The organism is Pseudomonas sp. KK4 (genome assembly GCF_001984065.1).
Classification (GTDB): Bacteria; Pseudomonadota; Gammaproteobacteria; order Pseudomonadales; family Pseudomonadaceae; genus Aquipseudomonas.
Window position 1 is genome coordinate 113,019 of record NZ_LYVP01000004.1, and the last position, 42,822, is coordinate 155,840.

Sequence of the window (42,822 nt, forward strand, 5' to 3'; positions counted from 1 at the left end):
GCCGGTGGCCAGGATGACCACGTTCGCCAGTTTCTGTTGGTTTTCGACTTCTTTCGCCTGGGAGGCAGTTGGCAGGAGCAGCAGGAGGGCCAATGCGCCCGGAAGAATGGTTTTCAAAGCGGATGTCATTATTTTTCTCTCTTGTAGTGACGGTGCAGAAGCAGGTTCATCAAGAAGCGCCCCAAGCGAATGTGAACGAATGGGGTGCTGTACGAGAGCAGGATCCATACCAGGCGGGAGAAAAATACTTAACCTACTGATTTGTTTAACTATTTAAACAGTAATCACGTAGCTGAATGGGGCGGTTTCATCCGGTTTTCCGACCGTATGGCGATTTTGCGTTCGGCCCTCCGACAGCACCGCACTCTCGAGCGCATTTCAACAGGATTCAAGAAATCGGATCACCGGTCGATAATTCTCTAAAGGACCTTTTCCCATGGAGTTCACATGTCGTTGACCGTCGGTTTTCCACAAGCAGCTGTCATCAACGTCGGCGGTAAACCTCCGGTGACAGCTGACGCCTTGGGTGATGCAAGCTCTGAAACGGCCGCGCAACGACTGGGCCTTGAGGAGGATAAAAAGTCGGTCAGCCTGGGCGACGAAGCGCGGGGCGGCGAGAAAGTCGAAGGCACGGGCAGTACGCAAAGTATTGCGGTGCAGACACTGCTCAAACGCATGCGGGAACTGCAGGAGCAATTGCGCGAACAACAGCAGCAATTGGCGGCAACCCAGGCCGCTTCCTTCCCGACGCCCGAAGCGAAAACCACCGCGGTCATGGCCATTCAGGCACAGATTGCAAGTACCACCGCGGCACTCATGCAGGTTGTGGCCAGTCTGGCCAAGGAGCTGGCGGGTTCGGGCAGCGTGGTCAATACGACGGCGTAAAGGGATTGAGCAGCTTCGAATTCGAGATCGCTTCTCGTCGTTGACAAATTTCGACAAGGTTCGCATAGTTCGATCTTCGCAAACGTTTGCGAGATGTTTCCGGTGAGCAAAATCCACCGGCCAACACCCTGCAGCTTACGCCAGTGCAAACGTTGCTCACAATAATCATAAGATCGGAGTGAACCCATGAAGCTGCCATTCGCTGGACGTCTTCTCGCTGTCGCTATGCTGGCTGCCGTTTCCGCCGCACTGCCTGTCTCTTCGGCTTTCGCCGAGTCCCCGGAAAAACCAAAAGTCGCCCTGGTCATGAAATCCCTGGCCAACGAATTCTTCCTGACCATGGAAGATGGCGCCAAGGCTTATCAGAAAGATCACGCCGGCGATTTCGAGCTGATTTCCAACGGTATCAAGGACGAAACGGACACTGCAGGTCAAACCCGCATCGTCGAGCAGATGATCCTTGCCAAGGTCAATGCGCTGGTCATCGCGCCGGCTGACTCCAAGGCCATGGTGCCGGTGATCAAGAAAGCCATCGACGCGGGCATCACCGTGATCAACATCGACAACCAACTCGATCCTGCGGTAATCAAAAGCAAAAACATCAACGTCCCGTTCGTAGGCCCGGATAATCGCAAGGGCGCGCGCATGGTCGGCGAATACCTGGCCAAGCAACTCAAGGCCGGTGACGAAGTCGGCATCATCGAAGGCGTGTCCACCACCACCAACGCCCAGGCTCGCACCGCGGGCTTCAAGGACGCAATGGAGGCCGCGCAAATCAAGGTGGTTTCCGTACAATCGGGTGATTGGGAAATCGACAAGGGCAACAAGGTTGCCGCCTCGATCCTCAGCGAATATCCAGACGTGAAAGCCTTGCTGGCCGGCAACGACAGCATGGCGGTCGGTGTGGTATCCGCCGTGCGGGCAGCAGGCAAGGCCGGCAAGGTGCAAGTGGTCGGTTACGACAACATCAACGCCATCAAGCCGATGCTCAAGGACGGTCGTGTACTGGCCACTGCCGACCAGTTCGCTGCCAAGCAAGCGGTGTTCGGTATCGAGACCGCGCTGAAAATCATCAAGGGCGAGAAGGTCGACAGCAGCGCCAGTGGCGTGATCGAGACGCCGGTAGAGCTGGTTACCAAGTAATCTTCTGGCGACACAACGGTGCTCGCCCGTCCGGGCGAGCGCATGGAGAGTTTTTATGTCCGTTCGCGCACCGAACGCTGTCCTGTCGGTCAGCGGTATCGGCAAGACCTACGCCCAACCGGTCCTGACCGGCATCGACCTGACGCTCATGCGCGGCGAAGTGCTGGCGCTGACCGGCGAGAACGGCGCAGGCAAAAGCACGTTGTCGAAGATCATTGGCGGGCTGGTCACACCGACTACCGGCCAGATGCAATTTCAGGGGCAGGATTATCGCCCCGGCAGCCGCACCCAGGCCGAAGACCTGGGCATCCGCATGGTCATGCAGGAACTCAATCTGTTGCCGACGTTGTCGGTGGCGGAAAACCTGTTTCTCGACAACCTGCCGAGCAAGGCCGGCTGGATCAGTCGCAAGCAACTGCGCAAAGCGGCGATCGAAGCCATGGCTCAGGTCGGTCTCGATGCGATCGACCCGGACACCCTGGTCGGCGACCTCGGCATCGGTCACCAGCAAATGGTCGAGATCGCCCGCAACCTGATCGGCGATTGCCATGTGCTGATCCTCGATGAACCGACCGCGATGCTCACGGCCCGCGAAGTCGAGATGCTGTTCGAGCAGATCACCCGCCTGCAAGCCCGGGGCGTGTCGATCATCTATATCTCCCATCGCCTCGAAGAACTGGCCCGGGTTGCGCAGCGTATCGCGGTACTGCGCGACGGCAATCTGGTGTGCGTCGAGCCGATGGCCAATTACAACAGCGAGCAACTGGTCACCTTGATGGTCGGTCGCGAGTTGGGCGAACACATGGATATGGGCCCACGCAACTTCGGCGCCCCGGCATTGACCGTCAAGGGCCTGAGCCGTGCCGACAAGGTGCGTGACGTGTCCTTCGAAGTGCGTGCCGGGGAGATCTTCGGCATTTCCGGTCTGATCGGGGCAGGGCGCACTGAACTGCTCCGGTTGATCTTTGGTGCCGACATTGCCGACAGCGGCACGGTGGCATTGGGCTCGCCCGCGCAGGTCGTCAGCATTCGCTCTCCGGTGGACGCGGTCGGTCACGGCATCGCCCTGATCACCGAAGACCGCAAGGGCGAAGGCCTGTTGTTGACGCAGTCGATCAGCGCCAACATTGCATTGGGCAACATGCCCGGCATCTCCAGCGCCGGGGTGGTCAATTCCGGCGACGAAACCGCGTTGGCCCAGCGCCAGATCGATGCCATGCGCATCCGCAGTTCCGGCCCGACGCAATTGGTTTCAGAGCTCTCGGGTGGCAACCAGCAGAAAGTGGTGATCGGCCGTTGGCTGGAACGCGACTGCTCGGTGCTGCTGTTCGACGAACCGACCCGCGGCATCGACGTCGGCGCCAAGTTCGACATTTATGCATTGCTCGGTGAGCTGACTCGCCAAGGCAAGGCACTGGTGGTGGTGTCCAGCGACCTGCGCGAGCTGATGCTGATCTGCGACCGCATCGGCGTGTTGTCGGCGGGCCGTCTGATCGACACCTTCGAGCGTGACAGCTGGAACCAGGATGACTTGCTTGCCGCCGCATTTGCCGGCTACCAAAAACGTGATGCGCTGCTCAACGAAGCAGCGCCTGGGGACCTTCCATGAAAACCGCAACATCGGCCGGCAAACGCAACGGCAACTTTTACGGCCTGGGCACTTACCTTGGCCTGGCCGGCGCCTTGCTGGCGATGGTCGTGCTGTTCTCGATCCTGAGCAGCCATTTCCTGTCCTATGACACCTTCAGCACCCTGGCCAACCAGATTCCGGACTTGATGGTGCTGGCAGTCGGCATGACCTTCGTGCTGATCATCGGCGGCATCGACCTCTCGGTAGGCTCGGTGTTGGCGCTCGCCGCTTCGACGGTCAGCGTGGCGATCCTCGGCTGGGGCTGGAGCGTATTGCCCGCGGCACTGCTTGGCATGGCGGCGGCTGCGTTGGCCGGGACCATCACCGGCTCGATCACCGTGGCCTGGCGCATTCCATCGTTCATCGTGTCCCTGGGCGTGCTGGAGATGGCCCGCGGCCTGGCCTATCAAATGACCGGCTCGCGCACGGCCTACATCGGAGATGCGTTCGCCTGGCTGTCCAATCCGATCGCTTTCGGCATTTCGCCGTCGTTCATCATCGCCTTGCTGATCATCATCATCGCCCAGGCGGTATTGACCCGCACCGTGTTCGGGCGCTACCTGATCGGCATCGGCACCAACGAAGAAGCGGTGCGGTTGGCGGGTATCAATCCAAAACCCTACAAGATCCTGGTGTTCAGCCTGATGGGTCTGTTGGCCGGGATCGCTGCACTGTTTCAGATTTCGCGCCTGGAAGCGGCTGACCCCAACGCCGGTTCCGGCCTGGAACTGCAGGTGATCGCAGCGGTGGTGATCGGTGGCACCAGCCTGATGGGCGGGCGTGGATCGGTGATCAGTACGTTCTTCGGCGTGTTGATCATCTCCGTGTTGGCCGCGGGGCTGGCGCAGATTGGCGCCACCGAACCGACCAAACGCATCATCACCGGTGCGGTGATCGTGGTCGCGGTGGTACTCGATACCTACCGCAGCCAACGTGCAAGTCGGCGGGCCTGATTCATGGCAACGATCAAAGATGTGGCAGCCATGGCGGGGATTTCCTACACCACGGTTTCCCATGTGGTGAACAAGACCCGACCGGTCAGCGAAGAAGTGCGGGTCAAGGTCGAGGCGGCAATCAAGGCTCTGGACTATGTGCCCAGCGCCGTGGCCCGGTCGCTCAAGGCCAAGACCACGGCCACCATCGGTTTGCTGGTACCCAACAGCCTCAACCCGTATTTCGCTGAACTGGCTCGAGGCATCGAGGACTACTGCGAGCGCAATGGCTACTGCGTAATCCTGTGCAATTCCGACGACAATCCGGACAAGCAGCGCAGCTACCTGCGGGTATTGCTGGAGAAGCGCATCGACGGCCTGATCGTTGCTTCAGCCGGTGGTGATAACGGGTTGGCGCAGGGACTGGCAGGCGTGCGCACGCCCATGGTCATCGTCGACCGCGGGCTCGAAGGTGTCGATGCCGACCTGGTGCGCATCGACCACGAATACGGAGCCTACCTGGCCACCCGGCATCTTCTGGAACTGGGGCATCGGGACATCGCCACCATCAGCGGCCCGGCAACCACCAGCGTGGCGCAAATGCGTCTGGCCGGTTTTTGCCGAGCCCTCAAAGATGCCGGCATCGAGGTCGCGCCCGAGCGCATGGTCGAAAGCGACTTCACCAGCACCGGCGGCTACAACGCCGCCGCGACGCTGCTGGAGCGTGACCCGCCCAGCGCGATTTTTGCCGCCAACGACATGATCGGTATCGGCGTGCTGCGCGCCGCCGCCGAGCGCAATGTTCGTGTGCCCTCGGAGCTGTCGGTGATCGGCTTCGACGATATCCAGATGAGCCGCTATGTCTATCCGGCATTGACCACGGTAGGGCAGTCGATCCTGCAGCTCGGCGAGATGGCCGCTGACGTGTTGCTGCGCCGGATCGCCAAGCCGGATCTGGTTACTGAGCAGCGGATCGTGACGCCAAGCATCGTGATACGTGAATCGACCGCGCCGCTGGCCGGTGTGTTTGCGCAATTTCGCTAAACGATGAAACCGAATTGATGAGTAGCAATGTATGTCAGCAAAAGTAGTGGTAATCGGCAGCCTGAACATGGACCTGGTGACCCGGGCGCCGAGGTTGCCTCGGGGCGGTGAGACGCTGATCGGTCATTCGTTCTCCACGGTGTCCGGTGGCAAGGGTGCCAATCAGGCCGTGGCCGCCGCGCGACTGGGCGCGCAGGTATCGATGGTCGGTTGCGTGGGCAGCGACGCCTATGGCGCGGAACTTCGTGACGCTCTGCTGGCCGAGCAGATCGATTGTCAGGCGGTCAGCACCGTGGCCGGTTCCACCGGCGTGGCGTTGATCGTGGTCGACGACAACAGCCAGAACGCGATCGTGATCGTTGCCGGCGCCAACGGTGAGCTGACGCCGGCGCTGATCGGCTGTTTCGATTCCGTCCTGCAGGCCGCCGATGTGATCATCTGCCAGCTGGAAGTGCCCGATGCCACGGTGGGCCACGCGCTCAAGCGCGGTCGGGAACTGGGCAAGATCGTCATCCTCAACCCGGCGCCGGCCAGCGGCCCGTTGCCGGCGGCCTGGTACGCCAACATCGATTACCTGATTCCTAATGAGAGTGAAGCGACGGCGCTCAGCGGTTTGCCGGTGGACTCCCGGGAAACGGCGCAGGCAGCCGCGACTCGCCTGATCGAAATGGGGGCGGGCAAGGTGATCATTACCCTCGGTGCCCAGGGCGCGTTGTTTGCCGACGGCCAGGGCTTCGAACACAGCGCGGCGCCTACCGTGAAAGCGGTCGACACGACGGCGGCGGGCGATACCTTCGTCGGCGGTTTTGCCGCCGCGCTGGCCAGCGGTAAAAGTGAAGTCGATGCGATCCGTTTCGGCCAGATCGCCGCGGCCTTATCGGTCACCCGCGCTGGCGCGCAACCCTCGATTCCCACCTTGTCCGACGTGCAGGCGTTCAATACACCATGAAAAAGACTCCATTGCTCAACGTCGCACTGTCGCGACTGATCGCCTCCCTCGGGCACGGCGACAAAGTAGTGATCGGTGACGCGGGGCTGCCAGTGCCGCCGGGCGTCGAGCTGATCGACCTGGCCCTGACCCACGGCGTTCCGGACTTCATCAGTACCTTGAAGGTCGTGCTCAGCGAGATGCAGGTCGAGAGCCATGTGCTGGCCCGGGAAATCCTCGAGAAAAAGCCAACGGCGCTGACGGCGCTCGATCAGCTGAATGCCGAGGGTGCGCTGGGGCAGCGCGAGTTGCTCAGCCATGAGCAATTCAAAGGACTGAGCCGACAGGCCCGGGCGGTTGTACGGACTGGCGAATGCCAGCCGTACTGCAACATCGTCCTGGTCGCCGGAGTGACATTCTGATTCGCCGTTGAATCCCACTTTGCACAAGGAGTGCGCCATGTATCGTTACGCCCGTAAACTGCCTCATCTGCTTCGGAGCCTGCTGCTTGTGTCCCTGATGACCGCCACCGGCGCCCACGCGGCGGAAAAAATCGACTTGATCATCGACACCGATCCGGGGGCTGACGATGTGGTTGCGCTGCTGTTTGCGCTGGCGTCGCCGCAGGAATTGAACATCCGCGCCTTGACCACCGTCGCCGGCAATGTGCGTCTGGACAAGACCTCGCGCAATGCGCGACTGGCCCGCGAGTGGGCGGGACGCGAGGACGTGCCGGTCTACGCCGGCGCAAAGAAACCGCTGTTGCGCACACCCATCTACGCCGAGAACATCCATGGCATGGAAGGGCTGTCGGGCGTTCCCGTGCATGAGCCCAAGGCCGGCCTGGCCGAGGGCAGCGCGATCGACTACCTGATCGACACCTTGATGGCGGCCAAGCCCCACAGCATCACCCTCGCCATGCTGGGGCCGCAGACCAACCTGGCCCTGGCGCTGATTCAGGAGCCGGAGATCGTTCAGGGCATCAAGGAAGTGGTGATCATGGGCGGCGCACATTTCAACGGCGGCAACATCACGCCGGTGGCCGAATTCAACCTGTTCGCCGATCCGCAAGCGGCCGAGGTGGTGCTCAACAGTGGCGTGAAACTTACCTACCTGCCGCTGGACGTGACCCACAAGATCCTCACCAGCGACGCCCGCCTGAACCAGATCGCCGCGTTGAACAACAACGCCAGCAAACTGGTGGTCGACATTCTCAACGACTACATCAAGGCCGACATGGCGCACTACGGAATCCCGGGTGGACCGGTGCATGACGCAACGGTGATCGCTTACCTGCTCAAGCCTCAGCTGTCCAGCGGGCGTCAGGTCAACGTGGTGGTAGACAGTGGTGAGGGACCCGGGTTCGGGCAGACCATCGTTGACTGGCACGACGGCCTCAAGGCGCCCAAGAATGCGTTCTGGGTTGAAAACGGCGACGCTCAGGGATTCTTTGATTTGCTGACGCAGCGTCTGGCGCGTCTGAAGTAGATCACGCTTCTTCCGAATGCCTGACGCTCGTCGGGTACTTCTCGAAAATCTGCCCGATGAACGACTGGGCGGCTTCGGTGCCCAGTTCCTTGACCAATAGATCGATCGCAATGATCGCTAGCTCTTCAGGGCTGCCGGGACTGTAGGAGCTGTGGCCCTCTGGCCACTTGGCTTTGATGTCGGCGTCGATGCTTACGGTGGTCATGATGGGCTCGTGCAGTCGAGGGTGTCTGAGCGAGGAGTTAACCATTTTGCCGGGCGTTTGGCACTGCGACTTAGGCATGAAAGAGCGGCTATGCGACACTTGGTCTTTGAACACTTTTCAAGGACTGCGTTGTGCAGATCGATCTGAACACCCCTGACGGCTTGACCCTCGAGGCCGTGCGTCAACTCTTGGCCTGCGCCAGCGACGATGACCACACCCAGTTGCGTGTGACCAAGGGCGGCATCGCCTATATTTCATCGGGCGTCGTGGGCGGCACCGATATCGATGGGTTGCTGTTTCGCCTGGAAACCTGGGCCAAGGGCTCCGGTTATGTCGGTCGTGTCGCTGCCAGCGACGAAGTCTGGGTCATGCAGATCTTCAATGCGCTGAAACAGAACTGGCCGAAACCGGCATTCGACTATATCGACGTTTATTGAGCGCCGTTCATATTCAGTCACGATTGAGGCGTGTAGGGCAGGGCGATGCTCAGGCAAACTCGCCGTTTGTTTTTAAACGAAGTGCAGGGGCGCCTGTACGTAATGTGAAACCAATCGCCATAACGGCGGTCGCACGATCTCAGCTTAATTATCGAAAAAAGGAGGCTTCATGCCTTGGAAGCTCGCGTCATTGGGTACTTTGTTGGGCGTTGCCATGCTGTCAGGTTGCAGCACGGGCAGCACCGAGTCGGCAGACCCTGTTACGACGACTGACACAGGTCACAGCCGTTGTGAGGCCAAAGCGGCCGAGTTCGCCATTGGCAAACCGGCGTCCCCTGAGCTGCTGGAACAGGCGCGTACGCGTGCCGGGGCGCAGAATGCGCGGTTCCTTCAGCCTACCGATATGGTCACGCTGGAATACCGTTCCGACCGTTTGAACCTCAATACCGATGCCAATCGAGTCATCATCCGCGTCAACTGCGGCTGATTGCTCGGGCATTTGCTTCACCCATAAAAAACCCCGTCACATGGACGGGGTTTTTTTAGTGCGCCTGGAAATTACTCTGGGCGAACTTGAGCAGCTTGCATACCCTTTTGGCCTTTCTCAGCCACGAAGGAAACGGTTTGGCCTTCTTTCAGGCTTTTGAAACCGTCGCTTTCGATAGCTTTGAAGTGTACGAACAGGTCGTCACCGCCACCTTGAGGAGTGATGAAGCCGAAGCCTTTTTCATCGTTGAACCATTTAACGGTGCCGGTTTGGCGATTAGACATGGTGTATCTCCAAGAAACATATATTTTCAGTAGTACTGTGCTGCTCAGGCCAACTGGGCACACCGGGGTATCATAGTCGAAATGTTCGCTTTGGGAGCCCCCCGCAGGTGCCGTTTGCCCTACAGTCACACATTCTTTGTTGCCTGTTTCGGCTGCAAGCCCCGTTTTAAAAGGCTTTCAGCCGAACGTAAAGACGATAAAAAAAGCTGTAAAACCTGCATAAATCGTAGAAAAAAGCCCTTTTCAGCCGCTTTTTTTCAGCTCAAAACGCATTTTCAGGCTGGGTCGGGCTTATTTTTTCGCCGGGTTATTGGCCTTGCACTTGCTGATTTGGGTCAGCGCCTGTCGTTGCAGTTCCTCGCTGGCCTTGTTATCCATCAGTGCCTGAAGGTCTTTGGCCGGATAGGATTTGATCGCGTCAGCCCCGCAAGCGCAGTGGGCTTTTGCCGCCGCAGCGCCAATCTGTGGCGTAGCGGCCTCGGTGCACTGGGCCATGTACTTCTCGCGCTCACCCTTGGGCCAATCGGCGTGGGCGGCCAGTGGCAGCAGCAGAACGATAGGTGCGACTACAGCGAAAAAACGATTCAGACGCATGCCAGCATGCTCCTTGTGGGTCAATGTCTTGTTATCTGAGGGGTGAAGCGAGGTTCAAGTTCAGCACTCTGGCATAAAAATGCCGTATTTGCCCCAGTTGTAACCTCCACGCCGCCACGACCGTTCATCTGTGCTAGCATGCCCCGCTCGGGCGTTCGCAGGCGCCGGTCGACCTTCAGTCCTGGCCGCGGCGAATACCCGAAAAATCCTGATTTGAATCCCAGTCACTCTGGTTCGGTTTTCCGGTTGGCCGCAAGGCTCCTGCCGCTGTAAGGCAGGCGTTCGTCATTGAATGGCCTGGATCGGATCTTGTACTGGCTCATCCCAACCCACGTGACCTTTGGTAGGGGTCACCACTAGGAGAGGAGGCGCCATGCCAACTATTACTCTTCCCGACGGCAGTCAACGCTCATTCGATCACCCGGTTTCCATCGCCGAGGTCGCCGCATCCATCGGTGCCGGTCTGGCCAAGGCCACCGTGGCCGGCAAGGTCAATGGCAAGCTGGCTGATGCCAGCGACATCATCGACAGCGACGCTACGCTGCAAATCATCACGCCAAAGGATGAAGAGGGGCTGGAGATCATTCGCCACTCTTGTGCGCACCTGGTTGGCCATGCGGTCAAGCAGCTGTACCCGACCGCCAAAATGGTGATCGGTCCGGTTATCGACGACGGCTTCTATTACGACATCGCTTACGAGCGTCCTTTTACACCGGACGACATGGCGGCCATCGAGCAGCGCATGCAGCAGCTGATCGAGAAAGATTACGACGTGATCAAGAAAGTCACTCCGCGCGCCGAAGTGATTGAAGTGTTCAAGGCCCGTGGCGAAGACTACAAGCTGCGCCTGGTCGAGGACATGCCGAACGAACAGGCCATGGGCCTGTACTATCACGAAGAATACGTCGACATGTGCCGCGGTCCGCACGTGCCGAACACTCGCTTCCTGAAATCCTTCAAGTTGACCAAGTTGTCTGGCGCCTACTGGCGCGGCGATGCCAAGAACGAGCAACTGCAGCGCGTCTATGGCACCGCTTGGGCTGACAAGAAGCAACTGGCGGCCTACATCCAGCGTATCGAAGAAGCCGAAAAGCGCGATCACCGCAAGATCGGCAAGCGCCTTGGGCTGTTCCACACTCAGGAAGAAGCGCCGGGCATGGTGTTCTGGCACCCCAACGGCTGGACCCTGTACCAGGTGCTCGAGCAGTACATGCGCAAGGTGCAGCGCGACAACGGCTACCTGGAGATCAAGACGCCACAGGTCGTCGACCGCAGTCTGTGGGAGAAATCCGGGCACTGGGCCAACTATGCCGACAACATGTTCACCACTGAGTCGGAAAGTCGCGACTACGCCATCAAGCCAATGAACTGCCCTTGCCACGTGCAAGTGTTCAACCAGGGCCTGAAGAGCTACCGTGAGCTGCCGATGCGTCTGGCCGAGTTCGGTGCCTGCCACCGTAACGAGCCGTCAGGTGCGCTGCACGGCATTATGCGTGTGCGTGCGTTCACCCAGGACGATGCGCACATCTTCTGCACCGAAGAGCAGATGCAGGTCGAGTCCGCTGCATTCATCAAGCTGACCATGGATGTCTACGCCGACTTCGGCTTCAAGGACATCGAGATGAAGCTGTCCACTCGTCCGGAAAAACGTGTGGGCTCCGACGAGTTGTGGGATCGCGCAGAAGCTGCGCTGGCCGCAGCCCTTGATAGCGCTGGCCTGCCGTACGATCTGCAACCGGGCGAGGGTGCGTTCTACGGTCCGAAGATCGAGTTCTCGCTCAAAGATTGTCTCGGTCGAGTGTGGCAATGTGGTACTTTGCAGCTCGATTTTAACCTGCCTGTCCGTCTGGGCGCCGAATACGTCTCCGAAGACAACAGCCGCAAGCATCCGGTGATGTTGCATCGGGCGATTCTGGGCTCCTTCGAGCGTTTCGTCGGAATTCTGATCGAGCACTACGAGGGTGCATTCCCTGCGTGGCTTGCGCCGACTCAGGCCGTGGTGATGAATATCACTGATAAACAGGCAGATTTTGTCAGCGAAGTGGAAAAAACTCTCAACGAAAGCGGGTTTCGTGCCAAGTCTGACTTGAGAAATGAAAAGATCGGCTTTAAAATCCGCGAGCATACCTTGCTCAAGGTTCCCTATCTCTTGGTTATTGGAGATAAGGAAGTCGAGATGCAGACTGTCGCTGTGCGTACTCGCGAAGGTGCTGACCTGGGCTCGATGCCCGTCGCCCAGTTCGCCGAGTTCCTCGCGCAAGCGGTTTCCCGGCGTGGTCGCCAAGATTCGGAGTAATTATTATTAAGCGTGAAATGAGACAAGATAAACGAGCTGCACCGAAGGCCCCGATCAACGAGAATATCTCGGCACGCGAGGTTCGGTTAATTGGCGCTGACGGCGAGCAGATTGGCATCGTCTCGATTGATGAAGCGCTTCGTATTGCTGAAGAAGCCAAGCTTGATCTGGTAGAAATCTCCGCTGACGCTGTCCCGCCTGTATGTCGGGTGATGGACTACGGCAAATCGATCTTCGAAAAGAAGAAGCAGATTGCTGCGGCGAAGAAGAACCAGAAGCAGATTCAGGTAAAAGAAATCAAGTTTCGTCCAGGGACGGAGGAAGGGGATTACCAGGTAAAACTGCGCAACCTGGTACGTTTCCTGAGTGACGGGGACAGGGCCAAGGTATCCTTGCGATTCCGCGGCCGTGAGATGGCCCACCAGGAGCTGGGGATGGAACTCCTCAAGCGAGTTGAAGGTGACTTGCTCGAGTACGGTTCGGTCGAACAGCATCCTAAGATGGAAGGACGCCAGCTGATCATGGTCATCGCCCCGAAAAAGAAGAAGTAATCAACAGGGCACGGCAGGCCTTCTGATTATGTTTATCAACTGAATGCGGAGTATCCGAACATGCCAAAAATGAAGACCAAAAGTGGTGCTGCTAAGCGGTTTCTGAAAACTGCTAACGGTATCAAGCACAAGCACGCTTTCAAGAGCCACATCCTGACCAAAATGTCGACCAAGCGTAAGCGTCAACTGCGCGGTAGCAGCTTGCTGCATCCGTCTGACGTGGCAAAAGTCGAGCGCATGCTGCGCCTTCGTTAATTTTAGTCAAGAATAGAGGAAGTAACTCATGGCTCGTGTAAAGCGTGGCGTCATTGCCCGTAAGCGTCACAAAAAAATTCTGAAACTTGCTAAAGGCTACTACGGCGCACGCTCCCGCGTATTCCGTGTTGCCAAGCAAGCGGTAATCAAGGCAGGCCAATACGCCTACCGTGACCGTCGTCAGAAAAAACGTCAGTTCCGCGCTCTGTGGATCGCCCGTATCAACGCTGGTGCTCGTATCAACGGTCTGTCCTACAGCCGTTTCATCGCCGGCCTGAAAAAAGCGTCCATCGAGATCGACCGTAAGGTTCTGGCTGATCTGGCAGTGAACGAAAAAGCGGCGTTTGCTGCGATTGTCGAGAAAGCTAAAGCCACCTTGGCTTAAGTACCCCCGACAGTCACCCGGCCTCACCTCCGTGGGGTCAGGTGTTAAACGTCATAAATAGGGGAAGAGCCTTCAAGCTCTTCCCCTATTTTGTATCTGGAGTCTGTACATGGAAAACCTGGACGCGCTCGTTTCGCAAGCTCTAGAGGCTGTGCAAAGCGCTGAAGATATCAATGCCCTGGAGCAAATCCGGGTTCACTACCTTGGCAAAAAGGGTGAATTGACTCAGGTGATGAAGACCCTGGGGAATTTGCCGGCAGAAGAGCGTCCGCAAGTCGGCGCGCTGATCAACGTTGCCAAGGAGCGTGTCACAGAGGTTCTCAATGCGCGCAAGGCGTTGTTCGAGGAGGCCGATCTTGCGGCCAAGCTCGCCGCCGAATCCATTGACGTGACCCTGCCTGGCCGCGGCCAGACCTCTGGCGGTCTGCACCCGGTTACTCGGACTCTGGAACGTGTCGAGCAGTTCTTCACCCGCATTGGCTACGGCATCGCCGAAGGCCCTGAGGTCGAAGACGATTACCACAACTTCGAAGCACTCAACATCCCAGGTCATCACCCGGCCCGGTCGATGCATGACACCTTCTATTTCAATGCCAACATGTTGCTGCGCACCCATACCTCGCCGGTACAGGTCCGCACCATGGAATCGAAACAGCCGCCGATCCGCATCGTCTGCCCAGGCCGTGTGTACCGCAGCGACTCCGATATCACTCACTCGCCGATGTTCCACCAGGTCGAAGGCCTGCTGGTCGATCGCGACATCAATTTCGCCGACCTCAAAGGCACCATCGAAGAGTTCCTGCGCGTGTTCTTCGAAAAAGAACTGGCCGTGCGTTTCCGCCCTTCCTACTTTCCGTTCACCGAGCCATCCGCCGAAGTCGACATGGAGTGCGTGATGTGCAGCGGTAAAGGCTGCCGCGTCTGCAAACAGACGGGCTGGTTGGAAGTCATGGGCTGCGGCATGGTTCACCCGAATGTGCTGCGCATGTCCGGCATAGACCCGGAAGAGTTTTCGGGCTTCGCCTTCGGCATGGGCGTCGAGCGTCTGGCCATGCTGCGTTACGGCGTGAACGACTTGCGTCTGTTCTTCGACAACGACTTGCGGTTCCTCGCGCAATTTCGCTAGTCGTAACGAATTCTTAGGAGAGCAGGATGAAATTCAGTGAACAATGGCTGCGTGGCTGGGTTAGCCCGCAGGTAAGTCGCGACGAGCTGGTTGCTCGTCTGTCGATGGCCGGCCTTGAGGTCGATAGCGTGACCCCGGCCGCCGGTGAATTCACCGGCGTCATCGTCGGTGAGGTGCTGAGCACAGAACAACACCCGGACGCCGACAAGTTGCGCGTTTGCCAGGTCAGCAACGGTTCGGAAACTTTCCAGGTCGTGTGCGGCGCGCCAAACGTGCGCCCCGGTCTGAAGATCCCGTTCGCCACCATCGGCGCCGAACTGCCGGGCGACTTCAAGATCAAGAAAGCCAAGCTGCGTGGCGTTGAGTCCAACGGCATGCTGTGCTCGCAAGCCGAACTGCAAGTCGGCGAGGGCAATGATGGCCTGATGGAACTGCCGGCCGATGCGCCAGTGGGTCAGGATATTCGTGAGTACCTGGGCCTGGACGACGCCAGCATCGAGGTCGACCTGACCCCGAACCGTGGCGACTGCCTGTCCCTGGCGGGCCTGGCCCGTGAAGTCGGCGCGCTGTACAACACGCCAGTGACCCGTCCGGTGGTTGCCGCAGTACCCGCGGCGCACGATGAAGTTCGCTCGGTCGAAGTACTGGCCCCCGCTGCCTGCCCGCGTTACCTGGGCCGTGTGATCCGTAACGTAGACCTGTCGAAGCCAACGCCGCTGTGGATGGTCGAGCGTCTGCGTCGCGCGGACGTGCGCAGCATCGATGCCGCGGTGGACATCACCAACTACGTGATGCTGGAGCTGGGGCAGCCGCTGCACGCTTTCGATCTCGCCGAAATCAACGGCGGCATCCGCGTGCGCATGGCCGAAGAAGGGGAGAAACTGGTACTCCTCGACGGTCAGGAAGTCAGCCTGCGTAGCGATACGCTGGTGATCGCCGACCATACCCGCGCCCTGGCGATTGCAGGGGTCATGGGCGGTGAGCACAGCGGCGTCAACACCGCGACTACCCGTGACATCTTCCTCGAAAGCGCGTTTTTCGATCAGATTGCCGTCGCTGGCAAGGCCCGTTCCTATGGCCTGCACACCGATGCATCGCACCGCTACGAGCGTGGTGTGGACTGGCAACTGGCCCGTGAAGCCATGGAGCGCGCCACTGGCCTGCTGCTGGACATCACCGGCGGCGAAGCCGGCCCGATCATCGAAACCGTCAGCGAGCAGCACCTGCCATCGATCGCACCGGTAACCCTGCGTGCGCAACGCATCACCCAGATGCTGGGCATGGAAATGGATTCGGCCGAAGTCGAGAGCCTGCTCGGCGGCCTGGGCCTGGCCATCAAGGCTGCCGGGGCAGGGCAGTGGCGCGTAGACGTGCCAAGTCATCGCTTCGACATCAGCCTGGAAGTCGACCTGATCGAAGAACTGGCTCGCCTCTACGGCTACAACCGCCTGCCGGTGCGTTACCCGCAAGCGCGTCTGGCGCCACAAGCCAAGGCTGAAGCGCGCAGCGACCTGCCGGAACTGCGCCGCCTGCTGGTAGCCCGTGGTTATCAGGAAGCGATCACCTACAGCTTCATCGATCCGAAACAGTTCGAGTTGTTTAATCCAGGTGTCGAGCCACTGCTGTTGGCCAACCCGATTTCCAACGACATGGCTGCCATGCGTTCATCGCTGTGGCCAGGCTTGGTCAAGGCACTCCAGCACAACTTGAATCGCCAGCAGGATCGCGTTCGTTTGTTCGAAAGCGGCTTGCGTTTCGTCGGTCAACTCGACGGCTTGAAGCAAGAGCCGATGCTCGCCGGTGTGGTTTGCGGTAGCCGTCTGCCGGAAGGCTGGGCGCAAGGTCGCGATGTCGTCGATTTCTTCGACGTCAAGGCTGATGTTGAAGCAGTACTGGGCTTCGCCGGTGCACTGGATGCGTTCACCTTCGTACCGGGCAAGCACCCAGCGTTGCACCCGGGTCAGACCGCGCGCATCGAGCGGGAAGGTCGACTGGTCGGTTTCGTTGGCGCGATCCACCCGGAACTGTCGAAGACACTGGGCCTGGATCGTCCGGTCTTCGTTTTCGAGCTGGTTCTGGCGGAAGTGGCGTCGGGCAAAATGCCGAAATTCCACGAGTTATCGCGCTTTCCTGAAGTGCGTCGTGACCTTGCACTGATTGCCCACCAGGACGTTGCAGCCTCGGCTGTACTGGACGTAATCCGTGAAAATGCAGGCGAATGGCTGACAGACCTCAGGCTATTTGACGTGTATCAGGGTAAAGGCATTGATCCTGATAGAAAAAGCCTCGCAGTCGGCTTGACCTGGCAGCATCCATCGCGCACTCTTAATGACGATGAGGTGAATTCCACGACGCAAAATATCCTCACCTCGCTCGAACAAAGGTTGAACGCCACGTTAAGGAAGTGACGTATGGGGGCTTTGACGAAAGCTGAGATGGCGGAACGTCTGTATGAAGAGCTGGGCCTGAACAAGCGGGAAGCCAAGGAATTGGTCGAACTGTTTTTCGAGGAAATCAGGCACGCTCTTGAAGACAACGAGCAGGTCAAATTGTCCGGTTTCGGCAATTTCGACCTGCGGGACAAACGCCAGCGGCCTGGCCGCAATCCGAAAACGGGAGAAGAAATCCCGATCACGGCTCGCCGTGTGGTCACCTTTCGTCCAGGGCAGAAGTTGAAGGCCCGAGTTGAGGCTTATGCTGGAACCAAGTCATAACGACGAGCTACCCGTCATCCCAGGCAAACGCTACTTCACCATTGGTGAAGTCAGCGAGCTGTGTGCAGTAAAGCCACACGTGCTGCGCTACTGGGAGCAGGAGTTTCCTCAACTCAACCCCGTCAAACGCCGCGGAAACCGCCGGTATTATCAGCGCCAGGACGTGCTGATGATCCGGCAGATCCGCGCGCTTCTTTACGATCAAGGTTTCACCATCGGCGGCGCACGCTTGCGTTTGTCCGGCGATGAAGCCAAAGATGACACTACGCAATACAAGCAAATGATCCGCCAGATGATCGCTGAGCTCGAAGATGTTCTGGTGGTGCTCAAGAAATAAAAATTACTGCTTTTAAATACTTCCAGTTTTCAAAAGCTTGCGATATATTCTTGAGCGTTCCTCGAGGTTGAGGAACAGATTTCACGCCTAGTCGGGGCGTAGCGCAGTCCGGTAGCGCACTAGCATGGGGTGCTAGGGGTCGAGTGTTCGAATCACTCCGTCCCGACCATATTCCGAAAGGGGATCAAGTATTCAGACACTTGATCCCCTTTCTCGTTTTAGATCAGCGAAACACCTGAAAAGCGGCAACCTCAGTATCATTCAAACCCCAAAAACCTCCCCAAGCACCACCTCCAACCCCTTAGGCTCCCTCTCCAACAACCCCTCAAGCGCATCACTCCCCTGATCAAACCCTCCTTTCTCAATCGCCCCACACCAACCATTGATAAACTTCGCCAGTGCCGTCGGCCAGCCTTCACTTTCACGGGCACTGATAAAAGCTTCGGCCGTAATGGGCTGATAACCAACCGACTTCCCCGTCATCCGCGAAAAAGCCTCTGCGATGTCCTGAAACGACCAGGTTTGCCCGCCGCTCAGCAGATAGCTACGGTTTTCATAACCCGCCTCGGTGAGCAATGCGGCGCCGGCCTCGGCCAGTTCGGCGAAGGTGACGATTCCCATCCGGCCTTGACCTGCGGGAGCGCTGAAGCCTGCTTTTGCCGCATGGGCCCCCATGAGAAACGGCAGATCGTTGGCGTACAACGGATGTTGAACGATGGTGTAGGTCATCCCCGATTTCTCAAGCAGTCGCTCTGTAGCGATGTCGCTCTCGGTCACTCCCTCAATCGGGGCCCGTTCATCGTTGAGCCGTTGAATGCTGGTGTAAATCACATGACGAACACCCGCCCTGCCCGCAGCGACGATGGCGTTTTTATGTTGTGTCACGCGATCGCTGAAGGCGACGGCCGAGACCAGGTAGATCTTCTCGATACCTTCGAAAGCGGCCACCAGCGAGTCGTAATCGGTGTAGTCGCCGTAACGCACGTCGACTCCCAGTGCCGCCAGAGGCGCTGCCTTGTCGACATCCCGCGCCATTGCCGCAACCTCGGTTGCAGGGATTTTCTGTAGCAGTGCGCGCACGACAGCATTGCCCAATCTGCCTGTCGCGCCAGTAACCAGAATTTTTGCCATGAGACTTTGCTTTCCAATCATAAAGAGCCGGGAGGCCCCATCATGATCAAACCATCAAGGATAAATTAGTCAGTAATAGGTAGAATTACCTTCAACCAAAAGTTGGAGGTGGGCATGGAAACCCTGGGGAATCTGGAGTCATTTGTCCGCGCCGCGCAGGCGAACAGTTTTTCCGAAGCCGCGCGCAGGATGGGGATTTCCGCTGCCGCGGTGAGTAAAAACGTGGCGCGTCTTGAAGCCAACCTGGGCATTCGACTGTTCCAGCGCAGCACCCGCAGCCTGACCCTCACGGAGGCCGGAGAGAGGTTCTACCTTCAGGTCGCCGGCGGTCTTGAGACCATCCAGGGCGCCATCGCTCAGATTGGCGTGACCCGTGAAATACCGGCAGGGCGATTACGGGTGAATATGTCGCCCTCGTTTGCCTACGATTACGCATTGCCGCTGCTCAAGACCTTCAGGCAGCGTTACCCCGCCGTGGTGCCGGACTGGCATCTGGAGATCCGTCGCGTCGATCTGATTGGCGACGGTTTCGACGTGGCCATAGGTGGCGGTATGGAGTTGTCACCGGGTGTCGTGGCACGGGAACTGACCAAGCTTCATCTCGTGGCGGTTGCAGCTCCGTCGTGGCTGGAGGGCAAGACGCTCCCCACGGTTCCCAGCGATCTGCAGGGGCTGGACGGCGTCGTGATGCGTTCGACCCATTCCGGACGCGTGCTCAACTGGACGATGCGTGACGCAGGGGAAGGGCGCTTCGACCTCTCACTAAATCCCACAGCCATCATGAACGACCCAGAGGCATTATGCAGTTGCGTGGTCATGGGGTTGGGGGTCGGGCTCGTCCCCATGGAGCGCGCGTGGCCTTGGTTGCAGCGCGGCGAGCTGATTCGATTGTTGCCTGACTGGTACGTGGATCTGGGCGTCTTCTCGATTTACTTCTCATCGCGCAAAGCGCTGCCGGCCAAAACCCGAGTGTTCGTGGATTTCATGTTGGAGCATTTTCAGAGAGAGCCTCGCGAGCGCTTCCGTGCCGATTGAACGCTGGGGCAATTGAGCCAGCAGCATAGGCGCCACACGCCGCAATTGCGCTTTGCTGGCTCCGGCCTTGGCTTGCTGGCCACGCTGTTTCTGAAGTGGCCGGACCTGCCGCCCTGCAATCCCTTAGATCGACGCCCCCGCATCCAGCGCGGCAAGCAGCCTTTGACCCCGCTGCCAGAGCGCCTGCTGCTTCGCTTGCGGCATACGATCAAGATTTTTGTAAACCATCCCCATGCGCTGATTGCCACGCAGCAACTCGCCATGGCGCATCACAAAATGCCAGTAAAGGGCATTGAAGGGGCAGGCATCGTCGGTGGTGCTTTCGCTGACCTTGTACGCGCAGTCCTTACAGTAATCAGACATGCGTTTGATGTACTGGCCGCTGGCGCAGTAAGGCTTCGAACCCAGGTACCCGCCATCGGCATGCATGACCATGCCCAGGGTGTTGGGCAGTTCTACCCAATCAAAAGCATCCATATAGATCGCCAGGTACCACTCACAAATCTGGCTCGGCGCCACGCCAGCCAACAGCGCGAAGTTGCCCGTCACCATCAGCCGCTGGATATGGTGGGCGTAGGCATGTTTCAGACTCTGGCCGATAGCCTGACGCATGCAGTTCATCTGCGTCTGGCCCGTCCAGTAGAATTCCGGCAGCGGCCTGCTGTTGCCCAAGGCGTTGCCGTCGGCGTAGTCGGGCATTTTCAGCCAATAGACCCCTCGCACATATTCACGCCAGCCGATCAACTGCCGAATGAATCCCTCAGCCGCATTCAGGGCAATACGACCCGACCAGTAAGCCGCCTCCACATCACTGCACAACTGGCGCAAGTCCAGCAGCCCGATATTCAGGGCTGCGCTGATCCGCGCGTGAAAAAGAAAGGGTTCGTCGCTGGCCATGGCGTCCTGATAGTCGCCGAATCCGGCCAGGCCATAGTCCAGGAAGTACTCCCACAGCACCTGGGCATCGGCATGGGTGACCGGATAATTGAAGTCATCCAGCGTGCCGTAGTGGTTGCTGAAACGTTCTCTGACCAGGTCGAGAACTGGCCGGGTGATTGAATCCTCGCAAAAGCGCAGCGGGTAGGGCGCCTTGACGCCTTTGGGCAGGGCCTTGCGGTTTTCGGCATCAAAGTTCCAGGCACCGCCCACGGGAGTGCCGTCGCCATTGAGCAGCAACCCGCTCTTGCGCCGCATCTCACGGTAGAAAAATTCCATGCGCAGTTGCTTTTTGTCTTTCGCCCAGGCAGCAAACTCGCCGCGGTCGCAGAGAAAACGACTATCGGCGTGCCACTGGATCGGCAAGCCGCAGTCGCGGATCGACTGTTCCAGGCGCCAGTCACCGCACTCGGTCAGGTGCACCGTCCGGGGCTGCATCAGGTCGTGCCATCGTCGCAGTTCGCCCGGCACTGAGCCGCTGTTGTGCGGATCGTCGAGGGCGACGTACCGGACCCGGATGCCACGCTGCTGCAGTGCTTGAGCAAAATGGCGCATCGCACTGAAGACCAGCACGATTTTTTGCGGATGGTGCTGTACATGGGTGGCCTCCTCCATGACCTCCACCAGCAACACCGTATCGTGCTCGCTATCAAGATCCTTCAAGGAGGCCAGGTCAAAGGACAACTGGTCACCCAGAACCAGGCACAGCCGCCGGGTCTTTTTCATAGTAAAAACGCCCGCGTCACGGGGCAGCCTGCCGGCGGAAAAACAACGTCACCTGGCCCACTTCGACGCCAAACTTGGACATGCTGGTGCGATTGATCAAGGTGTCCTCGTCCATCAGGTACATCCAGTCGTCCATGGTGACCTCGTACGTGGAGTCATCAACGGGCAGGTTCAGGCGATACAGCCAATGAATGGCGTTGCCCGCTATCTCTCCCTTTGCCTCGCCGACAACATCACCCGCACGGCCACGCCATTTGTTCGGCCCGTCCGGCGTGAGTGTCCAGACACGATGCTGGCGCGTGCCGTCGCTGTAGAGGAATCGCTCGTCCAGGATCAAATCGTTGCCCTGGCGACGACTTTCAATGTTGACCTCGAAACGTTTTGTCACCTCACCCGAGCGCTTCTGGAAGATGCCCCAGGCTTTCACCGGCTTGCTGAAAAAATGCTCCAGATTCAAGGTCGGCTGCTGATCCGCGTAGCGGCCGACATCGACGTTTCCACAGCTGGATACGCTGAGCACCAGCGCCAGTAGAGCCAGAAGACGTTTCATTGCCTTTCTCCCTGATTGAGCGGCTTGTCTTGTCTGGACTCAATATTTGTACAAGAAATTCGTTTTGTATAGGTTTTTGCTCGACCGGCGGTAAAAATCCTGCGTGAACAGGCAAAAAAAGGCCTCGTCTGCATGCCAATCAGACGAGGCCCTGCGCACCTCAAATCGGTTTACAAAAGCGAGATCGGATAGCTGATAAACAGCCGATTCTCATCGAACTCGTTGGCGCTGAAGGTTTTGCGGATACTGGAGTTGCGCCATTTGACGCTGAGATTTTTCAAGGCGCCGGACTGAATCACATAGGCCAACTCCGATTCACGGCCCCACTCTTTGCCATCGGTGATGGCGCCGGAGTGCACGTTATCGCCGCTCAGGTAACGGTTCATCATGGTCAGGCCGGGAATGCCGACGGCGACGAAGTTGAAGTCGTGACGCACCTGCCAGGAATGTTCCTGTGCGTTGTCGAAACTGGAGTTGTAGCTGTCGTTGGCCAGCGTACCGCCACTGGCGCCGTTGACGCGCATCCAGGCGGTGTCGCCGGTGAGTTTCTGCAAGCCGACATAGAAAGTGTTACCGCCCACTTTCGCAGAGAACAGGCCGAACGCGGTCTTGTTGTCCAGGTCGCCGGCGAGGCTGGCGCCGTTTTCCTTGCCGGTGAAAAAGCCCAGGTTGGCGCCCAGCGTCCAGTCACCCACCGGTTGGCTGTGACTGAGGCTGAAGTATTGCTGCTGGTAGATATCCTTGAGTTCGTCGTACCACAGCCCGACGGTGGTGCGCTTTTCGTTGAAGTTATATTCACCACCGCCGAAATTGAACCGGTCGGAGGTGAAGGCGGCTTTGCCGTTCATGGACATGTCTTCCATGCTGGCATCGTTGCGCGGGCTGTTCTGGCGGATCTGCCCGCCATAGAGCGTCAGCCCGTTGATCTCCTGGGAGGTGACCTGCGCGCCACGAAACGTCTGCGGCAACGAGCGACCATCGTCCGAGCGCAGGATCGGCAAGGTGCTGACCCATTCCCCGACCTTGACCACCGTTTTCGAGACCTTGGCCTTGGCGGCAACCCCGAGCCGTCCGAAGTTGTCGGCGGGGCGTCCGTCATCATGCACCGGCAGCAGTTGAGTCCCGCCGGTGCCTTTACCGCCATCGAGTTTTTGCGAGTACAGCCCCAGCACATCGACGCCAAAACCGACCACGCCAGGGGTGTAGCCGGAGCGGGCATCGAGGATGAAGTTCTGCGTCCACTCCTCAGCCTTGCCCTGGGGCGCAGTGCTGCTGGGATAAGCCGGATTGACGAAGTTGCGGTTGAAGTAAGCATTGCGCAGGTTCAGCGTGGCACTGGCACCCTCGAGGAAACCGCTGTTTTCATCGGCCTGGGCAACGGCAATCTGCCCCGTGCCGAGCGCCAGGGCCAGGCTGATCAGTGAGCGGCTCACGGGTACGTTGCGGTGTAATCGAGTGGGATGCATATCAAGTTTCTCGTCGTGATTTATTGTTTTTTTTAAGTGCACTGATGAGGTCTGCACCTGAATGTCAGGCGCAGGCGGTCCTGGCAAAGCATCTGCCGAGAAACCGCCGTGTAAGCGTTTAGCGAAGGGGGTGTTAGTGTTGGGGCACCTGGCGACGCAGCAGGTCATTGATCGCTCTGACGGCCAGCGGATAACCCTCGGCACCCATGCCGCAGATCACCGAATCGACCACCCCGGACATGATCGAGTGACGATGCAGTTCGTCCCGCGCGTGGATGTTCGACAGGTGCAGTTCAATCAACGGCGCGTCGATCAACTTCAGGGCATCCAGAACCGGGATCGAATGAAACGAAAAGCCCGCCGGGTTGATGATCAGGGCGGCGCCTTGCTCGAAGGCTTCCTGAATCCAGTCGACCATCACGCCTTCGTGATTGGTCTGGCGAAAATCGCAGGCCAGGCCAAGCTCCTCGGCCAGCGACAGGCAGCTTTGGCGGATCTGGTCGAGGGTGGTGTGGCCATAGATGTGCGGCTCACGGCGACCCAGCAGGTTCAGGTTGGGGCCGTTGAGGATGAAGACAGTGCGGTTCATGGTCGTCCTGCTGCGTTATTTGGAAAGAAGGGCGGTGGTGCTGGCATCGACTGCGTCCGGCGCGGCGACAGCGTTGAGGTCGATGCCTTTGGTTTCCGGCCCGATAAGGATCATCGCCAGAGAGATCAGGTTGATCACTGCGCACAGGGTCACCAGGGGCCATGGCGAGTTGTTCGACTGACTCATCAGCCACACCGCGATCATCGGCATCGGGCCGCCGATCACCAGGTTGGCGCCGGTGTAGGCCAGGGCCGAGCCGGAGTAACGAACCTGGGTCGGGAAGGCTTCGGCAAACGCCACCGGTTGAATACCGCTCTGGAACTGAGTGAACCCCAGGAACAGGCCCATGATGGCCATGATCGCGGTGACGTTCAGGGTGTTGAGGATCGGGAAGTAGACGAACAGGATCAGCAAGGTCATGCACGAACCCAGCGCCAATGCCTTTTTACGGCCCCAGCGGTCCGACAGATAACCACCGCCCAGCGCACCGAAAATCGCGCAGACGTTGGCCACCATCAGCGACATGAAGCCGGTCGACTGGCTGAAACCCAAGTGCTTGGTCAGGTAGCTGAGGGAAAAAATCACGATCAGATAGAACAGTGCAGCGGGCGAGCAGAAGAACAGCATCAGGCGCAGGATGGTTTTGTAGTGGCCGCCCAGCGCAGACTTGAGCGGGCTCTTTTCCTGCTTGACCGGGGTCTTTTTCAAGGCGACGAAGGCCGGGGTTTCATCGACTTTCAGGCGGATGAAAATCGCCACCACCACCAGCACGAAGCTCATGAGGAAGGGGATTCGCCAGCCAAAACTTTCGAATTGCTCGCTCGAAAGCGTCGCGGCCAGGCCCATCAACACGCCGTTGGCCAATATCTGACTGAGCGGTGAGCACAGGCCCAGCATGCCGGAATAACGCCCGCGGCGATCGGGGGAGGCGTGTTCCAGCGCCATCAGTTGCGCCCCGGTGGACTCACCCCCCAGCGCGAAGCCTTGAATGATCCGCAGCAGCACCAGAAGGATCGGCGCCCAGATGCCCACCTGGCCGTACGTGGGCAGCAAGCCCATCAGCACCGACGCCAGGCCCATCATGGTCACGGTGGCCAGCATCAGGTTGCGTCGACCGAGTTTGTCGCCCAGATAACCGCAGGTGATGGCGCCCAAAGGCCGTGCAGCCAGGCCGACACCGAAGGTTGCCAGCGAAGCCAGCAGGCCGGCGGTGGGTTCCATGGCGGGGAAAAACAGCTTGGGCAGAATGGTCGCCGACACGGCGCCATACAGCGTGAAATCGAACCATTCCAGGGCGGTGCCAATGGTGGCGGCCGTGACCGCCTTGCGAGGCATGCGCAAATCATGAGTATCGTTGCTGGTCGTGCTCATAAAGGTGCTCGTCATTGTTTTTATGGTTATGAGGATTCGCATGATCCCGCTTGGAAAAAGCCTGGGCGGGATTCGTCGAAGTCAGTAGACGTTAACCGATCCTGCTTGCAGAATAATTATCGAAATCTGCACAAATGCATAAGCCAACCTTATGAGTATGTTTTATGGAGCTGCGACACCTGAAGGCCTTTGTCGTGGCCGCCGACCTGCAGCACTTCAGTCGGGCGGCTGAGCAACTGGGCATTGCGCAACCGGCACTCAGTCAGTTGATGCGCACCCTGGAGTCCGAGCTAGGGCTGGCATTGTTCCGTCGGGAAAATCGCAGCGTGGCGCTGACGGCTGCCGGCGAGGCGTTCCTGCCTCATGCGCGGCAGTCCATCGAATCCAGCGAACTGGCCATGGCGGCCGCGCGGCGTGCCCGACGAGGGGAGGTGGGCGAGATCAACATCGGCTATCACTCGGCACTGTTCGAAGCCAACCTGCCGCAATTGCTGCGCCATTACTTCAGCACCTTCCCCGAGGTCAAAGTGTCGCTGGTGGACGCGGGCATTCGCACGCAGTTCGACATGTTGCTCGAGCATAAACTGGACCTGGCGTTTGCCCGGGTGTTCAAGGATCACTTGCCCGACCGCCTGCGCACCCACCACTTCAGCCAGTCCAGGCTCGTGCTGCTGATCCCCGACAACCATGAACTGGCCGAGGGGTTCAGTGGCGACCTGGCGACGTTGCGGCACGAGAAGTTCGTTTTCCTGCAGGACAGCGCCGGCATCGGCCTGACGTCCCACACGCTGCAGGCCTGTCGGCAAAACCAGTTGCACCCGCAGAACATCATGTACGTCCCGTCACTGATGAGTATTCCCGGGCTGGTGGCGGCAGGCATCGGCCTGAGCATCGTGCCGGAAACCATGACACGCCTGACCATGCCCGGGATCCGGATCGTGCCCCTGGCTCAACCGGAAATGGTCAGTGAACTGTCGCTGATTTCGCGGATCGATGAGCGCTCCAGCGCCGTGCTGCACTTTATCGAAGAGGCCCACGGCTGGGGATGAACGCCTTACTTGCGACCATCGACGACGTTGCCCTGATTGAGCCATACGAAGCCACCATCGTCGCTGATACTTTCGTGGCCCAGCAGGGCAGTTGAGTCGACAGGGCATTACCGAGCGGGGTCGCAAGCCGACGAGTCACGCCAGAAAGTCTATCCCCACCACCGCCAGCATCAGGGCAAACAGCAGTTTAAGGATCCTGGGCGACAGTTTATGGGCCAGCTTCGCGCCGAACGGGGCGAAGACCATGCTGGTCAGTGCGATGCCGATCACAGCCGGCAGGTAGATAAAACCGATGCTGTGTTCCGGCAGCGCCGGATCGTGCCAGCCCAGCGCCATGAAGCTGATCGTGCCCACAACCGCCGTCGGAAAACCGCAAGCGGACGAGGTCGCCACCGCCTGCTGCATGGTCAGGCTGCGCCAGGTCAGGAAGGGCACGGTCATGGACCCGCCGCCGATGCCGAAAATGGCCGACGCCCAGCCTATCACCATGCCGGCCAGCGTCAGGGCAGGCTTGCCGGGCAAGCCGCGGGTGACTTTGGGTTTGAAATCCAGCGCCATCTTGATCGACACCACGATGGCAAAAACACCGATGATTTTCTGTAAATGCGGACCGGCGATGACGCTGGCGGTGACCGATCCCAACCCGGCGCCGATCAGAATGCCGACGGTCATCCAGGCAAACACCTTCCAATAAACAGCCCCCGCACGATGGTGGGCCCTTACGGACAGGATCGTTGTAAAGATGATGGTGGCCAGCGAAGTGCCGACCGCCAGGTGCGTCAGCACTGAGCTGTCAAAGCCCTGCAGGGTGAAGCTGAAAACCAGCACAGGGACAATGATCAGGCCGCCACCTACGCCAAACAGGCCAGCCAGCACCCCAGCGCAGGCGCCAAGGGTCAGATAGAGCATGAATTCCACGGGCGTCTCCGAACATCATGGTGAACATGGGCAGTCGACGCGGGAATCGCGTCGAGGGGCCATCTTCCCCGTGCCTCGGAAACTGCGGAATGACCAGCGACTACAATCCAGCGTTTCATCCGCTGCAATGATCCAGGAGAAGCGAGCGAACGAGAGGCTGGAGACTTAAATCTCGCGACGCAGTTTGCCCGGTGCCTCCCCGTAAAAGTCCTTGAATTTCTTGCTGAAGGCCGACTGCGACTGATACCCCACCTGCACCGCAATATCGGCCAACCCCAGATGCGACTGGCTCAGCAGATTGAAGGCCATTTCCATGCGGACCTGCGTCAGCAATGCCCAGGGTGATGCACCCGCCACGCGTGCGAAGGCGCGCAGAAAGGTGGCGCGGGACATGCTCGCCAGTTCCGCCAGCCCTTCAACGGTCCACTCCAGTGAAGGATCGGCCAGCATCGCTTGCCAGGCGCGTCCCAGGCGCTTATCGCTGAGCAGGGCCAGTGAGCCGGTGGTCTGGCCGTTGCTGGCCAGGTGCGCTCGCAGGATCAGGGTGAACAACGCCTGGGACAGGGCGTCGAGCATGAATCGGGAGCAGACCTGGTCGCCGTCGGCCTCACCGCGCAGCATCTGCACCAGCGCCGGCAACTGCCCGCCGGCGGTCGGAGGGATCACCAGATGGTCGGGCAATGCGGCGAACAGCAGTGACGCGCGATTGAAGTGAAACCCGCCACAGAGCATGTCGAAATCACCACTGGCCCCGCCAATGCGATGCACCGGCACCACCCCACCTTCGGTCACTTTCGGCACGCTCGGTGCCACGGTTTTGCCCGGGCTGTGCATCACGTGCGGCGCGCCCCTGGGCAGCAGCAGGATGTCACCGGCCTTCATGGGCACCCGTTGGCCATCGGCAAAATCGACCCGGCACTCGCCGGCCAGCACGATGTGATAGGGCGCCTTGCCCAAGGCCTCTTGCTCATGCTCGCGGGCCCAATCGCCCTCGAACTGGCAACGCAAATCCAGGCTGCCGCGCACGTTGGCCAGGCTGATGAGTTTATCGATTGAATTCATTTTGAGTTTTTCGCAATAAAAACTGAGCGGATCGAACAAACCTGACCCGGGCCATAAGAGAAGACTGAGCGCGTCGAAACATTACACCCAATCTCAATTTCCGGAGAGACTCATGCTCACTTCATTGACTGCCTGGCTACGCTTTATCGGCAAGCTGGATACGTTTGGCGCATCGCTGATGCGACTGGCGATCGGCATTGTTTTCCTGTGGATCGGTGCGCTCAAGTTCGTACCCTACGAGGCGGACAGCATTACCCCGTTTGTCGCCAACAGTCCCTTCATGTCGTTCTTCTATGAACACCCGCAGGACTACAAGGCGCACCTGACCCACGAAGGCGAACTGAACGCCGACAAGCGTGCCTGGCAGACCGCCAACAACACCTACGGTTTTTCCACCGGTCTGGGCATTGTCGAGCTCCTGATTGGTCTGCTGGTGCTGTCCAACCCGATTTCACGCCGCACCGGGTTGCTCGGTGGTGCGTTGGCCTTTGGTACGCCGCTGGTCACCCTGAGCTTTCTGATCACCACCCCTGAAGCCTGGGTCGGCGCCCTGGGGGATGCTCAACACGGCTTCCCCTACCTGTCCGGCGCCGGTCGCCTGGTGCTCAAGGACGTGTTGATGCTGGCCGGTTCTCTGCCTGTCATGGCGGACTCCGCTCGGCAAATACTGCGCGAGCGTCACGCTTGATCATCCGGTGATACCGACACTGGCACCTTGCGGCGACTTGTTCTTTTATCAAGTAAAGGCGCGCAGAATGAGTGGCCCGGCGTTCCAGCGACGGGCCGAAGACAGCCAGTGCCGGAGGAGGCGTTTTGAAACCATTTCCGCTCAAGCCTGGCGCATCGCCCCTGGACATGTTCCTTCAAGCCTGCCTGCCACGCCGGGACGCTGTTCCGGCCACCTTGACGGAACACGCTGTCATCCCGGGCATTGCCAATGCTCGATTCAGGCTGGATCACGACGTGACTCCCTTCATTGAGGACGCGGTTCAGGCCAACAAACGTGAGAGCGAGATGCTCGCCCGGGCCGGGATGCCGAACGATGTCCTGCCGCTGGGAAACATGCTGGCAGTGTCCGGCGGCGGCGATGCAGGCGCCTTCGCAGCGGGGCTGATCGCCGGGTGGACCACCCAGGGAACCCGCCCCATGTTCAAGGTGGTCACGGGCATCAGCGCCGGTGCCCTGGTCGCCCCGTTCGCTTACCTGGGACCTGAGTATGACGGCGTGATTCGCCACGTCTCCAATGGCATCGGTCCAAAAGACATTTTCCATTCGCGAAACGTACTGACCCGCCTGGCCAGCGACGGCATGGCGGACAGCAAGCCACTGTCGCGGCTCCTTGCAAAATACGTCACTGCGCAGGTGCTGGCGGCGATCGCAGGCGAGTACGCCAAAGGACGCATTCTGCTGATCGGCACCACCGACCTGGATTCCGGGCGGCCAGTCACCTGGAACATGGGCGCGATTGCCGCGAGCCAGGCACCCGGCGCACTCGACCTGTTTCGCAACATCCTGCTGGCATCCATGAGCATTCCCGGTGCGGTGTCACCGGTCATGATCGACGTGGAAGTTGACGGCAAGCAGTATCAGGAAATGCACGTGGACGGCGGGGTGATCACTCAAGTGTTTCTGTACCCACCCACTACCGTGATGGCGCTGAGCAAAGCCAGCGGTGTTCCCATGCGACTCGAACGGCGCTTCTATGTGATTCGCAACGGCACCCTCGAGCCCCAGTGGTCCGGGACCAAGCGCCGTACATTGAGCATCGGCGGGCGGGCCATCAGCGCATTGATCCAAACCCAGGGGATCAGCGATCTGGAGCGCATCTATCGCATGGCGCAGCAGGATTCGGCGGACTTCAACCTGGCGTACATCGGCGCCGACTTTCAATGTCCGCACAATCGCAAGTTCGATGGTGAGTATATGAAGCGCTTGTTCGATTACGCCTTTGAGCAAAGCGCAAAGGGCTATCCCTGGCATAAATCGCCGCCCTCGGAAATCACCGCGAACAAGTGGGCAACGCTTTTTCGGGGAACAGAATAGCGTTCGAGCAAACGTGGTGGGCAGCCGCGACGGACTGCCCACCGCACTCAGTTGGCAACCGGCGTACGCAAGGTCACGAACTCTTCAGCCGACGTCGGGTGCACGCCGATGGTTTCATCGAACAGGCGCTTGGTGGCGCCCGCTTTCAGCGCGATCGCCAGCCCCTGGATGATGTCACCGGCATCGGGGCCGACCATGTGCGCGCCCAGCACCCGATCGGTCTGGGCATCCACCACCAGCTTCATCAGCGTCTGTTCCGACGACTCGGTGAGGGTCAGTTTCATCGGCTTGAAGCGGCTCTCGAAGATCAGCACTTTGTGACCCTGTTCCAGCGCCTGCTCCTCTGTCAGCCCGACGGTGCCGATGTTCGGCTGGCTGAAGACCGCGGTGGGAATGTGGCGGTAATCCACCGGGCGATAGTCTGCGGGTTTGAACAGGCGACGAGCCACTGCCATGCCTTCGGCCGTGGCGACCGGGGTCAATTGCACCCGACCGATCACATCACCCAACGCCAGGATCGAAGGCTCGCGGGTTTCGAAGTTGTCATTGACGTCGATGTAGCCCTTGTCATTGAGTGCGACGCGGGTGTTCTCCAGCCCCAGGTTGTCGAGCATCGGCCGGCGGCCGGTGGCGTAGAAAATGCTGTCGGCTTCCAGTTGGCGACCATCGTTGAGCGTGGCCAACAGAGTGCCGTCCGCCAGTTTGTCGATCCGCACGATATCGGTGTTGAACTGCAGTTGCAGGCCGCGTTTGGTCAGCTCCTGCACCAAGTGTGCGCGGACCGATTTATCAAACCCGCGCAGGAACAGATCGCCGCGATACAAAAGGCGGGTGTCAGCGCCAAGGCCGTTGAAGATCCCGGCAAATTCCACGGCGATGTAACCGCCACCGACCACCAGTACCCGCTTGGGCAACTGCTTGAGAAAGAACGCCTCGTTCGAGGTGATGGCATGCTCGCGCCCCGGGATGTCCGGAATCTGTGGCCAACCGCCCGTGGCAATCAGGATGCGTTCGGCACTGAAGACCTGACCATTGATTTCGACGTGATGGGCATCGGTCAGCCGGGCGTGACCTTCGAGCAGGGTCACGCCGCTGTTGACCAGCAATGTGCGGTAGATACCGTTGAGTCGCTCGATCTCGCGGTTCTTGTTGTCGATCAGGGTTTCCCAGTCGAACTGCGCCTTGCCGGCCGTCCAGCCGAAACCCTCGGCCTGCTCGAAGTCATCGGCAAAATGCGAGCCGTAGACCAACAGTTTCTTCGGCACGCAACCGACGTTGACGCAGGTGCCTCCCAGGTAGCGGCTCTCGGCAACGGCGACTTTCGCACCGAAGCCTGCGGCAAACCGCGCGGCGCGCACACCGCCGGAACCGGCACCAATGACGAATAAATCAAAATCGTAGGTCATTTCAATTCTCTGCACGACGGCACTGCACAGGTGCTGTCGAATGTCGTTAAAGGGGTGAAAAACGCAGCTTCAATGCACGCAAAAGTGCGACGCCCGATTTAAAGGCCGAAGGCTTTTGCGGATAAACCTCACAAGGGCGCGTGGCAGCAACCGCAATGGACTCGCTGGCCAGCGCACCCATCAGTTGCGGCAGCAGGAAGCTGCCTTCGAATTCGCTGTGGGCCATGGCTGGAGTGTCCAACCGCAGGCTGGCGGCGCAGGAATGAGTGAAATCAATCATGTGGGGACTCCCAGGGGTGGACACGGCATCGGCCCGCAATGGGTCAATGTCTGCTGGGTCCAGTCTCGCCATCCACGGACATTTAGAGAATAAGCAGGGTTGTCATGACTTAATTGTGCTGGGTGAAACAATCGCTCTGCGCCGATCGGACGAGCGTCATGACCCGCGGGTTCATTGGCCAACGGATGGTCTACATTGAATGGGCTTGCCCGGGTGTACGCCATCTCGTATGCCGACAAGCGTGTCAGATGTGTTGCAGACTCGGAGCCGCTGGTATCGCCACACAGCGTGCAATCCGGGGTCCCGATAATGTCCCTCCCGGTTGGAGCAATCGTCATGAGCCTCACTCTTTATGGTTTTGATGGCAGCCCTTACGTACGCACGGTCAAAATGCTGCTCAAGGAGAAAGGTGCGTCGTTCAATCAGCTTCAGGTCAACGTGATGAAAGGTGAACCGCATCAGCCGGAGCATCTGGCACGCAATGCTTTCGGCAAGGTGCCCGTGATCGAGCATGACGGGTTCAGGGTGATCGAAACCGCCGCGATCATGAGTTACCTGGACGAGGTGCTCCCAGGACCTTCGCTGACGCCGAAAACCGCCAGGGACCGTGCCAGGAGTCATATGGCCCAAGCCATCTACGATTCCTATGGCTACGGATCAATGGCCCAGGTCTTCGGCTATTACCTGTTCCCGGACTTCATCGGCGGGCAAAACGACGCCTCGCGCCTGCAGGGCATCGAGAAGTCGAAACTGGTGCTCAGCGAGGTGATGAAAATCAAGGGCGGCGACCCCTTCATTGCCGGACAGGCCCTGAGTATCGGCGACCTGTACCTGGCCCCGGCGTGCGCCTACCTGTCGATGACCCCGGACGCCGAGCAAGTGTTCGCCGTCAACGGCTTTGCCGATTGGTGGAGCCGGATGCAGCAACTGCCCAGCTTCCAGAGCACGCCACCGCAATAGCGGCATACGGATAGGCTGGATACGCAGTTGCAGATTTCTCCCAAACGTTTTTACACAGCGTCGATCGAGGCTGTGTAAGAACGTTTTCGGGCGGCATGGTGCAAAGGGTGTGTTCAGCCCGTGCTGCAACCACCACCCTCGACCAGGTAGGTCGCAATGTGCCGCGCACCCTTGGAGTCTTCGTACACCATCTCGGCTTGCACAACCCCGCAGGCCTGGCTGGTGTCGGAAATGCTGATGGTTTTTGCCACATCGAATGGAACGCCGGTGCGTGCAGTTTGAGCGTCGTTGGCGGCGAACGCGCCGCCAGCGGCGACGGTCAGGAACAGCGCAATCAAGGTTTTCATGGTTTTCTCCAAGGCATATCGAGCGAAGACCCCCAGGGGACAGGTTGTCTGTACTGTCGGGGTAGCCAGGTGTGTGGTGCCTGGTGTGTGAAGCAATCTTGTACCGATTGATTGATAGCGTCCAAGATCGATATACAATGCTGCGCATAAGCAATGCCTATAGAGGAGGCGCCTTATGCTGCTGCGTCATTTACGCTATCTGCTGGCCGTCGCCGATAACGGCGGCTTCACCCGCGCCGCCGAGGCGCTTCATGTCTCCCAGCCGACCCTGTCGCAACAGATCCGGCAACTGGAAGAAACCCTGGGGGTGGTGCTGTTCGACCGGACCTCGCGCACGGTCAAGCCGACCGATGCGGGGCAGGCCTATATCGAATGTGCGCGTCGCGTGCTGGTGGAACTGGCGGCGGGCAAGCGCGCGTTGCACGATGTGAAGGACTTGTCTCGCGGCACCCTGCGCCTGGCCATGACACCGACCTTCATGGCGTACCTGGTCGGGCCGTTGATGCGTGACTACATGGCCCTCTACCCGAACATCCACCTGGAAATCTTCGAGCTGTCGATGGATGACATCGAAACCGGTCTGGCGGATGATTCGCTGGATATCGCCATTGCGTTCGATGATGTGCGAAACGCCGACATCGAAACGATTTCGGCCTTTACCGAAACCCTGGGGCTGATGGTGGGGCGCGATCACCCGCTGTACGACTGCAATACACCGGTGTCGGCCGAACAGGTGGCGCAACTGCAGTTCGCATTGCTGACGCCGGACTTCGCCACCCGCACCTGCATCGATGAATATTTCGCCCGAACGCAGATCACGCCCAAGGTGGTGATCGAGGTCAACTCGGTGAACACCTTGCTGGAAGTCATCCGGCACACGGCGGTCGCCACCATTCTTCCGGAGCCCATCGCCACGCAGGACCGCGCCCTGCGCAAAATCGCCTTGCTGGATAAGGGGCCGCAACGGGGCGCTTCGTTGTTGCGACGCAAGAACAACTATCACAGCGCGGCGTCCGTCGCGTTCATGGAGCTGATGTTGGGCACCCAGCCGAGTCAGGCACACCACTGATCATTACGCTGGGTGAAATGCTGGATTGTAATTGCTGGTCATTCCGCAGTTTCGGAGGGGAGGGGAAGATGACCCCATCGACGCGATGACCGGGTCGAACTCAAAAACCAACGGAGTACGTCATGTCCCAGCAACCGATCAAACTTTATCGCCACCCTTTGTCCGGCCACTCTCATCGGGTTGAACTGATGCTGTCCCTGCTCGGCCTGCCGACAGAACTGGTCTTTGTCGACTTGATGAAGGGCGCTCACAAAACCCCTGAGTTCCTGGCGATCAACAGTTTCGGACAAGTGCCGGTGATCGATGACAACGGTACTGTGCTGGCAGACTCCAACGCCATTCTGGTTTACCTGGCCGCCAAATACGGCAAGGGCCAGTGGCTGCCGACCTATCCGATCGAGCAGGCCAACGTTCAGCGCTGGCTGTCGGTGGCCGCCGGTCAAATCAACTCGGGCCCGGCCACTGCACGACTGATTACCGTGTTTGGCGCCGGTTACGACGCCGAAGAGGCGATCAAACGTTCCCATGCCCTGCTCAAGGTCATGGAAGAGGAATTGGGCCAGAGCAAATTCCTCGCCGGTGACAAGCCGACCGTCGCCGATGTTGCCGCCTACACTTACGTGGCTCACGCACCGGAAGGCAATGTCGCGCTGACTGACTACCCACATGTTCGTGCCTGGCTCGGCAGCATCGAAGCACTGCCCAACTTCGTTGGCATGCAACGTACCGCCAAGGGTTTGCAGCAGGCTTGACCTGATCCACAAGGAGCTTGCCGGGACAATCATTCCGGCAAGCTCCTTTTTTTGTTTGTCCCGCCGATTTCCTGTTCGCTTGCCGTCGCTGCAGCCAGCCCGACAGCGCGTGCGAAATTCGCTGCAGCCGACGATACTGGCAAACAGGTCTGCCTGCGCGTCGCGGCCAGATACCTCGCTGTCCTCTCATCAAGGGTCGCTTATGGATCGTTTTCAGGAAATGCAGATATTCATGGCCGTTGCCGAGGAAGAAGGCTTTGCCGCCGCCGCCCGCCGTTTGAATATTTCCCCCCCCAGCGTGACCCGTGCCATCGCCGCGATGGAAGAACGTATCGGTACACAACTGCTTTCCCGAACCACCCGCAGCCTGCATCTGACTGAGGCTGGGCAACGCTATCTGGAGGATTGTCGGCGCATCCTCAGTGAAATCGACGAAGCGGAGGAGGCCGCCGCCGGCAGTTACTCGATCCCCTGCGGCCATCTGACCGTGACCGCGTCGGTGCTGTTTGGCGAGTTGTACATCGCGCCGCTTCTGGCCGACTACGTCGACCAGTTTCCCTCCGTGCATCTGAACGCCTTGCTGGTCGACCGTGTGGTGAACATGGCGGACGAGGGCATCGACGTGGCCATCCGCATTGGCCATTTGCATGAGAGCAACCAGCACGCCATCAAGGTCGGCGAAGTCCGCCAGGTGATCTGCGGCACCCCCGAGTATTTCGAGCGCAATGGCAGGCCACGCCATCCCGGTGAGCTGAGTAGTGCCAAGATCGTCATGTCGTCGGCCAGTCATCTGCTGAGCGATTGGCAATTCGTCAATGACGGCAACCCCTTGAGTTTTCGCTTTGAACCGCGCCTGGTGGTCACCGCCAATCAGGCGGCAATCAATATCGCCAGCCTGGGTTGGGGCATCACTCGGGTGTTGTCCTATCAGGTCGCCAGTCAGGTCGCCGCGGGTGAACTGGAGGTGGTGCTGGAGGATTTCGAGCCGCCGGCGCTGCCCATCCAGGTGGTGTACCTCAAAAGCACTCGAGTGCCGGCAAAGGTGCGCACCTTCGTGGACTTTCTCGCGGATCGACTGGGCAAGGATTCGGCGCTCCAGGCTGTGGTGAAGGGTTCTGCCTGATGGATCGCTACCATGAAATGCTGATGTTCGAAGCGCTGTCGGAGCATCCCAGCCTGGCGGCTGCGGCCCGTCGCCTGGATGTGTCCGGGCCTACGGTGATGCGCGCCATCGCACGGCTGGAGGCGCGGCTGGGCGTGCCGTTGCTGCTGCGCAGCACCCGAGGGGTGTCGCTGACCGAAGCCGGCGCCGGGTTCATGGCCGATTGTTCGCGCATTCTCAGGGCCGTCGAGGACGCCGAGGCGTCGGCCAAGGGCTCGCACGTGCAGGCCCAGGGCAATCTCACGGTGCTGATGCCGTTGCTGTTCAGCCGCTATGTCATGGCCTCGATGCTGACGGACTACATGAACCTGTATCCGGAGGTAAAAGTCTTTGCGCAATACCATGATCGTTTCCCGAACATGCATGAAGAGGGCATTGACGTGGCGGTGCTGGTGGGCAATCTGCCCAGTTCGTCATTGATTGCCCGGCATGTGGGCCATGTGCGCTCGATGGTGTGCAGCAGCCCAGCGTATCTGGCCGCTCATGGCGAGCCCGGTGTACCGCAAGATCTGGCCAATCATCGACTGGTCGCCACCCATGCCTATCGGGACCGGGTGCAGTGGGACTTTCATCAGGACGGTGAGTTGAATCACATCAAGGCGAAAACTCGGATCAGTTGCGCGACGGTGCAGGCCGCCATCGACGCGACCGCCCATGGCGCCGGCATTACCCGTTGCCTGAGTTATCCGCTGTACGAGTACCTGAACAGCGGGCGATTGCGACGTGTGCTGCAGCCCTACGAGCTACCGGCGCTGCCGGTGCACGTGGTGTACCGCGAAGGTCGCAGGGCCTCGATGCGGGTACGCAGCTTCGTCGACCACATCGTCGAAGGCCTGCGCGAACATCCGGCCATGCAGCCGGATGCCCTTTGAATCATTACGATCACGATACCGCCGAACAACACAAAAACCTGTGGGAGCGGGCTTGCTCGCGAAGGCGTCAGGTCATCCGATATGGATGTTGAATGTGCTGACCTCTTCGCGAGCAAGCCCGCTCCCACAGTGGATATCACCTCGGTTTGTCACTTGGCAGTAGCAGCGGTCTCGATCAGGCTGGCAACCACCTTCGGATTGGACACCATCACCACATGGGACGCGCCCTTGACCACCACGGTCTTCTTGGCGTGTGCCCGCTCAGCCATGAACACCTGGGCCTGCGCCGGGATGTTCTTGTCCTTGTCGCCGTAGACGAAATACGACGGAACGGTTTTCCACGCGGGCTCGCTCGAGGCTTCATTGAGCGCCGCGACGGTCACCGGGCGCTGGGTCGCGGCCATCAATGTTGCGTCCGCATTCGACACGTCCGCAGCGAACTGGTCATGGAACTTGTCCTGCTGGATGTACAGGTCCTTGCCACCATCGGCCAGTTCAACCGGTGGCGCCAGGATGCTGTGTCTCGCATGTGTCTGACTGACCCGTCCAGCGCATGGAAATGCGTCTGAAATCCCCTGAGCTACAAACGGATACACGCCGCTCGGGCATTTCAGTGGGCGAAACAGTGGATTGTATTTCGTGGTCGTTCCCCACACCGCGGTTAAAGCGGAGCATGGGCCCACACACTCTTCCAAGCCTTGAAACGGAGGCTCATACCCGATGAAACGCGTGCTCATGTTACTGGCCAACGGCGTCGAACCACTGGAAATGGCCGCTTTTACCGACGTGCTCGGTTGGGCCAACCTGTTGGGTGATCACCCTGTGGAACTGGTCAACGCCGGCCTTCGCCGCAACATCCTGACCACCTTCGGCCTCAGCCTCAATCCGAGTTTTCTGTTGAGCGATCTGGACCTGAACAGCTTCGACGCCCTGGCATTGCCGGGTGGTTTCGAGCCGTCGGGTTTTTACGAAGAAGCCTTGAGCGAACCGTTCCTGGCGACCATCCGTCACTTCGTCGCGGCCGGTAAACCGGTGGCCAGCGTTTGCGTGTCTTCGGTGTGCCTGGGCGTGGCCGGTGTGCTGCGCGACAGGAACGCCACCACCTATCACCAGGAGGGCGGCAAGCGGAAAAACCAACTCGTGGAAACCGGTGCTCGCTTCGTCGATCGGCCAGTGGTTGTCGATGGCCAGATCATCACGTCCAGCGGCCCGGGCACTGCGACTGAAGTGGCCTTCGTACTGCTCGAGAAAATCACCCACGCCGAAAATGCAGCGTTCGTGCGCAAGAAAATGCGCTTCGCCACCCCCGACCGTGACTGGTACGAGACGCCGCAAGTGCCTGCATAACCCGGCAACAAGCTGCTTTTTCTCGATTTCTGCTGACCTCTTCCAAAGGATGTACCCATGTTCAATCTTTCCAACGCTGTGGATTACTACTACTGGCCGACACCCAATGGACAGAAAGTCGCCATTTTTCTCGAGGAATTGGAGCGCCCCTACGTCGCGCATCCGATCAACATCAGCAAGGGCGAGCAGTTTTCCACCGAGTTCACGCGCATTTCGCCCAATCAACGCATCCCGGCGATCGTTGATCGAGAGACCGGTGTCGCGGTTTTCGAATCGGGGGCGATCCTGTTGTACCTGGCGCAGCGCCGCGGGCAATTTATCCCGTCCGATACCCATGGCGCGGCTGAAGTCATGCAATGGCTGTTCTGGCAGGCGGCGAACCTGGGGCCGATATTGGGCCAGGCGGTGTTCTTCCTCAATTACGCCTCCGAGCATGTGCCACTGGCCGTGGCGCGGTTCAGTAAAGAGACCGAGCGTTTGTACGGCGTGCTGGAGCAACAGCTCAGTGAACGACCTTACGTCGCCGGCGAGTACTCCATTGCCGATATGGCGATCTATCCTTGGGTGCTGCAACACGACAAGCAGGGCATGACGCTCGATGCTTATCCCAACGTAGCGGCCTGGCTGGCGAAAATCAGCCGGCGTCCGGCAGTGATTCGTGCCTACGCCAAGGGGGAGCAAATTCGGCCGTCGGCTCAGACCGATCAGGACAGAAAAAAGCTGTATGGGCTCCCATAGGCCTGTCGCCACTCGTCAACACTGCGTTGCGGCCGGCGAGAGAAGGCACCTGTTTACGAATGCGTAGAGGTGATCATGAGTCAGTCGGACGCGCCAGGTGCTTCGCCCTGGCATGCCGGTGAGCGGCAATTGCAGCAAAGCGTCGGCGTCGCCGATCAGATGGAAGTGTTCGGGCGCAAAGTCGTACGGGACTACATGCCCGATCAACATCGATTGTTCTACGAACAGCTGCCTTACCTGGTGGTGGGCGCGGTCGATGAACAGGGCATGCCTTGGGCCACGTTGATCGAAGGCCCGCCGGGTTTCATCCATTCCCCCGATCCGCGTGTGCTGCAACTCGAGCGCCTGCCCGCCGAAGGCGATCCGGTCCGGGCGGCGCTGAAACCGGGGGCAGCGGTGGGGCTGTTGGGCATCGACCTGAAGACCCGAAGGCGCAATCGCATGAACGGCAACATCAGCACCGCCTCCTCAGGCGGTTGTGCCGTTTCTGTGGTGCACGCTTTCGGCAACTGCCCGCAGTACATCCAGTTGCGCGGCGTTGAACCGGTCAGCCTGGGCCACGCCTCAGCCAGCGTCCCGGCTGAACGTCTCAATGAACTGGATGAAGATGCGAAGGCGACCATCAACAAGGCCGACACCTTTTTTCTTGCCAGCTACGTGGACCTCGACGGCGACCCGTCCCGACGCTCGGTGGACGTCTCGCACCGGGGCGGCAACTCGGGCTTCGTCAGGATCGAAGGCAATGTGCTGACGATCCCCGATTTCGCCGGCAACCTGCACTTCAACACCTTGGGCAATTTCCTGCTCAACCCGCGCGCAGGGCTGGTGTTCATCGATTTTGAAACGGGCGACATGCTGCAGGTCGCCGGGCATACCCAGCTCATTCTTGATGGACCGCAGATTGCCGCATTCCAGGGGGCCGAACGGCTCTGGACCCTGACCGTGGAGCAGGTGGTGCGGCGTCGCGCCGTGCTGGCCCTGCGCTGGCGGTTCGAAGGCTTTTCACCCAACAGCCTGCTGACCGGCAGTTGGGAACAGGCCGAGGGCCGGTTGCAGGCCGATGCCTTGCGCGATCAATGGCGGCCGCTGCGGGTCACGCGGATCGTCGACGAGAGCAGCACCATCCGCTCCTTTTACTTTGAACCGGCCGACGGCGCAGGCATGCCGCGTTTCGAGGCCGGGCAACACCTGCCGGTGCGCTTTTGCCTGGCCGAAGGGCAGACACCGCTGGTCAGGACCTACAGCCTGTCGAGCGCACCGTCGGACAGTTTTTTCCGCATCAGCGTCAAGCGTGAGGGTTTGATTTCGTCTCATCTGCACGACCGCGTTCAGGTCGGGGATCTGGTTGAGGCCCGCGCCCCGCAAGGACGCTTCACCGTGCAGGCCGATGAGTATCGGCCCTTGGTGCTGCTGGCCGCGGGCGTGGGCGTGACGCCGCTGCTGTCGATGCTGCGTGAAGTGATTTATGAAGGCGAACGTATCCGTCGCACGCGGCCCACCTGGTTCATTCAAAGTGCGCGCAGCCTGGCGGAGCTCGGCTTTCGCGATGAGTTGTATGAGCTGGCGACCCGTGCCAAGGACAAGATCCGTGCGCTGCGCCTGCTCAGTCAGCCGGAGGAGCACGCTCGTGAAGGCGAGGATTTCGAGGTGGCGGGGCGCGTCGACATTGCGCTGCTCAAGGCCTTGTTGCCCTTGGACGATTACGACTTTTACCTGTGCGGCCCCGGTGCCTTTACCCAGGCGCTGTATGACGGCCTGCGTGAATTGCGCATCGGCGATGATCGCATCCACGCCGAGACGTTCGGACCTTCGACCCTGATTCGCCAACGGGATCAAGTGACGCCGGCGGTCGAACAAATACCGGCGGCCAGCAGCCCGGTCAAAGTACTGTTCTCGGCGTCGGCCAAGGAAGCGCGTTGGGAGCCGGGGGGCGGGAGTCTACTGGAGCTGGCCGAAAGCCGTGGCCTGAACCCGGACTTCAGTTGCCGGGGCGGTTCGTGCGGTACCTGCCGGACCCGATTGGTCAGCGGGCAAGTGCACTATCTGAATCTGCCAGCCGAGATGCCGGCCGAAGGGGAGGTACTGATCTGCTGTGCGGTGCCGGCGCAAGCCAAGGAGGGCGAGGCCCCCCTGGTGCTGGATGTGTGAAGCGAGTGCCATCGGCCACCCATGATCAGGCGACAGCTTGTGCAGGGCGGGCATGCACGGCCACGGTGTTCGGATGCTTGACCAACGACTTGAAGGTCTTGTTGTCGGCATCCAGGGCATCGATCGAACCGCTGCCGATGTCGTAGACCCAGCCATGCAGATTGACCAGGCCTTTTTCCTGGGCCAGGCGCACGCTCGGGTGGGTCTGGATGTTGGCCAGTTGGGCGATGACGTTTTCACGCACCATCGAACTGACTTTGGCGGCTTCACTGGCGTGAGGGCGCGCTTCGTTGATGACTTTCGCCGACTCGGCGTGTTGCAACCAGCCAGCGACGGCAGGCAGGTGATCCATGCAGGTGCACTTGGCCACGGCCGTCATGGCGCCGCAATCGGAGTGGCCGCAGATCACGATATCGGTCACGCCCAGTACCGCGACGGCGTATTCGACAGTCGCCGACACGCCACCGGAATGCGGGCTGTAGGACGGCACGATGTTGCCGGCGTTACGGATCACGAACAGCTCACCGGGTTCTTGCTGGGTCAGCAGTTCCGGCACCACGCGGCTGTCGGAGCAGGTGATGAACAATGTGCCTGGGTTCTGCGTGGTGGACAGGTGTTTGAACAGGTCAGTGCGTTGCGGAAATGCTTCTTTCTGGAACTTCAGGAAACCTTCGATGAGCGCTTTCATGATGCTTACCTCTTATTGAATGTTGAAAGAGTGACAATCAGTTGGTGCAGCCGCTGCCGATCACGCTGTATTCCAGGACATGGGTTTCACCGTGAGAATCGCGGTAAGTCATTTGCACCGGCGTCGGGCCGCAGACATCCGCGGTCGGTGTAATGTGAATGACCTTGGCGATGTCCAGGTGCATGCCGTACGCATAGGGAACGGCCTCGGGTGCGACCTGGGCTTGCTGTGCGTAGGCAGAAAGCGATGCCGTCAGGGACAGGGCGAGAAACAGAAATTTTTTCATGATGAATCCTCCATTCAAATGTGGTGATTGATCGAAAGGGTTAAGAAATTTTTTTCAAGCAGGCCCGCAAGGCTGCGGGCCGATTTACTGGAGCGGTTGCATCCTTAGAAAGGACGCAGCGGCAGGAACTTGCCGTCGAGGGTGATCACCGCACGGTGGCCGCCTTCTGG

General features: G+C 59.5%; 47 protein-coding genes, 1 tRNA gene and 2 pseudogenes (1 of these 50 cut by a window edge). 31 read left to right on the forward strand and 19 right to left on the reverse strand.

The features are described 5' to 3' along the window. Positions 1-129: the start of an asparaginase gene (locus tag B0W55_RS02790; protein WP_077044511.1), read on the reverse strand. It extends 960 nt beyond the left edge of the window; 129 of the gene's 1,089 nt are visible here — the first part of the coding sequence; its start codon is at positions 127-129; its stop codon lies off the left edge, out of view. 318 nt (positions 130-447) lie between these two features. Here B0W55_RS02790 and B0W55_RS02795 point away from each other — a divergent pair, with 318 nt between their 5' ends. From B0W55_RS02795 to B0W55_RS02830, 8 genes are all read left to right on the forward strand, one after another. Beyond that, positions 448-885 (forward strand): hypothetical protein, encoded by a 438-nt coding sequence (locus tag B0W55_RS02795; protein ID WP_077044512.1) that lies wholly within the window; start codon positions 448-450, stop codon positions 883-885. Positions 886-1,071: 186 nt separating this feature from the next. Continuing rightward, on the forward strand, positions 1,072-2,028 hold the full coding sequence (locus tag B0W55_RS02800) for a sugar ABC transporter substrate-binding protein (protein ID WP_077044513.1): 957 nt from the start codon (positions 1,072-1,074) through the stop codon (positions 2,026-2,028). 55 nt (positions 2,029-2,083) lie between these two features. Further along, the gene (locus B0W55_RS02805; protein ID WP_077044514.1) at positions 2,084-3,637 is read left to right on the forward strand and encodes a sugar ABC transporter ATP-binding protein; all 1,554 of its coding nucleotides are present in this window, start codon (positions 2,084-2,086) and stop codon (positions 3,635-3,637) included. Then, entirely contained in the window at positions 3,634-4,611 is a 978-nt protein-coding gene (locus B0W55_RS02810; protein WP_077044515.1) for an ABC transporter permease, read from the forward strand. Before B0W55_RS02805 ends, B0W55_RS02810 begins: the two co-directional genes overlap by 4 nt. A 3-nt stretch (positions 4,612-4,614) precedes the next feature. Then, entirely contained in the window at positions 4,615-5,634 is a 1,020-nt protein-coding gene (locus tag B0W55_RS02815) for a LacI family DNA-binding transcriptional regulator (RefSeq protein WP_077044516.1), read from the forward strand. Positions 5,635-5,665: 31 nt separating this feature from the next. Further along, complete coding sequence (gene rbsK, locus B0W55_RS02820) at positions 5,666-6,583, forward strand: ribokinase (RefSeq protein WP_077044517.1); 918 nt, start codon at positions 5,666-5,668, stop codon at positions 6,581-6,583. Then, the gene (gene rbsD, locus B0W55_RS02825; RefSeq protein ID WP_077044518.1) at positions 6,580-6,984 is read left to right on the forward strand and encodes a D-ribose pyranase; all 405 of its coding nucleotides are present in this window, start codon (positions 6,580-6,582) and stop codon (positions 6,982-6,984) included. Before rbsK ends, rbsD begins: the two co-directional genes overlap by 4 nt. 37 nt (positions 6,985-7,021) lie before the next feature. Continuing rightward, entirely contained in the window at positions 7,022-8,050 is a 1,029-nt protein-coding gene (locus B0W55_RS02830) for a nucleoside hydrolase (RefSeq protein ID WP_077044519.1), read from the forward strand. A 1-nt stretch (position 8,051) separates the two neighbouring features. On the opposite strand, the gene B0W55_RS02835 is transcribed toward B0W55_RS02830, so the two are convergent. After that, entirely contained in the window at positions 8,052-8,255 is a 204-nt protein-coding gene (locus B0W55_RS02835) for a hypothetical protein (protein WP_077044520.1), read from the reverse strand. 131 nt (positions 8,256-8,386) lie between these two features. Here B0W55_RS02835 and B0W55_RS02840 point away from each other — a divergent pair, with 131 nt between their 5' ends. Together B0W55_RS02840 and B0W55_RS02845 are read left to right on the forward strand one after the other, a co-directional pair. Then, complete coding sequence (locus tag B0W55_RS02840; protein ID WP_077044521.1) at positions 8,387-8,692, forward strand: hypothetical protein; 306 nt, start codon at positions 8,387-8,389, stop codon at positions 8,690-8,692. A 169-nt stretch (positions 8,693-8,861) separates the two neighbouring features. Further along, entirely contained in the window at positions 8,862-9,179 is a 318-nt protein-coding gene (locus B0W55_RS02845) for an I78 family peptidase inhibitor (RefSeq protein ID WP_077044522.1), read from the forward strand. 71 nt (positions 9,180-9,250) lie between these two features. On the opposite strand, the gene B0W55_RS02850 is transcribed toward B0W55_RS02845, so the two are convergent. After that, positions 9,251-9,463: a cold-shock protein gene (locus B0W55_RS02850; protein ID WP_003179963.1), complete on the reverse strand. Its 213-nt coding sequence runs from the start codon at positions 9,461-9,463 to the stop codon at positions 9,251-9,253. A 291-nt stretch (positions 9,464-9,754) separates the two neighbouring features. After that, positions 9,755-10,057 (reverse strand): hypothetical protein, encoded by a 303-nt coding sequence (locus tag B0W55_RS02855; protein WP_077044523.1) that lies wholly within the window; start codon positions 10,055-10,057, stop codon positions 9,755-9,757. Between the two features lie 373 nt (positions 10,058-10,430). On the opposite strand from B0W55_RS02855, the gene thrS reads away from it, so the two are divergent. The 9 genes from thrS to B0W55_RS02900 all read left to right on the forward strand — a co-directional run bounded on the left by thrS (position 10,431) and on the right by B0W55_RS02900 (position 17,890). Further along, a complete protein-coding gene (thrS, locus tag B0W55_RS02860) occupies positions 10,431-12,353 on the forward strand; it encodes a threonine--tRNA ligase (protein WP_077044524.1) in 1,923 nt (640 codons plus the stop codon). Further along, complete coding sequence (infC, locus tag B0W55_RS02865; protein WP_169843736.1) at positions 12,353-12,904, forward strand: translation initiation factor IF-3; 552 nt, start codon at positions 12,353-12,355, stop codon at positions 12,902-12,904. Before thrS ends, infC begins: the two co-directional genes overlap by 1 nt. Before the next feature lie 60 nt (positions 12,905-12,964). After that, positions 12,965-13,159 carry a 50S ribosomal protein L35 gene (gene rpmI, locus B0W55_RS02870; protein WP_002553160.1) on the forward strand — a complete coding sequence of 65 codons (195 nt, stop codon included), beginning with the start codon at positions 12,965-12,967 and terminating at the stop codon, positions 13,157-13,159. A gap of 28 nt (positions 13,160-13,187) precedes the next feature. After that, positions 13,188-13,544, forward strand: a complete 357-nt coding sequence (rplT, locus tag B0W55_RS02875) for a 50S ribosomal protein L20 (RefSeq protein WP_007905879.1) — start codon at positions 13,188-13,190, stop codon at positions 13,542-13,544. A 109-nt stretch (positions 13,545-13,653) separates the two neighbouring features. After that, on the forward strand, positions 13,654-14,670 hold the full coding sequence (pheS, locus tag B0W55_RS02880) for a phenylalanine--tRNA ligase subunit alpha (RefSeq protein WP_077044525.1): 1,017 nt from the start codon (positions 13,654-13,656) through the stop codon (positions 14,668-14,670). 26 nt (positions 14,671-14,696) lie between these two features. Further along, a complete protein-coding gene (pheT, locus tag B0W55_RS02885; protein ID WP_077044526.1) occupies positions 14,697-17,078 on the forward strand; it encodes a phenylalanine--tRNA ligase subunit beta in 2,382 nt (793 codons plus the stop codon). A gap of 3 nt (positions 17,079-17,081) precedes the next feature. Next, positions 17,082-17,384, forward strand: a complete 303-nt coding sequence (gene ihfA, locus B0W55_RS02890) for an integration host factor subunit alpha (protein ID WP_002553164.1) — start codon at positions 17,082-17,084, stop codon at positions 17,382-17,384. Further along, on the forward strand, positions 17,365-17,721 hold the full coding sequence (locus B0W55_RS02895) for a MerR family transcriptional regulator (RefSeq protein ID WP_003179985.1): 357 nt from the start codon (positions 17,365-17,367) through the stop codon (positions 17,719-17,721). Before ihfA ends, B0W55_RS02895 begins: the two co-directional genes overlap by 20 nt. Positions 17,722-17,813: 92 nt before the next feature. After that, positions 17,814-17,890, forward strand: a tRNA-Pro gene (locus B0W55_RS02900). Positions 17,891-17,982: 92 nt separating this feature from the next. Here the strand turns inward: B0W55_RS02900 and B0W55_RS02905 are convergent. Next, the gene (locus B0W55_RS02905) at positions 17,983-18,852 is read right to left on the reverse strand and encodes an NmrA family NAD(P)-binding protein (RefSeq protein ID WP_077044550.1); all 870 of its coding nucleotides are present in this window, start codon (positions 18,850-18,852) and stop codon (positions 17,983-17,985) included. A gap of 114 nt (positions 18,853-18,966) precedes the next feature. On the opposite strand from B0W55_RS02905, the gene B0W55_RS02910 reads away from it, so the two are divergent. Beyond that, positions 18,967-19,887: a LysR family transcriptional regulator gene (locus B0W55_RS02910; protein WP_077044527.1), complete on the forward strand. Its 921-nt coding sequence runs from the start codon at positions 18,967-18,969 to the stop codon at positions 19,885-19,887. A 123-nt stretch (positions 19,888-20,010) separates the two neighbouring features. Here the strand turns inward: B0W55_RS02910 and B0W55_RS02915 are convergent, their stop codons facing one another. The 5 genes from B0W55_RS02915 to B0W55_RS02935 all read right to left on the reverse strand — a co-directional run bounded on the left by B0W55_RS02915 (position 20,011) and on the right by B0W55_RS02935 (position 25,525). Then, a complete protein-coding gene (locus B0W55_RS02915; protein WP_077044528.1) occupies positions 20,011-21,549 on the reverse strand; it encodes a cryptochrome/photolyase family protein in 1,539 nt (512 codons plus the stop codon). 16 nt (positions 21,550-21,565) lie between these two features. Next, positions 21,566-22,099, reverse strand: coding sequence for a DUF3833 domain-containing protein (locus B0W55_RS02920; RefSeq protein ID WP_077044529.1), 534 nt, complete (start codon positions 22,097-22,099; stop codon positions 21,566-21,568). 170 nt (positions 22,100-22,269) lie between these two features. Further along, positions 22,270-23,565: an OprD family porin gene (locus tag B0W55_RS02925; protein ID WP_139340859.1), complete on the reverse strand. Its 1,296-nt coding sequence runs from the start codon at positions 23,563-23,565 to the stop codon at positions 22,270-22,272. A gap of 133 nt (positions 23,566-23,698) precedes the next feature. Next, entirely contained in the window at positions 23,699-24,154 is a 456-nt protein-coding gene (locus B0W55_RS02930) for a type II 3-dehydroquinate dehydratase (RefSeq protein ID WP_077044530.1), read from the reverse strand. Between the two features lie 15 nt (positions 24,155-24,169). Further along, entirely contained in the window at positions 24,170-25,525 is a 1,356-nt protein-coding gene (locus B0W55_RS02935) for an MFS transporter (RefSeq protein WP_077044531.1), read from the reverse strand. Between the two features lie 164 nt (positions 25,526-25,689). Here B0W55_RS02935 and B0W55_RS02940 point away from each other — a divergent pair, with 164 nt between their 5' ends. After that, positions 25,690-26,574 carry a LysR family transcriptional regulator gene (locus B0W55_RS02940; protein WP_077044532.1) on the forward strand — a complete coding sequence of 295 codons (885 nt, stop codon included), beginning with the start codon at positions 25,690-25,692 and terminating at the stop codon, positions 26,572-26,574. Between the two features lie 135 nt (positions 26,575-26,709). On the opposite strand, the gene B0W55_RS02945 is transcribed toward B0W55_RS02940, so the two are convergent. Further along, entirely contained in the window at positions 26,710-27,492 is a 783-nt protein-coding gene (locus B0W55_RS02945) for a sulfite exporter TauE/SafE family protein (protein WP_077044533.1), read from the reverse strand. 165 nt (positions 27,493-27,657) lie between these two features. Next, on the reverse strand, positions 27,658-28,554 hold the full coding sequence (locus B0W55_RS02950) for an AraC family transcriptional regulator (RefSeq protein WP_077044552.1): 897 nt from the start codon (positions 28,552-28,554) through the stop codon (positions 27,658-27,660). 112 nt (positions 28,555-28,666) lie between these two features. Here B0W55_RS02950 and rclC point away from each other — a divergent pair, with 112 nt between their 5' ends. Both rclC and B0W55_RS02960 read left to right on the forward strand, forming a co-directional pair. Beyond that, on the forward strand, positions 28,667-29,242 hold the full coding sequence (rclC, locus tag B0W55_RS02955) for a reactive chlorine resistance membrane protein RclC (protein WP_077044534.1): 576 nt from the start codon (positions 28,667-28,669) through the stop codon (positions 29,240-29,242). Positions 29,243-29,367: 125 nt separating this feature from the next. Beyond that, positions 29,368-30,597 carry a patatin-like phospholipase family protein gene (locus B0W55_RS02960; protein ID WP_077044535.1) on the forward strand — a complete coding sequence of 410 codons (1,230 nt, stop codon included), beginning with the start codon at positions 29,368-29,370 and terminating at the stop codon, positions 30,595-30,597. Between the two features lie 47 nt (positions 30,598-30,644). On the opposite strand, the gene gorA is transcribed toward B0W55_RS02960, so the two are convergent. Both gorA and B0W55_RS02970 read right to left on the reverse strand, forming a co-directional pair. Continuing rightward, positions 30,645-32,003 (reverse strand): glutathione-disulfide reductase, encoded by a 1,359-nt coding sequence (gene gorA / locus B0W55_RS02965; RefSeq protein ID WP_077044536.1) that lies wholly within the window; start codon positions 32,001-32,003, stop codon positions 30,645-30,647. A 46-nt stretch (positions 32,004-32,049) separates the two neighbouring features. Continuing rightward, complete coding sequence (locus tag B0W55_RS02970; RefSeq protein ID WP_077044537.1) at positions 32,050-32,283, reverse strand: hypothetical protein; 234 nt, start codon at positions 32,281-32,283, stop codon at positions 32,050-32,052. A gap of 336 nt (positions 32,284-32,619) precedes the next feature. On the opposite strand from B0W55_RS02970, the gene B0W55_RS02975 reads away from it, so the two are divergent. Then, positions 32,620-33,243, forward strand: coding sequence for a glutathione S-transferase family protein (locus B0W55_RS02975; RefSeq protein WP_077044538.1), 624 nt, complete (start codon positions 32,620-32,622; stop codon positions 33,241-33,243). A 113-nt stretch (positions 33,244-33,356) separates the two neighbouring features. Here the strand turns inward: B0W55_RS02975 and B0W55_RS02980 are convergent, their stop codons facing one another. Then, positions 33,357-33,590, reverse strand: a complete 234-nt coding sequence (locus tag B0W55_RS02980; RefSeq protein ID WP_077044539.1) for a DUF2790 domain-containing protein — start codon at positions 33,588-33,590, stop codon at positions 33,357-33,359. Positions 33,591-33,765: 175 nt separating this feature from the next. Here B0W55_RS02980 and cynR point away from each other — a divergent pair, with 175 nt between their 5' ends. From cynR to B0W55_RS03000, 4 genes are all read left to right on the forward strand, one after another. Continuing rightward, complete coding sequence (gene cynR / locus B0W55_RS02985) at positions 33,766-34,659, forward strand: transcriptional regulator CynR (protein WP_077044540.1); 894 nt, start codon at positions 33,766-33,768, stop codon at positions 34,657-34,659. A 122-nt stretch (positions 34,660-34,781) separates the two neighbouring features. Next, complete coding sequence (locus B0W55_RS02990; protein ID WP_077044541.1) at positions 34,782-35,411, forward strand: glutathione S-transferase family protein; 630 nt, start codon at positions 34,782-34,784, stop codon at positions 35,409-35,411. 202 nt (positions 35,412-35,613) lie between these two features. Further along, positions 35,614-36,534, forward strand: coding sequence for a LysR family transcriptional regulator (locus tag B0W55_RS02995; protein ID WP_077044542.1), 921 nt, complete (start codon positions 35,614-35,616; stop codon positions 36,532-36,534). Continuing rightward, a complete protein-coding gene (locus tag B0W55_RS03000) occupies positions 36,534-37,445 on the forward strand; it encodes a LysR family transcriptional regulator (protein WP_077044543.1) in 912 nt (303 codons plus the stop codon). Before B0W55_RS02995 ends, B0W55_RS03000 begins: the two co-directional genes overlap by 1 nt. Before the next feature lie 149 nt (positions 37,446-37,594). Here B0W55_RS03000 and B0W55_RS03005 read toward each other — a convergent pair. Next, positions 37,595-37,957: pseudogene (locus B0W55_RS03005) on the reverse strand (alpha/beta fold hydrolase); the annotation flags it as partial. Positions 37,958-38,165: 208 nt separating this feature from the next. On the opposite strand from B0W55_RS03005, the gene B0W55_RS03010 reads away from it, so the two are divergent. The 3 genes from B0W55_RS03010 (at position 38,166) to B0W55_RS03020 (ending at position 41,678) form a co-directional block, all read left to right on the forward strand. Then, positions 38,166-38,792 (forward strand): DJ-1/PfpI family protein, encoded by a 627-nt coding sequence (locus B0W55_RS03010; RefSeq protein WP_077044544.1) that lies wholly within the window; start codon positions 38,166-38,168, stop codon positions 38,790-38,792. Positions 38,793-38,849: 57 nt separating this feature from the next. Continuing rightward, positions 38,850-39,530, forward strand: a complete 681-nt coding sequence (locus tag B0W55_RS03015) for a glutathione S-transferase family protein (protein WP_077044545.1) — start codon at positions 38,850-38,852, stop codon at positions 39,528-39,530. A 75-nt stretch (positions 39,531-39,605) separates the two neighbouring features. Then, positions 39,606-41,678, forward strand: coding sequence for a pyridoxamine 5'-phosphate oxidase family protein (locus B0W55_RS03020; RefSeq protein ID WP_077044546.1), 2,073 nt, complete (start codon positions 39,606-39,608; stop codon positions 41,676-41,678). 25 nt (positions 41,679-41,703) lie between these two features. Here the strand turns inward: B0W55_RS03020 and B0W55_RS03025 are convergent, their stop codons facing one another. From B0W55_RS03025 to B0W55_RS29720, 3 genes and pseudogenes are all read right to left on the reverse strand, one after another. Further along, positions 41,704-42,366 carry a carbonic anhydrase gene (locus tag B0W55_RS03025; RefSeq protein ID WP_077044547.1) on the reverse strand — a complete coding sequence of 221 codons (663 nt, stop codon included), beginning with the start codon at positions 42,364-42,366 and terminating at the stop codon, positions 41,704-41,706. Between the two features lie 37 nt (positions 42,367-42,403). Further along, positions 42,404-42,652: a DUF2790 domain-containing protein gene (locus B0W55_RS03030; RefSeq protein ID WP_077044548.1), complete on the reverse strand. Its 249-nt coding sequence runs from the start codon at positions 42,650-42,652 to the stop codon at positions 42,404-42,406. A gap of 104 nt (positions 42,653-42,756) precedes the next feature. Then, positions 42,757-42,822 (reverse strand): annotated as a pseudogene (locus B0W55_RS29720) (cyanate hydratase); the annotation flags it as partial.

Coding starts and splice junctions, on each gene's coding strand:
- rpmI (WP_002553160.1), top strand. CDS start 12,965: ATGCCAAAAATGAAGACCAAAAGTGGTGCTGCTAAGCGGTTTCTGAAA.
- B0W55_RS03015 (WP_077044545.1), top strand. CDS start 38,850: ATGTTCAATCTTTCCAACGCTGTGGATTACTACTACTGGCCGACACCC.
- ihfA (WP_002553164.1), top strand. CDS start 17,082: ATGGGGGCTTTGACGAAAGCTGAGATGGCGGAACGTCTGTATGAAGAG.
- B0W55_RS02940 (WP_077044532.1), top strand. CDS start 25,690: ATGGAGCTGCGACACCTGAAGGCCTTTGTCGTGGCCGCCGACCTGCAG.
- B0W55_RS02930 (WP_077044530.1), bottom strand. CDS start 24,154: ATGAACCGCACTGTCTTCATCCTCAACGGCCCCAACCTGAACCTGCTG.
- B0W55_RS02905 (WP_077044550.1), bottom strand. CDS start 18,852: ATGGCAAAAATTCTGGTTACTGGCGCGACAGGCAGATTGGGCAATGCT.
- pheS (WP_077044525.1), top strand. CDS start 13,654: ATGGAAAACCTGGACGCGCTCGTTTCGCAAGCTCTAGAGGCTGTGCAA.
- B0W55_RS02830 (WP_077044519.1), top strand. CDS start 7,022: ATGTATCGTTACGCCCGTAAACTGCCTCATCTGCTTCGGAGCCTGCTG.
- B0W55_RS03025 (WP_077044547.1), bottom strand. CDS start 42,366: ATGAAAGCGCTCATCGAAGGTTTCCTGAAGTTCCAGAAAGAAGCATTT.
- B0W55_RS03010 (WP_077044544.1), top strand. CDS start 38,166: ATGAAACGCGTGCTCATGTTACTGGCCAACGGCGTCGAACCACTGGAA.
- B0W55_RS02925 (WP_139340859.1), bottom strand. CDS start 23,565: ATGCATCCCACTCGATTACACCGCAACGTACCCGTGAGCCGCTCACTG.
- B0W55_RS02845 (WP_077044522.1), top strand. CDS start 8,862: ATGCCTTGGAAGCTCGCGTCATTGGGTACTTTGTTGGGCGTTGCCATG.
- B0W55_RS02950 (WP_077044552.1), bottom strand. CDS start 28,554: ATGAATTCAATCGATAAACTCATCAGCCTGGCCAACGTGCGCGGCAGC.
- rbsD (WP_077044518.1), top strand. CDS start 6,580: ATGAAAAAGACTCCATTGCTCAACGTCGCACTGTCGCGACTGATCGCC.
- gorA (WP_077044536.1), bottom strand. CDS start 32,003: ATGACCTACGATTTTGATTTATTCGTCATTGGTGCCGGTTCCGGCGGT.
- B0W55_RS02920 (WP_077044529.1), bottom strand. CDS start 22,099: ATGAAACGTCTTCTGGCTCTACTGGCGCTGGTGCTCAGCGTATCCAGC.
- B0W55_RS03030 (WP_077044548.1), bottom strand. CDS start 42,652: ATGAAAAAATTTCTGTTTCTCGCCCTGTCCCTGACGGCATCGCTTTCT.
- B0W55_RS02835 (WP_077044520.1), bottom strand. CDS start 8,255: ATGACCACCGTAAGCATCGACGCCGACATCAAAGCCAAGTGGCCAGAG.
- cynR (WP_077044540.1), top strand. CDS start 33,766: ATGCTGCTGCGTCATTTACGCTATCTGCTGGCCGTCGCCGATAACGGC.
- B0W55_RS02855 (WP_077044523.1), bottom strand. CDS start 10,057: ATGCGTCTGAATCGTTTTTTCGCTGTAGTCGCACCTATCGTTCTGCTG.
- B0W55_RS02810 (WP_077044515.1), top strand. CDS start 3,634: ATGAAAACCGCAACATCGGCCGGCAAACGCAACGGCAACTTTTACGGC.
- B0W55_RS02895 (WP_003179985.1), top strand. CDS start 17,365: ATGCTGGAACCAAGTCATAACGACGAGCTACCCGTCATCCCAGGCAAA.
- B0W55_RS02970 (WP_077044537.1), bottom strand. CDS start 32,283: ATGATTGATTTCACTCATTCCTGCGCCGCCAGCCTGCGGTTGGACACT.
- B0W55_RS02975 (WP_077044538.1), top strand. CDS start 32,620: ATGAGCCTCACTCTTTATGGTTTTGATGGCAGCCCTTACGTACGCACG.
- thrS (WP_077044524.1), top strand. CDS start 10,431: ATGCCAACTATTACTCTTCCCGACGGCAGTCAACGCTCATTCGATCAC.
- B0W55_RS02990 (WP_077044541.1), top strand. CDS start 34,782: ATGTCCCAGCAACCGATCAAACTTTATCGCCACCCTTTGTCCGGCCAC.
- B0W55_RS03000 (WP_077044543.1), top strand. CDS start 36,534: ATGGATCGCTACCATGAAATGCTGATGTTCGAAGCGCTGTCGGAGCAT.
- B0W55_RS02850 (WP_003179963.1), bottom strand. CDS start 9,463: ATGTCTAATCGCCAAACCGGCACCGTTAAATGGTTCAACGATGAAAAA.
- B0W55_RS02995 (WP_077044542.1), top strand. CDS start 35,614: ATGGATCGTTTTCAGGAAATGCAGATATTCATGGCCGTTGCCGAGGAA.
- B0W55_RS02915 (WP_077044528.1), bottom strand. CDS start 21,549: ATGAAAAAGACCCGGCGGCTGTGCCTGGTTCTGGGTGACCAGTTGTCC.
- rplT (WP_007905879.1), top strand. CDS start 13,188: ATGGCTCGTGTAAAGCGTGGCGTCATTGCCCGTAAGCGTCACAAAAAA.
- pheT (WP_077044526.1), top strand. CDS start 14,697: ATGAAATTCAGTGAACAATGGCTGCGTGGCTGGGTTAGCCCGCAGGTA.
- B0W55_RS02815 (WP_077044516.1), top strand. CDS start 4,615: ATGGCAACGATCAAAGATGTGGCAGCCATGGCGGGGATTTCCTACACC.
- B0W55_RS02805 (WP_077044514.1), top strand. CDS start 2,084: ATGTCCGTTCGCGCACCGAACGCTGTCCTGTCGGTCAGCGGTATCGGC.
- rbsK (WP_077044517.1), top strand. CDS start 5,666: ATGTCAGCAAAAGTAGTGGTAATCGGCAGCCTGAACATGGACCTGGTG.
- B0W55_RS02910 (WP_077044527.1), top strand. CDS start 18,967: ATGGAAACCCTGGGGAATCTGGAGTCATTTGTCCGCGCCGCGCAGGCG.
- B0W55_RS03020 (WP_077044546.1), top strand. CDS start 39,606: ATGAGTCAGTCGGACGCGCCAGGTGCTTCGCCCTGGCATGCCGGTGAG.
- B0W55_RS02980 (WP_077044539.1), bottom strand. CDS start 33,590: ATGAAAACCTTGATTGCGCTGTTCCTGACCGTCGCCGCTGGCGGCGCG.
- B0W55_RS02800 (WP_077044513.1), top strand. CDS start 1,072: ATGAAGCTGCCATTCGCTGGACGTCTTCTCGCTGTCGCTATGCTGGCT.
- B0W55_RS02795 (WP_077044512.1), top strand. CDS start 448: ATGTCGTTGACCGTCGGTTTTCCACAAGCAGCTGTCATCAACGTCGGC.
- B0W55_RS02935 (WP_077044531.1), bottom strand. CDS start 25,525: ATGAGCACGACCAGCAACGATACTCATGATTTGCGCATGCCTCGCAAG.
- rclC (WP_077044534.1), top strand. CDS start 28,667: ATGCTCACTTCATTGACTGCCTGGCTACGCTTTATCGGCAAGCTGGAT.